Origin of the sequence: Vibrio sp. 1159, from assembly GCF_033340395.1 — a bacterium.
GTDB lineage: Bacteria > Pseudomonadota > Gammaproteobacteria > Enterobacterales > Vibrionaceae > Vibrio > Vibrio alginolyticus.
In genome coordinates, this window is sequence record NZ_JAWOWL010000016.1 from 1 (window position 1) to 57,671 (window position 57,671).

General features: G+C 43.0%; 52 protein-coding genes and 7 pseudogenes (1 of these 59 running past the window's edge). 39 read left to right on the forward strand and 20 right to left on the reverse strand.

From position 1 onward, the window contains the following. Nucleotides 1-278: 278 nt before the first annotated feature. On the forward strand, nucleotides 279-1,871 hold the full coding sequence (locus R7127_RS13830) for an ABC-F family ATPase (protein ID WP_025766654.1): 1,593 nt from the start codon (nucleotides 279-281) through the stop codon (nucleotides 1,869-1,871). A gap of 240 nt (nucleotides 1,872-2,111) precedes the next feature. Here the strand turns inward: R7127_RS13830 and R7127_RS13835 are convergent, their stop codons facing one another. Then, nucleotides 2,112-2,936 (reverse strand): formate dehydrogenase accessory sulfurtransferase FdhD, encoded by an 825-nt coding sequence (locus R7127_RS13835; protein WP_054574149.1) that lies wholly within the window; start codon nucleotides 2,934-2,936, stop codon nucleotides 2,112-2,114. A 322-nt stretch (nucleotides 2,937-3,258) separates the two neighbouring features. On the opposite strand from R7127_RS13835, the gene R7127_RS13840 reads away from it, so the two are divergent. The 30 genes and pseudogenes from R7127_RS13840 (at nucleotide 3,259) to R7127_RS13980 (ending at nucleotide 33,353) form a co-directional block, all read left to right on the forward strand. Continuing rightward, the gene (locus R7127_RS13840) at nucleotides 3,259-3,723 is read left to right on the forward strand and encodes a DUF3305 domain-containing protein (RefSeq protein WP_172563268.1); all 465 of its coding nucleotides are present in this window, start codon (nucleotides 3,259-3,261) and stop codon (nucleotides 3,721-3,723) included. After that, nucleotides 3,713-4,339: a DUF3306 domain-containing protein gene (locus R7127_RS13845; protein WP_025766652.1), complete on the forward strand. Its 627-nt coding sequence runs from the start codon at nucleotides 3,713-3,715 to the stop codon at nucleotides 4,337-4,339. Before R7127_RS13840 ends, R7127_RS13845 begins: the two co-directional genes overlap by 11 nt. Nucleotides 4,340-4,650: 311 nt before the next feature. Beyond that, nucleotides 4,651-6,312 carry a 4Fe-4S dicluster domain-containing protein gene (locus R7127_RS13850; protein WP_005377546.1) on the forward strand — a complete coding sequence of 554 codons (1,662 nt, stop codon included), beginning with the start codon at nucleotides 4,651-4,653 and terminating at the stop codon, nucleotides 6,310-6,312. Nucleotides 6,313-6,321: 9 nt separating this feature from the next. Further along, nucleotides 6,322-6,948, forward strand: a complete 627-nt coding sequence (locus tag R7127_RS13855; RefSeq protein WP_172563267.1) for a molecular chaperone — start codon at nucleotides 6,322-6,324, stop codon at nucleotides 6,946-6,948. Nucleotides 6,949-7,021: 73 nt separating this feature from the next. Beyond that, a complete protein-coding gene (locus tag R7127_RS13860; RefSeq protein ID WP_005377542.1) occupies nucleotides 7,022-7,222 on the forward strand; it encodes a twin-arginine translocation signal domain-containing protein in 201 nt (66 codons plus the stop codon). A 10-nt stretch (nucleotides 7,223-7,232) separates the two neighbouring features. Further along, nucleotides 7,233-10,088, forward strand: coding sequence for a formate dehydrogenase subunit alpha (locus R7127_RS13865; RefSeq protein WP_318148454.1), 2,856 nt, complete (start codon nucleotides 7,233-7,235; stop codon nucleotides 10,086-10,088). Nucleotides 10,089-10,099: 11 nt separating this feature from the next. After that, entirely contained in the window at nucleotides 10,100-10,708 is a 609-nt protein-coding gene (gene fdh3B / locus R7127_RS13870) for a formate dehydrogenase FDH3 subunit beta (protein ID WP_005377536.1), read from the forward strand. A gap of 14 nt (nucleotides 10,709-10,722) precedes the next feature. Next, nucleotides 10,723-11,775, forward strand: a complete 1,053-nt coding sequence (locus R7127_RS13875) for a formate dehydrogenase subunit gamma (protein ID WP_206971538.1) — start codon at nucleotides 10,723-10,725, stop codon at nucleotides 11,773-11,775. Continuing rightward, nucleotides 11,759-12,175: a membrane protein gene (locus tag R7127_RS13880; protein ID WP_005377532.1), complete on the forward strand. Its 417-nt coding sequence runs from the start codon at nucleotides 11,759-11,761 to the stop codon at nucleotides 12,173-12,175. Before R7127_RS13875 ends, R7127_RS13880 begins: the two co-directional genes overlap by 17 nt. A gap of 423 nt (nucleotides 12,176-12,598) precedes the next feature. Next, a complete protein-coding gene (locus R7127_RS13885; protein ID WP_172563265.1) occupies nucleotides 12,599-16,996 on the forward strand; it encodes an RHS repeat-associated core domain-containing protein in 4,398 nt (1,465 codons plus the stop codon). After that, complete coding sequence (locus tag R7127_RS13890) at nucleotides 16,989-17,891, forward strand: immunity 49 family protein (RefSeq protein ID WP_172563264.1); 903 nt, start codon at nucleotides 16,989-16,991, stop codon at nucleotides 17,889-17,891. The genes R7127_RS13885 and R7127_RS13890 overlap by 8 nt, the downstream gene beginning before the upstream one ends. 66 nt (nucleotides 17,892-17,957) lie before the next feature. Next, nucleotides 17,958-19,003: pseudogene (locus R7127_RS13895) on the forward strand (type IV secretion protein Rhs); the annotation flags it as partial. Then, nucleotides 18,993-19,895, forward strand: coding sequence for an immunity 49 family protein (locus R7127_RS13900; protein ID WP_262585307.1), 903 nt, complete (start codon nucleotides 18,993-18,995; stop codon nucleotides 19,893-19,895). The pseudogene R7127_RS13895 and the gene R7127_RS13900, both read left to right, overlap by 11 nt. A 28-nt stretch (nucleotides 19,896-19,923) precedes the next feature. Further along, nucleotides 19,924-20,346 (forward strand): annotated as a pseudogene (locus R7127_RS13905) (hypothetical protein); the annotation flags it as partial. Between the two features lies 1 nt (nucleotide 20,347). Continuing rightward, complete coding sequence (locus R7127_RS13910; protein ID WP_033905284.1) at nucleotides 20,348-21,235, forward strand: immunity 49 family protein; 888 nt, start codon at nucleotides 20,348-20,350, stop codon at nucleotides 21,233-21,235. 28 nt (nucleotides 21,236-21,263) lie between these two features. Next, nucleotides 21,264-21,724: pseudogene (locus R7127_RS27050) on the forward strand (type IV secretion protein Rhs); the annotation flags it as partial. 1 nt (nucleotide 21,725) lies between these two features. Continuing rightward, nucleotides 21,726-22,616 (forward strand): immunity 49 family protein, encoded by an 891-nt coding sequence (locus R7127_RS13915; protein WP_318148455.1) that lies wholly within the window; start codon nucleotides 21,726-21,728, stop codon nucleotides 22,614-22,616. Between the two features lie 175 nt (nucleotides 22,617-22,791). Continuing rightward, nucleotides 22,792-23,302, forward strand: a pseudogene (locus R7127_RS13920) (type IV secretion protein Rhs); the annotation flags it as partial. A gap of 16 nt (nucleotides 23,303-23,318) precedes the next feature. Then, a complete protein-coding gene (locus R7127_RS13925; RefSeq protein WP_206971530.1) occupies nucleotides 23,319-24,200 on the forward strand; it encodes an immunity 49 family protein in 882 nt (293 codons plus the stop codon). 168 nt (nucleotides 24,201-24,368) lie between these two features. After that, nucleotides 24,369-25,268, forward strand: coding sequence for an immunity 49 family protein (locus R7127_RS13930; RefSeq protein WP_318142056.1), 900 nt, complete (start codon nucleotides 24,369-24,371; stop codon nucleotides 25,266-25,268). Between the two features lie 168 nt (nucleotides 25,269-25,436). Continuing rightward, nucleotides 25,437-26,339 (forward strand): immunity 49 family protein, encoded by a 903-nt coding sequence (locus R7127_RS13935; protein ID WP_033905290.1) that lies wholly within the window; start codon nucleotides 25,437-25,439, stop codon nucleotides 26,337-26,339. A 63-nt stretch (nucleotides 26,340-26,402) separates the two neighbouring features. Beyond that, nucleotides 26,403-26,616, forward strand: a pseudogene (locus R7127_RS13940) (hypothetical protein); the annotation flags it as partial. 196 nt (nucleotides 26,617-26,812) lie between these two features. Beyond that, entirely contained in the window at nucleotides 26,813-27,031 is a 219-nt protein-coding gene (locus R7127_RS13945; protein WP_033905291.1) for a hypothetical protein, read from the forward strand. A gap of 673 nt (nucleotides 27,032-27,704) precedes the next feature. Further along, nucleotides 27,705-28,604, forward strand: coding sequence for an immunity 49 family protein (locus tag R7127_RS13950; protein WP_206971531.1), 900 nt, complete (start codon nucleotides 27,705-27,707; stop codon nucleotides 28,602-28,604). A 72-nt stretch (nucleotides 28,605-28,676) separates the two neighbouring features. After that, on the forward strand, nucleotides 28,677-28,934 hold the full coding sequence (locus tag R7127_RS13955; protein WP_128740512.1) for a hypothetical protein: 258 nt from the start codon (nucleotides 28,677-28,679) through the stop codon (nucleotides 28,932-28,934). A 429-nt stretch (nucleotides 28,935-29,363) separates the two neighbouring features. Then, on the forward strand, nucleotides 29,364-29,918 hold the full coding sequence (locus tag R7127_RS13960; protein WP_033905294.1) for an imm11 family protein: 555 nt from the start codon (nucleotides 29,364-29,366) through the stop codon (nucleotides 29,916-29,918). Nucleotides 29,919-30,006: 88 nt separating this feature from the next. Beyond that, nucleotides 30,007-30,885 (forward strand): annotated as a pseudogene (locus R7127_RS13965) (type IV secretion protein Rhs); the annotation flags it as partial. Beyond that, complete coding sequence (locus tag R7127_RS13970) at nucleotides 30,886-31,137, forward strand: hypothetical protein (protein ID WP_033905296.1); 252 nt, start codon at nucleotides 30,886-30,888, stop codon at nucleotides 31,135-31,137. Continuing rightward, nucleotides 31,113-31,691, forward strand: coding sequence for an ankyrin repeat domain-containing protein (locus tag R7127_RS13975; RefSeq protein ID WP_225452442.1), 579 nt, complete (start codon nucleotides 31,113-31,115; stop codon nucleotides 31,689-31,691). The genes R7127_RS13970 and R7127_RS13975 overlap by 25 nt, the downstream gene beginning before the upstream one ends. 442 nt (nucleotides 31,692-32,133) lie before the next feature. After that, nucleotides 32,134-33,353: pseudogene (locus tag R7127_RS13980) on the forward strand (ammonium transporter). Between the two features lie 32 nt (nucleotides 33,354-33,385). On the opposite strand, the gene R7127_RS13985 reads toward R7127_RS13980, so the two are convergent. Next, nucleotides 33,386-33,559 (reverse strand): hypothetical protein, encoded by a 174-nt coding sequence (locus tag R7127_RS13985; RefSeq protein WP_169628679.1) that lies wholly within the window; start codon nucleotides 33,557-33,559, stop codon nucleotides 33,386-33,388. 118 nt (nucleotides 33,560-33,677) lie between these two features. On the opposite strand from R7127_RS13985, the gene cobB reads away from it, so the two are divergent. Beyond that, a complete protein-coding gene (gene cobB / locus R7127_RS13990) occupies nucleotides 33,678-34,409 on the forward strand; it encodes a Sir2 family NAD+-dependent deacetylase (protein ID WP_005377522.1) in 732 nt (243 codons plus the stop codon). A gap of 88 nt (nucleotides 34,410-34,497) precedes the next feature. On the opposite strand, the gene R7127_RS13995 is transcribed toward cobB, so the two are convergent. From R7127_RS13995 to potA, 5 genes are all read right to left on the reverse strand, one after another. Continuing rightward, complete coding sequence (locus tag R7127_RS13995; protein ID WP_172563262.1) at nucleotides 34,498-35,535, reverse strand: extracellular solute-binding protein; 1,038 nt, start codon at nucleotides 35,533-35,535, stop codon at nucleotides 34,498-34,500. Nucleotides 35,536-35,784: 249 nt separating this feature from the next. Further along, nucleotides 35,785-36,816 carry an extracellular solute-binding protein gene (locus R7127_RS14000; RefSeq protein WP_017634902.1) on the reverse strand — a complete coding sequence of 344 codons (1,032 nt, stop codon included), beginning with the start codon at nucleotides 36,814-36,816 and terminating at the stop codon, nucleotides 35,785-35,787. 102 nt (nucleotides 36,817-36,918) lie between these two features. Continuing rightward, nucleotides 36,919-37,689: a spermidine/putrescine ABC transporter permease PotC gene (gene potC, locus R7127_RS14005; protein ID WP_005389180.1), complete on the reverse strand. Its 771-nt coding sequence runs from the start codon at nucleotides 37,687-37,689 to the stop codon at nucleotides 36,919-36,921. After that, nucleotides 37,689-38,549: a spermidine/putrescine ABC transporter permease PotB gene (gene potB, locus R7127_RS14010; RefSeq protein ID WP_005377512.1), complete on the reverse strand. Its 861-nt coding sequence runs from the start codon at nucleotides 38,547-38,549 to the stop codon at nucleotides 37,689-37,691. The genes potC and potB overlap by 1 nt, the downstream gene beginning before the upstream one ends. Then, nucleotides 38,530-39,645 (reverse strand): spermidine/putrescine ABC transporter ATP-binding protein PotA, encoded by a 1,116-nt coding sequence (gene potA / locus R7127_RS14015; protein WP_017634901.1) that lies wholly within the window; start codon nucleotides 39,643-39,645, stop codon nucleotides 38,530-38,532. The genes potB and potA overlap by 20 nt, the downstream gene beginning before the upstream one ends. Nucleotides 39,646-40,045: 400 nt before the next feature. Between potA and R7127_RS14020 the strand changes: the two genes are divergently transcribed. The 4 genes from R7127_RS14020 (at nucleotide 40,046) to ttcA (ending at nucleotide 43,440) form a co-directional block, all read left to right on the forward strand. After that, nucleotides 40,046-40,843: a hypothetical protein gene (locus R7127_RS14020; RefSeq protein ID WP_170893783.1), complete on the forward strand. Its 798-nt coding sequence runs from the start codon at nucleotides 40,046-40,048 to the stop codon at nucleotides 40,841-40,843. Further along, nucleotides 40,836-41,672, forward strand: coding sequence for a glucosaminidase domain-containing protein (locus tag R7127_RS14025; protein WP_017634900.1), 837 nt, complete (start codon nucleotides 40,836-40,838; stop codon nucleotides 41,670-41,672). Before R7127_RS14020 ends, R7127_RS14025 begins: the two co-directional genes overlap by 8 nt. 13 nt (nucleotides 41,673-41,685) lie before the next feature. Beyond that, on the forward strand, nucleotides 41,686-42,348 hold the full coding sequence (locus R7127_RS14030) for a DUF2987 domain-containing protein (RefSeq protein WP_005389171.1): 663 nt from the start codon (nucleotides 41,686-41,688) through the stop codon (nucleotides 42,346-42,348). 198 nt (nucleotides 42,349-42,546) lie between these two features. Continuing rightward, entirely contained in the window at nucleotides 42,547-43,440 is an 894-nt protein-coding gene (gene ttcA / locus R7127_RS14035) for a tRNA 2-thiocytidine(32) synthetase TtcA (RefSeq protein WP_005377502.1), read from the forward strand. 139 nt (nucleotides 43,441-43,579) lie between these two features. Here the strand turns inward: ttcA and uspE are convergent, their stop codons facing one another. From uspE to ccoN, 10 genes are all read right to left on the reverse strand, one after another. Further along, nucleotides 43,580-44,527: a universal stress protein UspE gene (gene uspE, locus R7127_RS14040; protein WP_005377500.1), complete on the reverse strand. Its 948-nt coding sequence runs from the start codon at nucleotides 44,525-44,527 to the stop codon at nucleotides 43,580-43,582. 180 nt (nucleotides 44,528-44,707) lie between these two features. After that, entirely contained in the window at nucleotides 44,708-45,454 is a 747-nt protein-coding gene (locus R7127_RS14045) for an FNR family transcription factor (RefSeq protein ID WP_005377497.1), read from the reverse strand. A 90-nt stretch (nucleotides 45,455-45,544) separates the two neighbouring features. Beyond that, nucleotides 45,545-46,225, reverse strand: coding sequence for a sulfite exporter TauE/SafE family protein (locus R7127_RS14050; protein ID WP_172563260.1), 681 nt, complete (start codon nucleotides 46,223-46,225; stop codon nucleotides 45,545-45,547). 8 nt (nucleotides 46,226-46,233) lie between these two features. Continuing rightward, nucleotides 46,234-46,398, reverse strand: a complete 165-nt coding sequence (ccoS, locus tag R7127_RS14055; protein WP_005377493.1) for a cbb3-type cytochrome oxidase assembly protein CcoS — start codon at nucleotides 46,396-46,398, stop codon at nucleotides 46,234-46,236. Nucleotides 46,399-46,413: 15 nt separating this feature from the next. Beyond that, the gene (locus tag R7127_RS14060; RefSeq protein ID WP_262585280.1) at nucleotides 46,414-48,777 is read right to left on the reverse strand and encodes a heavy metal translocating P-type ATPase; all 2,364 of its coding nucleotides are present in this window, start codon (nucleotides 48,775-48,777) and stop codon (nucleotides 46,414-46,416) included. Nucleotides 48,778-48,781: 4 nt separating this feature from the next. Beyond that, the gene (locus R7127_RS14065) at nucleotides 48,782-49,258 is read right to left on the reverse strand and encodes a FixH family protein (RefSeq protein WP_005377489.1); all 477 of its coding nucleotides are present in this window, start codon (nucleotides 49,256-49,258) and stop codon (nucleotides 48,782-48,784) included. Between the two features lie 105 nt (nucleotides 49,259-49,363). Then, on the reverse strand, nucleotides 49,364-50,338 hold the full coding sequence (ccoP, locus tag R7127_RS14070) for a cytochrome-c oxidase, cbb3-type subunit III (RefSeq protein ID WP_005377487.1): 975 nt from the start codon (nucleotides 50,336-50,338) through the stop codon (nucleotides 49,364-49,366). Next, nucleotides 50,338-50,511, reverse strand: a complete 174-nt coding sequence (locus R7127_RS14075; protein ID WP_005377485.1) for a cbb3-type cytochrome oxidase subunit 3 — start codon at nucleotides 50,509-50,511, stop codon at nucleotides 50,338-50,340. The genes ccoP and R7127_RS14075 overlap by 1 nt, the downstream gene beginning before the upstream one ends. 9 nt (nucleotides 50,512-50,520) lie before the next feature. Then, nucleotides 50,521-51,141 carry a cytochrome-c oxidase, cbb3-type subunit II gene (gene ccoO / locus R7127_RS14080; RefSeq protein ID WP_005377475.1) on the reverse strand — a complete coding sequence of 207 codons (621 nt, stop codon included), beginning with the start codon at nucleotides 51,139-51,141 and terminating at the stop codon, nucleotides 50,521-50,523. 12 nt (nucleotides 51,142-51,153) lie between these two features. Continuing rightward, on the reverse strand, nucleotides 51,154-52,581 hold the full coding sequence (ccoN, locus tag R7127_RS14085) for a cytochrome-c oxidase, cbb3-type subunit I (protein WP_005396488.1): 1,428 nt from the start codon (nucleotides 52,579-52,581) through the stop codon (nucleotides 51,154-51,156). A 257-nt stretch (nucleotides 52,582-52,838) separates the two neighbouring features. On the opposite strand from ccoN, the gene R7127_RS14090 reads away from it, so the two are divergent. From R7127_RS14090 to R7127_RS14100, 3 genes are all read left to right on the forward strand, one after another. Further along, nucleotides 52,839-53,195, forward strand: coding sequence for a hypothetical protein (locus tag R7127_RS14090; protein WP_005377473.1), 357 nt, complete (start codon nucleotides 52,839-52,841; stop codon nucleotides 53,193-53,195). A gap of 113 nt (nucleotides 53,196-53,308) precedes the next feature. Beyond that, nucleotides 53,309-54,490 carry an FIST signal transduction protein gene (locus R7127_RS14095; protein ID WP_017634895.1) on the forward strand — a complete coding sequence of 394 codons (1,182 nt, stop codon included), beginning with the start codon at nucleotides 53,309-53,311 and terminating at the stop codon, nucleotides 54,488-54,490. Then, nucleotides 54,480-56,201, forward strand: coding sequence for an ATP-binding protein (locus R7127_RS14100; protein ID WP_005377471.1), 1,722 nt, complete (start codon nucleotides 54,480-54,482; stop codon nucleotides 56,199-56,201). Before R7127_RS14095 ends, R7127_RS14100 begins: the two co-directional genes overlap by 11 nt. A 620-nt stretch (nucleotides 56,202-56,821) precedes the next feature. Here R7127_RS14100 and R7127_RS14105 read toward each other — a convergent pair. The 3 genes from R7127_RS14105 to matP all read right to left on the reverse strand — a co-directional run. Further along, complete coding sequence (locus R7127_RS14105; protein ID WP_025766620.1) at nucleotides 56,822-57,145, reverse strand: hypothetical protein; 324 nt, start codon at nucleotides 57,143-57,145, stop codon at nucleotides 56,822-56,824. 114 nt (nucleotides 57,146-57,259) lie between these two features. Next, on the reverse strand, nucleotides 57,260-57,571 hold the full coding sequence (locus R7127_RS14110; RefSeq protein WP_005377468.1) for a DUF3634 family protein: 312 nt from the start codon (nucleotides 57,569-57,571) through the stop codon (nucleotides 57,260-57,262). A 15-nt stretch (nucleotides 57,572-57,586) separates the two neighbouring features. Next, nucleotides 57,587-57,671, reverse strand: the 3' portion of a protein-coding gene (gene matP / locus R7127_RS14115; RefSeq protein ID WP_005396497.1) for a macrodomain Ter protein MatP. The gene runs 365 nt beyond the window's last position; the window shows 85 of its 450 coding nt (coding positions 366-450); the start codon falls outside the window, past its right edge; the stop codon is at nucleotides 57,587-57,589.

Here is a 57,671-nt window from a genome sequence, read left to right on the forward strand (position 1 = left end):
AGTTCTTTTAGTTGTTGATTTCATAACACTCTCCAATTTTGGGGGTAGAAAGTGTCAACCTTATTTAGGACGGCACAATTAATGGAAAAAGAGCCACTGACGATAGTGGCTCTTTTTTGTATTTAATGACGCATTTATGTTTACGCTTTTGCTTCTTAGAAACCTTACAATGATTTCACTTGGAGTGAATTAATAAAAACAACACTTGCAGTATGTAGCATGAACAAGTACCGTTGCCCGGTTTTTCTAAATACACCCCAATTGCTAAGGTAAAGGTTTTGATCTCCACAGCGAATATTACTCAACAATTCGGCGCTAAACCGCTATTCGAAAACATTTCAGTTAAGTTCGGCGAAGGCAATCGCTATGGCTTAATTGGAGCTAACGGTTGTGGTAAATCAACCTTTATGAAGATCCTCAGCGGCGAGCTTGAGCAAACCAGTGGTAACGTAAGCTACGATCCAAACGAGCGCGTTGCAAAACTGAACCAGGACCAGTTCGCTTACGAAGAATTTACTGTAATCGATACCGTTATCATGGGTCATAAAGAGCTATGGGAAGTGAAGAAAGAGCGTGACCGCATCTACTCACTTGCTGAAATGAGCGAAGAAGACGGCATGAAAGTGGCTGACTTAGAAGTTCAGTTTGCTGAAATGGACGGCTACATGGCAGAAGCCAAAGCGGGCGAGCTTCTTCTTGCTGTAGGTATCCCAATGGAGCAACACTTCGGTCTAATGAGTGAAGTAGCACCAGGCTGGAAACTTCGTGTGCTTCTAGCGCAGGTTCTATTCGCAGACCCAGATGTGATGCTTCTTGACGAACCTACCAACAACTTGGACATGGACACAATCCGTTGGTTGGAAGATACGCTAAACGCGCGTAACTGCACAATGATCATCATTTCGCACGACCGTCACTTCCTAAACTCAGTATGTACACACATGGCTGACTTGGACTACGGTGAGCTACGCGTTTACCCTGGTAACTACGACGAGTACATGACGGCGGCTTCTCAAGCTCGCGAACGTCTACTAAACGACAACGCGAAGAAGAAAGCACAAATCGCTGAGCTACAAACGTTCGTTGCACGTTTCTCTGCAAACGCATCGAAAGCAAAACAAGCGACATCTCGTGCGAAGCAAATCGACAAGATCAAACTGGACGAAGTGAAAGCGTCTAGCCGTCAAAACCCATTCATTCGTTTTGAACAGTCTAAAGAGCTGTTCCGTAACGCTCTGATTGTAGAAAACCTGAGCCAAGGTTTTGAAGAGGACTTGTTCTCAGACTTCAATGCAATTTTTGAAGTGGGAGAGCGCGTTGCGATCATCGGTGAAAATGGTGTGGGTAAAACAACACTTCTAAACACGCTTGCTGGTGTACTTGAACCGCGTGCTGGTGAGTTCAAATGGTCTGAAAATGCAAACATCGGTTACTACGCGCAAGACCACGCGCATGACTTTGCAGAAGATATGAATCTAACGGATTGGATGGGTCAATGGCGTCAAGAAGGTGATGACGAGCAAGTCGTTCGTGGTTTCCTTGGTCGTATGCTATTTGGTCAAGATGACATTAAGAAGTCAGTAAAAGTACTGTCTGGTGGTGAGCAAGGTCGTATGCTGCTTGGTAAGCTAATGATGCACAAGCCAAACATGCTGCTAATGGACGAACCAACCAACCACATGGACATGGAATCGATCGAATCTTTGAACACGGCGCTTGAGCAATACAAAGGCACGTTGTTCTTCGTATCTCACGACCGTGTATTCGTAGACTCGCTAGCAACGCGTATTATCGAAATCCGCGATGGCAAGATCACAGACTTCAAAGGCACGTACTCTGAGTTCCTAAAATCTCGTGGCGTTGACGCGTAATTACTCGCAAAGCGTTTAAAAAGCAAAAGCCTCGCTATTTAGCGAGGCTTTTTTGATATTTGGCCTTAATCCTTAAACTGACCGGTTATATACGCATAGATCCCGACCACGCCAAAGGTAATAATCATAGAAAGCATGATACCGCTGGGCGTAAGCAGAAAATTCCACAATTGGTCATTATTCATAGTCCACATCCTCTGTGAATCCGCATTATTGGTTTTAGTTTACACTGAAAAGGTGTTATTGGTTGCCTTTTACATCAAATTCAACCTTGTCGGCTCCTGTAAACACTTGGAAGCGCAAACCTTTCGCACGCGCAATGGTCGTAATACCAAATTGCTTCGCTAGATCTAACCCCATTTGAGTAACGCCAGAGCGAGAAAGCAGAACAGGAATGCCCATTTGAGCCACTTTAATCACCATCTCTGATGTAAGGCGACCAGTTGTGTAGAAAATTTTATCTTCACCTGTTTCTTCTTTGAGCCACATCTCACCTGCAAGTGTATCCACTGCGTTGTGACGGCCGACATCTTCCACAAATGACAACACTTCATTACCTTTGCAAACCGCACAGCCGTGTACTGCGCCCGCTTTTTTGTAGGTGTCGTTGTAATGAGTTAACGCTTCCAGCGCAGAATAAATCTCTGACTGCTTAAGAGAAACTTGAGGCACTTGATAATTTTCAAGCTGCTTCATCACGTTGCCATACATAGTGCCTTGGCCACAACCTGAGGTGACGGTTTTCTTTTTCAGGGCGCCTTCTAAGTGTTCAGTGTTTTCTTTAGTAATCACCGCTGCGGAATGCGTTTCCCAGTCAATAATAACGGATTCAATCGCGGCTGGATCGGACAGGAAGCTTTGGTTTTTTAAATAACCCAGTACTAGTGCTTCTGGACGCGAACCTAGCGTCATGAGCGTGACCACTTCTTTCCAGTTCAGCATGACCGTAAGAGGACGCTCGCAAGCGATTTGCTTCGCGAGCTTTTCGCCGTACTCGTCGTACACATCGACTTCAATGGTTTGCAGGGGATTTTCACTGGTTTTAATAATATTTGGTTTCAGCACAGTCGTGTCCTAGTGATTAAGAGCGTTAGGTTGCTACGCATTTTAGCTTGTTAAGTGGCTAGCAAATCTCATTCCAAAATAGCGGTTCCCACAGAAATTGCGAGGTTTTATGTCAACAATGCATTAAAACTGCGAGTTCGCAGTAATGACACATCAATACATTTGAGTTTCGTCTAGTTTGGTAATTATAGCCTGAGGGAGTATATAGACTAAGTTATATCAGCTTGGCGCGTTTATTGCTTCGAAGACAATAAAAATGGTCGAAAACGGGGCAAAATGTCCTGTGTGTTTTCAGACCAAAAATAGAAAGACTGGGTGAGTTATGTCGGATAAGAAAGATTTCGAAAAAAATTACGAAAAGACTGAGGATACATGGCCAATCGGCGTAGAGCTTGTTGAGCATGAGATCAGTACAGGGATTTGGGTGACAACCCAATGGCAGTTGACAGAATTTGCGCTGAATCCGACGGAAGAGACTCCAGATGTTTGTCCGTTGCAATTACATAAAGATGAACGTACAGACTACCGCTTTAACTTAAGCTCTCAGCAACCTAAACTCTTTTTAGTGATGGATAACGTCGAGTCTGGTGAAAAACCAGCGATACAGTTACTGACGGCTTCACAATCTGTTGCGGCGCAATATATGGATGGTGATAACCTTGTACTATCTAACGATATGCCGTTAGCCGTTCAGGCTTGGATGGAAGCCTTTATTGGTCGTCACGGTGAGTTGTTAGAAGTAAGACGCAAGAAACGCAAAGGAGCAGGCAGAGCAAATGGCAACTAGTTTTTTAAGCCGTTGGTCGAAACGTAAACTAGAAGAATCTTCCCAACATGCTGAAGAGATCACGCCGATAGCAGAGACGGAACAATCCGAAGATAGTGTCACAGCGCTTTCAAACGCTGACGAAAGCTTAGATACTTTGAACGTCAATGAGGATAGTCAGGCTCCAGACATTACCGCGAGTGTAGAGACTGAAAAAACCGAAGAAATGTCTGTGGCGCAACTGCTGGTTTCTGAAGCTTCAGAAAGCGTTAAGAAAGCTGCGCTGCGCAAAATGTTCTTGTCCGAAGAATTTAACGTGCGTGACGGCCTAGACGATTACGATGATGATTACAGTAACTTAAAGTCACTTTCTCAAGACGTCGCTGAGACGCTGCGTGATTGGGTTAAAGATAAAGTGGAAGACGAACCAGACGCTGAAACTGCGCAAGGGTCTGAGCTTAACGCTAACGATATCGCATCTGAGGTAGTTGAAGACGCAGAGTCAAACACCGACAAAAGTGGCCAAATTACTCAAGATGAAAATGAGCTGTATATAAATACAGTATCTGGCGAAAGTGATACTTTTGCTGAAGAATCACAGCCTAACGAGGTGAGACAAAATATACCACATAAATAATAGGTACATTTTGACTAAACACTCAATGAGCCGGCTGAGACAAAATGTCTCAACCGGTTTTTTTATCCCTACTATTTGTCAGTAAAATTGATAACCTATTGATTTTAAGTTGATATTTTATTGGCATGACACTTGCTATTTGTTGCTCAATACCAATCTGGTTGAAGTTAGTACGGACGCACTGCGTAGTATTCATCGCCTATAGATGGCGGAATAAGAATTCTCATTGATAAGTTAATCAGCAGAATCTCCGGCGCTAACTACACTAAGAGATGGAAAAGACTATCCATGTTCATAAATGGAATTGAGCAATGCTGAAACAATTATTAGAACAAGCAACTTCCAATAACGGTAAAGCGAGGCTGTACGCTTTCGAAAATACCGTAGAGTTGACCAATCTTATTCCACCAACCGTAAGCTATGAAAGCGGCGGTAATACTTTGATTGTGGGCCCAACAGCAATCATCGAAAGTGCGGCAGCGCAATTGTCGCAAATGAACAGCCTAACGCTGCTTTCTACCGATGGCGAAAAGGGCACAAATCCCGAGCTTTATTACGCCAATTCGGTTCAGGTTTCAGGGTTCTTAGGTACGTTTGAAGTTCTGATTGAAAATCATGGTTTGACCAACAACCTTGCCAAGGTCGCGACCAATAGCGATTGTTTCGATATCGTACTCGATCTTTGCCTTAACAGCTGCATGTCGGAAGAAGTCCCAGTACCGGGCTACTACCCAGTAGGTCGTGGCTATCCGAAACTGGCTGAAGCGTTGGAAGAGATTCCAACCTTAATGGGGACGTTCGATAAACCGAAATTCTTCCGTTTAGATACCGATTTATGTGCACACAGCTCTCGTGGCGTAAAAGGTTGCGAACGGTGTGTGGATGCTTGTCCGGCAGGGGCACTATCGAGTGAAGGCAGCGACAGAACGGGCCATCGCATCGAGATCAACCCATACCTATGTCAAGGCGTGGGTACTTGTGCTACAGCGTGTCCGACAGAAGCGATTCATTACGCACTGCCAAACCCTGAAGATACGCAAAAGTTTATTGAACGTACGCTCGCCAACTATGAGCAAGCGGGTGGTTTAGATCCTATCGTATTGATTTGTAGTTCTCGCCACGAGAGCTACAACGTGATGGCACTAAAAGCACTGCCAGATAATGTGATTCCAATTGTGGTGGAAGAACTGCCTTCGGTTGGTATTGATACTTGGTTCGCCGCGCTTGTGAATGGTGCTACTCAGGTGCTGTTTGCGGCTTCACGTTTTATGCCTCAAACCATTATTCGTGTGCTTAATAGCGAAGTAGGTATTGCTCAAGAGCTGCTCGGTCAGCTTGGTATCGCCAAAGAAACCATCGACATTCTGTATCTAGAGTCACTACGTGAAGGTGCTCCGACACTTTGTACTGAGTCTTTTGATTTGGCATTAGGTGATTTGCAAGGTAACAAACGTCAGCGTCTATTTACGGCGTTGGATGCGTTGTCCGCATCACGTATTCCAGTTGAGAACATTGTTGAACTTCCAGCGAACGCACCTTACGGCACAGTCTCTTGTGAAAGTAAAGGTTGTACGTTGTGTATGAGCTGTGTGGCGGTGTGTCCAACACGTGCATTGCATACGGACGGTCGATCTCCGTCGCTTAAATTCGTCGAGCAAGACTGCATTCAATGTGGGCTGTGCGAGAAAGCGTGTCCAGAGAAAGTGCTGACGCTTACTCCTCGTATGAACTGGGTGAAAGAAGAACGCCAGAAAGCGGTTGTGATTCATGAAGAAAAGGCAGCCGAGTGCATTCGTTGTCACAAGCCTTTTGCTCCGCAATCGATGATCGACATGCTACAAAACAAGTTACGCGGTCACTCTCATTTCTCTGATGAAGCGGCGATCAATCGTATCGCGATGTGTGAAGACTGCCGTGTGATCGACATGTTTGAGTCGATGGCAGAAGACCCAATGAAACAACTGAAATACTAGGAGCTCGCAGTGGACACACAACAAGAACAAACACTGAGAACAGACATTTATCTCGTACTATCTACACTTTTTCGTAGTGCGCCTAGTGATGAAATGCTGGCGTTCCTGAAATCGCTAGAAATTGAACCGTCTGAGAGCGCGATGCAAAAAGCTTGGCTCGCACTGCAACAAGCCGCGAACGAAACGCAGCGAGAAGCGTTAGAAGAAGAATATCAAGATCTGTTTATTGGCATTGGACGTGGTGAAGTTGTGCCATTCGGATCTTGGCATCGCACTGGCTCGATGATGGAAAAACCGTTAGCGGAAATTCGTCGCGATTTGGATCTTTTAGGCATCGAACGAGAAGAGAACGTGAAAGAGCCTGAAGACCATATTTCTGCACTGTGCGAAGTGATGGCAATGCTGACAGGTGAAGAGGAAGAACTTCAGCAAGCGGTGTTTAACAAACACATCGCCCCTTGGTTCCAATCTTTTACGCGCCAACTAGAGAGCGCAGAAAGCGTGAACTTCTACAAGCCAGCTGCACAGCTTTGCGATGCGTTTTTAACGTTAGAGCAAGTGCGCTTTAGCGTGAACACCAAAAGCAGTAAGAACAAATTAAAAATTGATGTGAAAAACGTCACTGATTACGAGTAATCGAGCAGTACTTGGTCATATCGATAGAGAGGCATGAGTCTCCAAAGATCTACCGTAAGGTAAGGAAGCAATGATGAAAGATAATAAAGAAATAAACACAAGCCGTAGGGATCTCCTAAAAGGCTTCACAACCGCTGCCGTTGCCGGTGCTGTTGTTGCGGGAACCACGAAAGTGGCCGTTGCTTCAGAAACGGTTGAGCCTTCTGAAAACGACGTGAAGAAGAAAGGGTATCGTGAAACTCAACACATTCGCGATTACTACGACACACTTTAGGAGATAACGGATGAAACTTGTCAAACGCTCCGACAGTGTGAGCAAAGAAACGAACCAGCTTGGCGTATCTCGTCGTGCATTCATGAAAAACACTTCGCTTGCCGCTGGTGGCGCAGTGGTTGGTGCTAGTCTATTTGCACCGGGAATGATGAAAAAAGCGCAAGCAAAATCTGTCGATCCAGAAGCGAAAACAGAAATAAAACGTACTATCTGTTCTCACTGTTCAGTGGGTTGTGGTATTTACGCAGAAGTTCAAAATGGTGTTTGGACGGGTCAAGAGCCTGCATTCGACCACCCATTTAACGCCGGTGGTCACTGTGCAAAAGGTGCAGCACTGCGTGAACATGGCCACGGTGAGCGCCGTCTTAAATACCCAATGAAGCTTGAAAACGGTAAGTGGAAAAAGCTTTCTTGGGATCAAGCGATCGAAGAAATCGGTAACAAGGTGATGGACATCCGTAAAGAGTCCGGCCCTGATTCGGTTTACTTCTTGGGAAGCGCAAAGTACAGCAACGAACAAGCGTACTTGTTCCGCAAAATGGCATCACTTTGGGGTACGAACAACGTTGACCACCAAGCGCGTATTTGTCACTCAACAACCGTGGCGGGTGTAGCGAACACTTGGGGTTACGGTGCGATGACCAACTCTTTCAATGACATGCACAACTGTAAGTCGATGCTATTCATTGGTTCAAACCCAGCTGAAGCACACCCAGTAGCGATGCAGCACATTCTGATCGCGAAAGAGAAGAACAACTGTAAGATCGTCGTAGCGGATCCTCGTCGTACACGTACGGCAGCAAAGTCGGATCACTATGTATCACTTCGTCCTGGTTCTGACGTAGCATTTATTTGGGGTGTGTTGTGGCACATCTTCGAAAACCAATGGGAAGATAAAGAGTTCATCCGTCAACGTGTATTCGGTATGGATGAAATCCGTGCTGAAGTAGCGAAATGGACGCCAGCAGAAGTTGAGCGCGTAACAGGCGTAAGCGAAGAAGACGTTTACCAAACAGCAAAACTGCTTTCTGAAAATCGCCCGGGCTGTATTGTTTGGTGTATGGGTGGTACTCAGCATACTACTGGTAACAACAACACACGCGCTTACTGTGTGCTTGAGCTAGCGCTTGGTAACATTGGTAAATCAGGCGGCGGTGCAAACATCTTCCGTGGTCACGATAACGTACAAGGCGCAACCGACCTTGGCGTACTTTCTGACACGCTACCTGGCTACTACGGCCTTTCTGAAGGCGCTTGGCGTCATTGGTCAAAAGTGTGGGAAATCGATTACGAATGGATCAAAGGTCGTTTCGATGACAACGCTTACAGCGGTCAGAAACCAATGCACAGTGCAGGTATTCCTGTATCTCGTTGGGTTGATGGTGTACTGGAGAACAAAGACAACATTCGTCAGCGCGAAAACATCCGTGCAATGTTCTACTGGGGACACGCAGTGAACTCTCAAACACGTGGTGTTGAGATGAAAAAAGCGATGCAGAAGTTGGACATGATGGTGATTGTGGACCCTTACCCAACGGTTGCTGCGGTAATGAACGACCGTACCGACGGCGTTTACCTGCTTCCTGCAACAACACAGTTTGAAACACACGGCAGCGTTACCGCATCTAACCGTTCTCTACAATGGCGTGAGCAGGTGATTGAACCTTTGTTTGAATCAAAACCAGACCACGAAATCATGTACCTGCTTTCGAAGAAACTGGGCTATTCCGATCTTCTGTTCAAAAACATCCGTGTTGAAAACAACCAGCCGGTGATTGAAGACCTAACGCGTGAATTCAACAAAGGCATGTGGACGATTGGTTACACAGGCCAAAGCCCAGAGCGTTTGAAAGCGCACCAACAAAACTGGCATACGTTCCACAAAACCACATTGGAAGCGGAAGGTGGCCCTGTCAACGGTGAAACCTACGGTCTACCTTGGCCATGTTGGGGTACACCAGAAATGAAACACCCAGGCACGCACATTCTGTACGATACGTCTAAGACGGTTGCAGAAGGTGGCGGTAACTTCCGTACGCGCTTTGGTGTGGAATTTGAAGGCAAGAGCCTACTTGCTGAAGACAGCTATTCGAAGGGCTGTGAAATCAAAGACGGTTACCCAGAGTTCACTGACAAGTTGTTGAAACAACTTGGTTGGTGGGACGATCTAACTGCTGAAGAGAAAGTGGCAGCAGAGGGTAAAAACTGGAAGACTGACCTTTCTGGCGGTATTCAGCGTGTCGCGATCAAGCACGGTTGTATTCCATTTGGTAACGCGAAAGCGCGTGCGATTGTTTGGACGTTCCCAGACCGTGTGCCACTGCATCGTGAACCACTTTACACACCACGTCGTGACCTTGTAACGGATTACCCAACTTGGGAAGACAAAGATGCAATCTTCCGTGTTCCTACGTTGTATAAATCCATTCAAGAGCAAGACAAATCGGGCGAGTACCCAATCGTTCTGACTTCTGGCCGTCTGGTTGAATACGAAGGTGGTGGTGAAGAGACGCGTTCAAACCCTTGGCTTGCCGAGCTTCAACAAGAAATGTTTGTTGAAGTGAACCCGAAAGACGCAAACGATCTTGGCTTTAGAGATGGTGATGATGTTTGGGTTGAAGGTGCAGAGAAAGGACGAATCAAGGTGAAAGCGATGGTAACACGTCGTGTGAAACCTGGTTTGGCGTTCATTCCGTTCCACTTTGGCGGTAAGTTCGAAGGTGAAGACCTACGCCCTAAATACCCAGAAGGTACACAACCTTACGTTGTTGGCGAATCGGCTAACACGGCAACCACTTACGGTTACGACCCGGTTACCTTGATGCAGGAAACCAAAGTAACCCTATGTAACATTCGTAAAGCGTAAGGAGTCTGACAATGGCACGAATGAAATTTCTATGTGACACCAAACGCTGTATCGAGTGTAACGGCTGTGTTACTGCATGTAAGAACGAAAACGACGATGCGCTTGAATGGGGCATTCAACGTCGCCGCGTGGTAACACTAAACGACGGTGAAGCTGGTGAAAACTCTATCTCTGTTGCTTGTATGCACTGTACCGATGCGCCTTGTATGGCAGTTTGTCCAGCTGATTGTTTCGAACATACCGAAGACGGCATCGTTCTTCACAATAAAGATCTGTGTATCGGTTGTGGTTACTGTTTGTTTGCTTGTCCGTTTGGCGCACCTCAATTTCCTAAACAAGAAGCGTTTGGTGAACGTGGCAAAATGGATAAATGTACTTTCTGCGCGGGCGGCCCAGAAACAGAGCCTGGCTCTGAGGAAGAACGTCAAAAATACGGTGCGAACCGTATCGCAGAAGGCAAGTTACCGATGTGTGCATCGCTTTGTTCAACTAAAGCGCTGCTTGCGGGTGACGCAGAGAAAGTCTCTGACATTTTCCGTCAACGTGTGGTAGAACGCGGCGCGAAAAACGCAGGTTGGACAGACGGAAACGATCTTTCTTACGATGCGACGAAAAGCTAAGTAAGGAGAGGCACATGTTAAACACGCTTAAACGTGCATCTTTAGCAATGCTGTCAATGATGACAGCATTGCTGCTGACTTTCGCAATGCCTGCTTCAGCAGAGGAACAATCTTCTAAAGTTATTCAACAGGAGATCACGCAACTCGCCGGGGCAGACTATTGGCGCGAAGTCAGAGAGGGGCAAGAAGGCTACACCACGTCTCAATCGCCAGAACATGGCGTATTGATCAGTAAACCTGGTGAGACTTGGTACATTCTAAAAGAGAAATGGATGTCTCCAGCGGGTGCTATCGCGATTTTCGGCAGTATTGCAATGGTAATCATGGCTTACGTATTCGTTGGTCCTTTGATGCTTAGCAAGCCGCGTACTGGTAAAAAAATGAAGCGTTGGTCTCGTTTAGACCGCGCGCTTCACTGGAGTATGGCGTTTACATTCTTAACGCTGGCATTCAGTGGTTTGATGCTGGTTTACGGTAAGCACTTCTTAAAACCGTACGTTCCTACTGAGTTCTGGGGCTTTATCGTCATGTTGGCGAAGCAGTACCACAATTACATGGGACCATTGTTCTTCATTTTACTGATGCTCGTGCTCTTTAAATGGTGGCGCAAGTCGATTCCAAACATGACAGATGTTCGTTGGTTTATGAAAATGGGCGGCATGGTTGGTAAACACAAAGGCACACATCCGTCAGCTGGTTTCTCAAACGGTGGTGAGAAGGCAATCTATTGGTTGTTAATCTTCTTTGGTGCTATCGCGGCAGTGAGTGGCTTAGTTCTGGACTTTCCTATCTTTGGCCAAACTCGCCGTGACATGGAGCTTTCTAACTTAGTTCATGCGATTTCGGCGCTGATTCTAATCTGTGGTTTTATCTTCCACATCTATATTGGTCTATTCGGTATGGAAGGTGCGCTAGAAGGCATGGTGACAGGTGAAGTTGATGAAACATGGGCGAAAGAGCATCACGATCTTTGGTATGAGGAAGTGAAGTCCAAAGAAGCGATGGGTGAAACAGATACGGCACAAACGGAAGTAAAAGGAGCGAAAGCGAATGAACAAACCTCATAACGGGATTTGGGTTGCGTACATCCTGAGCTGTCTGACCCCGTTTACGTTTCTGATCTCAGGCGTTATCGCAATTATCTATGCGGGTTACCGATTAGATAAGGGAGAAGACAGCGACGTAGTGATTTCTCATTACTACGGTTTAATTCGCACCTTCTTTCTCTACCTGACGTTTTTTGTTGTGTTGATCGTCACCGTCGCGACTTCTAACGGTGTACTCGTTGGCGTGAGTGATTATTGGTTGCATAGTACTTTGCTTGAAACCATCGCTTACTTTATTCCTTGGGTAGGGATGGTGTTTGCTGCATTAGCCATCTTGGTGTGGTTTATGCGAATGTTTCAAGGGATGCAGCAACTGCTCAATAACCAACCACACAGACCATCGACAGGTCCAAACCTTTAATCAGTATTCTTTAAGCAAAACCGCCGTAATAGGCGGTTTTTTTGTTGCTGTTTTGTCTCAAATATGAAGCACTTAGTCGCAGTGGTGATACTTGATGCAACTTATTGAGTGAATTTACGTAACTGGGCAGAAAATCATAGTTAAGTAAGAAACATGTAAAAAAATCGCGTCACGATGAGACATTAGTCTCACTCACGCTATTGTTCATTTACTCAGGATTCATCGTCCCGTTAAAGTACGCTGCGCTCAGAAATTCAAAGAGTTGCATACGTGAAAATTGCCATCAATACATTCAGTCTACGCATACAGAGGAATCTCTATCGGAGGATGTTTGATTAAGGCATCTTGCTCTCACAAATAAAAAGAGCGAAACGAGCATTAAATGATGCGGCAAGGTAAGAAAAGGACAAACACGTTACGGCTATGATCCCTCAATTCGTCATTCCTATCACGAATCGCTTTGGCGAAAGTTATCACTTCTCTGGTCAGTTACTTACTAGCGGCGAACCTAAAACATTCGTGACCAAACAAGAGGCAATAGAGTTTCTTGAGAGCTTTGGTGAGCTTGACCTTCGCTCTGTCGAGGACTTGTTCTATGCGATTGGTCAATTCAAGCCAAACATACCTGACGGTGAGCTTACTTCCCAACACTATAATTCAACGTTTGCCAATGCTTTGGTGAACGGTGATTTGCATGTCGCTCGAATTGTACCTACCGGCGAAAACTACGCACTCTCGTCAGCGGTTACGCCTCCACCGACTCAAAATACCGTCAATGCAAAACCATCGAAGGGAAAGGGGAAGTCGAATAAAAAGAGTGGCAGAAGTGCCGCATCCGCCAAGCCTCAGCAACAAAGCAGCGAAAAACATGAGAAAGCCGGTGATCCTGTATCACTTGTGACGGGTGAAGAAATTCTCGAACTCTATGATATCGAGCTACAACAAGGTACTACTTGGCAGCGTACTTACCGCTCTTCGCAGTCGGATGTAAATCATGGAATGGGCTTTGGTTGGCGACATGCATTTCAGTTTGAATTACGCGAGAAGACGGACGAGAAAGACAACGTTATCGCTTGGGAGTTTGTTGACGATAAGGCAGATATCACAGAATTTGAGCCAGTAGATATTGGAGCAACAAGTTACCAGATATACGCTGGTGCGAGCTGTTATTTCCTGAGCTCAACAACTCGGATTGTAACGCTCGCTAGTGGGCATCAATATCGGTTTGAGCAAAAAGATGATCGTTGGCTAGCTAAACAAGTTAGAAATGGCACGTTTTCAACGTTTCAATTGCAGTATTCTCGAAACCATCGATTGATCGAGATCGCATATAACAAGCGTCCGGTTCTTGAATGTCAATATGATAAGCAAGGACGCCTTGTAGAACTGCTTAATGCAAAGTCCCAAAAAGTTCTGGCAACTTATACCTATGATGAGCACGATGATTTGGTCAGTGCAACTAATCATTTGGGCCTAAAGGAACAGTATCAATACCTCGGCCATTTAATTATTAAGCGTGTACGACCAACTGGCTTTACTCATTATTTTGAATGGGATGGCGAAGGTGCAAAAGCGAAGTGCATCAGAAACGTTGGGGACGCAGGAATTTATGACTATCGCTTCCATTATCAGGGAAATCATTCTTCTTATTCTGACTCGTTAGATCATCAATGGTCTTTCTTGCATGACGAGCAGGGTAACTTACTCGAGAAAATAAGCCCCACAGGTAGAACTTGGCGATGGCAATATGATGAATTGGGACGAAAAGCACAAGCTATCTATCCTGATCAGTCAACGGTCAATTATCAATATAATCAGCATGGTCAATTAGTTTCTAAGTTTCATTCCTCTGGCAAAGAAATTCAATATGGCTATGACGGCTTAGGTAAGTTAGTTAAAACGGTTTCACCTGACGGGGATATCGAGAAGGCTTACTACAATAGTCTCGGTCAAAGAGTTTGGGATACCGATCAGTTCGGCTGTGTCACGGAGTATGATTACGATAAACACGGTCAAGTCGTCAAAAAAGAGTCTGAAGATGGTAAGAAAAGTCAGTGGTGGTGGGATGAACAACAAAGACTTATCGCGAATGAAATAGACGGTACATTACTTCGTTACAGCTACAACGAAGAAGATCTAGTGAATGGCGTCGCTTATCCCGATGGGTGTATTGCTCAACTCGCTTATGATCAATTCGGCAGGCGTACATCAGTTCGTTATTTTAACGACGAAGACAAAGTCGGTTATAGCGAAGAATATTCTTACGATGAGCACAGTCGTGTTGCTCAGATTCGGACGCCAGCAGGCATTACCTCGTATCAATGGGGAGCACTCGCGCAACAAGAAGCAGTCATCTTTCCCGATGGCAGCCATATTTCTTACGAATACGATCAACAACGTAACCTGACTAAATTAGTTCGGAGTGACGGCTTAGAGTTCGAATTCCTGTATGACGATGAAGGCCAGCTATCAGGAACTATTGGGTTTGATAATCTACAAAGCCAATTTGATTATGACGATATGGGGCGGATCCATCGTAAGCAAGTCGCCGATAGGACCGTGCTGTACCGCTATGACGCTGCGGGTTATCTCAAGCACGTCAAAGCAGGAAATGCTAGCAGTATTGTAGAGCACCACTTCAATTATACGCTTAGTGGGCGACTTACTTTCGCATCCAATCGCCATCAAACACTGCAATACCAATACTCTTCATTCGGGCATTTAACAAAGCGCATTCAAGGTCAGTTTGAGATAGCGCAGGAGTTTAACAGAGTTGGCCAACGCGTATCTCAGGTACTGCCAGATAATACGGAGCTGAACTTCTCTTATGATCGATATGGGCGCTTTTCAGCGATTCGGTTTGGAAACCTAGATTTACCTCAAATCAAATTTCATTACGATGAAATGGGACGAGTTTCCCAAATTGAAACGGCACATTTTAATGAGCGCATCATTTATGATGGTGTTGGTCGTTTGGTCGAACAACATTGGCCTGATAGAGAGAAAAAGTACGTTTACAATGCGCAAAACCGTATTTCATCAATCATTGATAATACGGCAGGAGCAACACACTATCAGTACGATGCCTTAGGGCAACTGAAACGAGTCAATGCTTCCGGAGAAGTGACTAAATTTGAATACGATAGTTTTGGCAATCCTACTTTGCCATCTTCAGAGGTATTCGCTGATCGTATTGAAGTACACGATGATGTCCGGTTCAAATATGACGCGCAAGGAAACCAGACAAAACGTGAGGGGCAAGGACATGTTCAGACTCGCGTATTTGATGCGTTAAATCAGCTCATTGAAGTTCACACCGACGATGGCATCAGTCAATATGAATATGATGCATTAGGGCGCAGGACGAAGAAAATTACACAACAAGGCGTTACGGAGTTCTTGTGGGAAGGGGAACGTTTAATTGGTGAACGCTCTTCAGGTGCTTTCCGATGGTACCTATATCAACCAGAAACCTACACGCCAGTGGCACTGCTAGAAAACGACGTTATTTATTGGTACCAGTGTGATCAAGTTGGTAAACCAGAGCGACTGATCGATTGCGAGGGGAATGTTGTATGGAGTGCCAGCTACGATGCTCACGGCTTTGCTCATGTACATATTGAAAATGTAGCAAATCCACTGCGTTTTCAAGGGCAGTACTTCGATCAAGAAACCAACTTACATTACAACCTCGCTCGGTATTACGATCCTAAACTAGGACGTTTTATCCAACAAGATCCGATATCTATTGCTGGTGGTATTAATCATTACCAATATGCAGTCAACCCTATCCAGTGGATTGATCCAACAGGTTTCCTTTGTGAAGAAGGGCTAAAACGCTTGGGTCAAATGTTGGCAGAGTATCAGGCGCAAAGCGATGTCCCCCAAGAGGTTTGCGATCAGATTTTAGAAGCAGCAAAAGAATCATCCGTCGGAGAAGATGGCGTTCGCTCGCAAGTCAAAATCCGAAAACCAAAAGGTAAAAATCATATCCGATATGAGTACGATTTAGACCATATTGATTGCGAGAAGAACGAGATTACTTTTTATCGCCACATTAATCATTCTGACGGAAGCAAACATGAAGTGCAGTACGTAGTCGGGATAGAAGAGTTTGTTAATGCTCACGTGTTTGATTCAGAGAAGGTCGGTGGCGATAAGACCTGCACCATCTTCACCGAGGACCTAGTGCTGAATAAAGCGGATTACAAGGATAACTCAGAATTCGAATTCAATAATAAGGATGAGGATGAGAAATACAAACTTTCTGAAGAATGCAAACAAAAGGTTGATGAGTGTTTAGCAGAACGTCAAAAGGCAATGGATGCGCGTAGCGGCGAAGAAGGGCATAACGCCCAAATTGCTAAAATTAACCAGCAGTCAGCAAAAATTGGTGAGTTGGTCGCGGATGACTTTGTTCGGAATATACGCCCTAATGCTAAGTTGATCCATCCCAAAGACCTTGCAACTTCGGGATCGAAACCAGGTGATTTCGATATGGTGTACCTCTCAGATGATCCTGAAGAAATCATCATCGTCGAGGCTAAGGGTGGCAGCAGCCCGCTCGGCAGTCGTAAAATTGGAAATATGGCATATCAGCAAGGGACAACTGAATATACAGCAGCAATTATTGGTGAGATGTCTAAGCAAGAACAAGGTACAACGGAAAAGATTGCTGCAAATCACATCAAATCCGCTATCAAAGATGATATTCCGATTCGTTATATTCATACACAAGCAGAAATATCTTCAGATGGTAAAGTCTCGAAAATTAAAGCGAAAGAATTTGATATAGACATGGGAGAATTTGGAAATGTTTGATGCCAAGGAATTAAAAAAGATTGAGCGATTGGCTCATATTAGTCTAACTCAAGCGGCAATAGATGCTTACAGAGAAGAAGTAAAAGAGAACTTAGATAAACGAAAAAGGCGCATTGCGATAAAAAGAGAAAACTTGGTTTATTTGAGTGATGATGTGTCTGAGCAAATTCGCCTGTATACATGGCTACCTCCATTAAATGATGATGAGAGAATCGGCACACTATGTCTATATGAAGCATCATTAATGCGTGCATTTTATCATCAGCTCGCCATGAGACCTGACGAGCCTCAAAGTATTCAATTACCTGGATACCCGGAAGTAACCTGGAAAGGTGAAGGTATTTTAAAAACGGGGTGTTTACACCCTAACCGATGGCTTGATGCTTATTTCACTTCGGTGATCGTGCGTGACAGGCCAAGTATGGACGTATTGGCGAGCTTTCCGGTTTCTCTGATGAAACAAAGTTCTACGAAGGCTGGTGAGCTTTCTTACATGCTGGTGGATGTGATTCAGTCATTCCACAACCGCACATCGGATTACCCCGATAAGCTAGTCGCAGCAATGGACGCTGCAGTTGCTCAGGGTGATGACTGGGCATTAGAAATCGCCATGGGCATTTTAGAAACCTTTGCCGCCCTGACAACCGATATTGATTATGACTTTGAAGAGGTACTCATTAAGAACCTGCAGTTCCAGGAGCAATATCAAATGCGCTTGGATGCTCCTAAAAAATTGATTTCAATCGAAACCTTCATCTCTTTCCCTCTGCTTGGCATGGCTTGTATGTGGTACGACAAAGGTAACTGTTTATCTGTTGAAACCGGTTGGCTTCCTCCTTATCTCGTTGAAGGGCGTTGGCTAGAAGATGTAAAAGTAGGGAAGATCACACGATAAATTATCATTTATATAGAAATTCAGTATATAAGCCACCTTTCACGAGGTGGCTTATATGTTTACCGATATTCAATCAACCCCATCCAGTGGATTGACCCAACAGGTTTTCTTTGTGAAGAAGGGCTAAAACGCTTGCAGAAAATGCTGGCTGAGTATCAGGCGCAAAACAACGTTCCCCAAGAGGTTTGCGATCAGATTTTAGAAGCAGCAAAAGAGTCATCTGTCGGAGAAGATGGCGTTCGTTCGCAAGTCAAAATCCGAAAACCCAAAGGTAAAAACAATATTCGATATGAATACGATTTAGACCATATTGATTGTGAGAGAAACGAGATTACTTTTTATCGTCATATCAATCATTCAGATGGCAGCAGACACGAAGTGCAGTATGTTGTTGGGATTGAGGAATTTGTAAATGCGCATGTTTTTGACTCAGAGAAAGTTGGCGAGGAAGAAGGTTGCACGATCTTCACTGAAGATCTTGTGCTGAATAAAGCAGAGTATAAAGAAAACTCAGAACTCAATATGAGTGATTATGAGCTAACAGAAAAAAACAAAGCAAAAATTGATGAATGCTTGAAAGAGCGTCAAGAGGCAATGGACGCTCGAACTGGCGAAGAGGGATATAATGCTCAAATTGGCAATATTAACCAACAGTCTGCAAAAATTGGTGAGTTAGCCGCGGATGACTTTGTCCGGAGTAAACGTCCTAATGCTAAGCTGCTTCATCCCAAAGATATTGGAACCTCAATTTCGAAGCCGGGCGATTTTGATATGGTTTACGAGGTGGAAGAGCCGCCACCAGGTGAAATTATAATTGTTGAGGCCAAAGGGGGTAGCAGCCCGCTGGGTAGCAGAAAAATTGGAAATATGGCATATCAGCAAGGGACAACGGAATACACTGCCGAAATCACCAACCTAATGTCTGAAAAAAGGAAGGAACGACTGAAAAATTAGCTGCCGACGAAATTCAATACGCCGCTTTATCCGGCAGAACTATTCGATATATACATACTCAAGCGAATATCCCTGAAAGTGGTAAGGCCTCAGATGTAAAACTAGAAGTGGCAGAGTTTAAAATTGATTCAAAAGGATTAAGTCAAAATGCAAAGTAAAGAATCGGTCAAATTTTTAGAGCGAAAAGCAAATCCTGAACTTGACACACAAGCCATTGTGAATCGGAAAAAATTTATAAACCGGGTTTTAGATAACAGAAAAGAAGGCCTTAAAATCAGGCGGGAAAATCTGGTCAGTCTTGGGGATTTTGCCATTGACCAGGTTCGCTGGTATACCTGGTTTCAAGCCTCTCATGAAGACGAACAAATTTGTACATTACGCCTTTATGAAACTTCTTTAATGGGAGCCTGTTATCATCAACTTGCTATGAATCCCAATGAAGAATTAACTATCAAGATCCTTGACTATCCTGAAGTAAAGTGGGGTGGTGAAAGCACTTTAAAAACGGGGTGCATAAATCCTAATAGATGGATCGATATGTATTTTATATCGACAGTTGTGCGTGACAGGCCAAGTTTAGACGCATTGGCGAACTTTCCGATTTCTTTGATGAGACAGAGCTCTACCAAATCGGGTGAGCTGTCTTATATGTTAGTAGACGTCATACAGTCGTTCCATAACCGCACATCGGATTATCCTGACAAGCTCGTCGCAGCAATGGACGCAGCGGTAGCCCAAGGGGATAACTGGGCGTTGGAAATTGCGATGGGGATCCTAGAAACCTTCGCGGCGTTCACTACCGACATTGGTTATGACTTTGAGAAAATGCTCGTTAAAAACCTACAGTTCCAAGAGAAATACCAAATGAGGCTTGATAAGCCAGAGGACTTGATTTCTATAGAAACTTTCATATCTTTCCCTCTTCTTGGCATGGCCTGTATGTGGTACGACAAAGGCAACCGTTTATCAGTTGAAACTGGTTGGCTTCCTCCCTATCTCGTCGAAGGATGTTGGCTAGAAGAAGTAAAAGCAGGGAAGATCACTCGATAAACCCCTTTAGTTAGCAATTCAGTATAATAACTTTCAAATCGCCAAGATTAATCGGCAATCTGCAGAAATTGGTGAGTTGGCCGCAGATGACGTTGTCCGGAGTAAGCGTCCTAATGCTAAGCTGCTTTATCCCAAAGATATTGGAACCTCAATTTCGAAGCCGGGCGACTTTGATATGGTTTACGAGGTGGAAGAGCCACCACCAGGTGAAATTATCATTGTTGAGGCCAAAGGGGGGAGCAGTCCTTTGGGTAGTAGAAAAATTGGAAATATGGCATATCAGCAAGGGACGACTGAAAAAATAACAGCAAGAAAAATTCAACATGCAGCTTCGTTCGGTATACCTATTCGATATATACATACTCAAGCAAACATCCCTGAAGGTGGGAATGTCTCAGATGTAAAAGTAGAAGTGTCAGAATTTAAAATTGATTCCAAAGGACTAAGTTAAAATGCAAAGTAAAGTTGTAGAACGCAAAGCAAACCCTGAGTTGAGTGAAAGTGGAGTTTCTTCTGAGAAAGAATTTATCAATAAGATACTAGATCAGCGAAAAGAGGGTCTTAAAATCAGGCGGGAAAACCTGGTCAGTCTTGGTTATTTCGCCATTGACCAGGTTCGCTGGTATACCTGGTTTCAAACCTCGCATGAAGACGAACAAATTTGTACATTACGTCTTTACGAAACTTCTCTAATGGGCGCTTGTTATCATCGACTTGCTATGAATCCCAATGATGAATTAACTATCAAGATTCTCGACTATCCTGAAGTAAAGTGGGACGGGGAAGGCATTTTAAAAACGGGGTGCATAAATCTTAATAGATGGCTTGATATGTATTTCATATCGACAATTGTGCGTGACAGGCCAAGTATGGACATATTGGCGAACTTTCCAATTTCTTTGATGAGGCAGAGCTCTAACAAAGCGGGTGAGCTGTCTTATATGCTAGTAGACGTCATTCAGTCGTTCCACAACCGCACACCGGATTATCCTGATAAGCTGGTTGCTGCAATGGACGCAGCGGTAGCTCAAGGGGATAACTGGGCGTTGGAAATTGCGATGGGGATCCTAGAAACCTTCGCAGCGCTCACTACTAACATTGGTTATGATTTTGAGGAAGTGCTCGTTAAAAACCTACAGTTTCAAGAGAAATATCATCTTCGAGAATTAGGACCAGATAGAATAGGGATCCGCACGTTTATTAATTTCCCTCTGCTTGGCATGGCTTGCATGTGGTACGACAAAGGCAACCGTCTATCTGTTGAAACTGGTTGGCTTCCTCACTATCTCATCGAAGGACGTTGGTTAGAAGATGTAAAAGCAGGGAAGATCACTAGATAAACTCCTTTAGTTAGCAATTCAGTATAATAACTTTCAAATCGCCAAGATTAATCGGCAATCTGCAGAAATTGGTGAGTTGGCCGCAGATGACGTTGTCCGGAGTAAGCGTCCTAATGCTAAGCTGCTTTATCCCAAAGATATTGGAACCTCAATTTCGAAGCCGGGCGACTTTGATATGGTTTACGATGTGGAAGAGTCTCCACCAGGTGAAATTATCATTGTTGAGGCTAAAGGGGGTAGCAGCCCGCTGGGTAGCAGAAAAATTGGAAATATGGCATATCGAATACACTGCAGAAATCACCAACCTAATGTCTGAAAAAAGGAAGGGACGACTGAAAAATAACAGCAAGACAAATCCAAGATGCAGCTTTATCCGGCATACCTATTCGATATATACATACTCAAGCAAGCATTCAAGAGAACGGGGATGCATCGGATGTAAAACTAAAAGTGGCAGAGTTTAAAATTAATTCTAAAGGGCTAATTTAAAATGCAAAGTAAAGTTGTAGAACGCAAAGCAAACCCTGAGTTGAGTGAAAGTGGGGTTTCTTCTGAGAAAGAATTTATCAATAAAATATTAGATAAAAGAAAAGAAGGCCTTAAAATCCGGCGGGAAAACCTGGTCAGTCTTGGTGATTTCGCCATTGACCAGGTTCGCTGGTATACCTGGTTTCAAACCTCGCATGAAGACGAACAAATTTGTACATTACGTCTTTACGAAACTTCTCTAATGGGCGCTTGTTATCATCGACTTGCTAGGAATCCCAATGATGAATTAACTATCAAGATTCTCGACTATCCTGAAGTAAAGTGGGACGGGGAAGGTATTTTAAAAACGGGGTGCATAAATCCTAATAGATGGATTGATATGTATTTCATATCGACAGTTGTGCGTGACAGGCTAAGTTTAGACGTATTGGCGAACTTTCCGATTTCTTTGATGAGACAGAGCTCTACCAAAGCGGGTGAGCTGTCTTATATGCTAGTAGACGTCATTCAGTCGTTCCACAATCGCACATCGGATTATCCTGATAAGCTGGTTGCAGCAATGGACGCAGCGGTAGCTCAAGGGGATAACTGGGCGTTGGAAATTGCGATGGGGGTCCTAGAAACCTTCGCAGCGCTCACTACTAATATTGGTTATGATTTTGAGGAAGTGCTCGTTAAAAACCTACATTTCCAAGAGAAATACCAAATGAGGCTCGATAAGCCAGAGGACTTGATTTCTATAGAAACTTTCATATCTTTCCCTCTTCTTGGCATGGCCTGTATGTGGTACGACAAAGGCAACCGTTTGTCAGTTGAAACTGGTTGGCTTCCAGCTTATCTCGTCGAAGGACGTTGGCTAGAAGATGTAAAAGCAGGGAAGATCATTCGATAAACTCCTTTAGCAAATCAATATACAAGCCATCTCTCATGGGGTGGCTTTTACGTTTGAGGTGGGGAGCTTGTTGTTTGTTGAACGCTCCATCATTGGTGGCATTACCAATATGCAGTCCACCATATCCAGTGGATTGACCCAACAGGTTTGGGGCAGCCAATACTGGCATAGTATAAAAAAGTCTGAACTCAATACGAGTGATTATGAGCTAACAGAAAGAAACAAAGCAAAAATTGATGAATGCTTGAAAGAGCGTCAAGAGGCAATGGACGCTCGAGCTAGCAAAGAGGGATATCACGCTCAAATTGGTAATAATTAACCAGCAGTCTGCAAAAATTGGTGAGTTGGTCGCGGATGACTTTATTCGGAATATACGCCCTAATGCTAAGTTGAGCCATCCCAAAGACCTTGCAACTTAGGGATCGAAACCAGGTGATTTCAATATGGTGTACCTCTCAGATGATACTGAAGAAATCATCATCGTCGAGGCTAAGGGTGGCAGCAGGCCGCTCGGCAGTCGTAAAATTGGCAATGAAGCATATCAGCAAGGGACAAGCAAATATGCGGCGGAAATCGTTAAATTAATGTCTGAACAAAAAGCTGGTACAACAGAAATTGATGCTTCAGATGGCGTATCTAAAGTGAATGTAAAAGAGTTTGATATTAGCCTCGAAGAATTAGGTTAAGGGAAGTAAAGTTAGTATGAAAAAGATAAATAGAAAAGCAGCCTACGAGTTGAATACTGAGGAACTTAATTACTATACAAAACAAATAGAAAAAAACTTAGAGAAAAGAAAACATCGTATCACAATAAAGCGCGAAAACTTGATATATCTAACAGACGGGGTTTGGGAGCAAGTTAGGTTATATACTTTGTTTCCAGTGTCTGAACTAAATGACCGAATAGGAACGCTGCGTCTATTTGAAGCCTCGATAATGCAAGCTAGCTATCATCGACTAGCTCAAAAACCTGAAAGCCCTTTGACGGTTAAGGTACCTGATCATCCTGAAATAACTTGGAAAGGCGAAGGTATTTTAAAAACAGGTTTCATTTGTCCTTCAATGTGGCTAGATGCGTATTTTACCTCTGTCATCGTTCGTGATAAACCTAGCTTGGACGTATTGGCGAACTTTCCGATTTCTTTGATGAGACAGAGCTCTACCAAAGCGGGTGAGCTGTCTTATATGCTAGTAGACGTCATTCAGTCGTTCCACAATCGCACATCGGATTATCCTGATAAGCTGGTTGCAGCAATGGACGCAGCGGTAGCTCAAGGGGATAACTGGGCGTCGGAAATTGCGATGGGGATCCTAGAGACCTTCGCAGCGCTCACTACTAACATTGGTTATGACTTTGAGGAAGTGCTAGTCAAAAACCTACAATTCCAAGAAAAATATCATCTTCGAGAATTAGGATCAGATAGGATAGGCATCCGCACTTTTATTAACTTCCCACTGCTTGGCATGGCTTGTATGTGGTACGACAAAGGCAACCGTTTATCTGTCGAAACTGGTTGGCTTCCTCCCTATCTCGTCGAAGGGTGTTGGTTAGAGGATGTAAAAGCCGGAAATATAATTCGCTAAGCTTTAAAGGGAGCTAGGTCATCATTTCTGACGTTTTGTTGCGTTACACTTGGCATTATGTGTCCTTTTTAAAGATACCTAAGCCCTTTTACTCGAATAGCTTGAAGCGCTCAGACGTAGTAGTAGAAGTAGCAGAGTTTAAAATTGATTCCAAAGGACTACGTTAAAATGCAAAGTAAAGGAACAATCAAAATTGTAGAACGCAAAGCAGATCCTGAGCTGAGTGAAAGTGGAGTTTATTCTGAGAAAGAATTCATCAATAAGATATTAGAACAGCGAAAAGAAGGTCTTAAAGTCAGGCGAGAAAACTTGGTTAGTTTTGGTGATTTTGCCATTGACCAGGTTCGCTGGTATACCTGGTTTCAAACCTCACATGAAGACGAACAAATTTGTACATTACGTCTTTATGAAACTTCATTAATGGGGGCTTGTTATCATCGGCTGGCTATGTTTCCGAATGAGCCATTAACTGTTCAGATACTCGGTTATCCAGAAGTAACATGGGATGGTGAAGGTATCTTAGAAATGGGCTTCATTTGTCCTTCAATGTGGTTAGATGCCTATTTCACCTCTGTCATCGTTCGTGATAAACCCAGCATGGATGTATTGGCGAACTTTCCGATTTCTTTGATGAGACAGAGCTCAACCAAAGCGGGTGAGCTGTCTTATATGCTAGTAGACGTCATTCAGTCGTTCCACAATCGCACATCGGATTATCCTGATAAGCTGGTTGCAGCAATGGACGCAGCGGTAGCTCAAGGGGATAACTGGGCGTCGGAAATTGCGATGGGGATCCTAGAGACCTTCGCAGCGCTCACTACTAACATTGGTTATGACTTTGAGGAAGTGCTAGTCAAAAACCTACAATTCCAAGAAAAATATCATCTTCGAGAATTAGGACCAGATAGGACAGGCATCCGCACTTTTATTAACTTCCCTCTGCTTGGCATGGCTTGTATGTGGTACGACAAAGGCAACCGTTTATCTGTCGAAACTGGTTGGCTTCCTCCATATCTCGTCGTAGGGTGTTGGTTAGAGGATGTAAAAGCCGGAAATATAATTCGCTAAGATTCAAAGGGAGCTAGGTCATCATTTCTGACGTTTTGTTGCGTTACACTTGGCATTATGTGTCCTTTTTAAAGATACCTAAGCCCTTTTACTCGAATAGCTTGAAGCCCTCAGACGTAGTAGTAGAAGTAGTAGAGTTTAAAATTGATTCAAAAGGATTAAGTCAAAATGCAAAGTAAAGAATCGATCAAGATTGTAGAGCGCAAAGCAAATCCTGAACTTGACACACAAGCCATTGTGAGTAAAAAAAATTTTATAAACCGGGTTTTAGATAACAGAAAAGAAGGTCTTAAGGTCAGGCGAGAAAACTTGGTTAGTCTTGGTGATTTTGCCATCGACCAGGCTCGCTGGTATACCTGGTTTCAAACTACGCATGAAGACGAACAAATTTGTACATTACGTCTTTACGAAACTTCTTTAATGGGAGCCTGTTATCATCAACTTGCTATGAATCCCAATGAAGAATTAAGTATCCAGATACTCGGCTATCCAGAAGTGACATGGGATGGTGAAGGTATTTTTAAAACAGGCTTTATTTGTCCTTCAATGTGGCTTGATGCTTATTTTACTTCGGTGATTGTGCGTGATAAACCTAGCATGGATGTATTGGCGAACTTTCCGGTTTCTTTGATGAGACAGAGCTCTACCAAAGCGGGTGAGCTGTCTTATATGCTAGTAGATGTCATTCAGTCGTTCCATAACCGCACGTCGGACTACCCTGATAAACTGGTGGCCGCGATGGACGCGGCAGTTTCTCAGGGTGATGATTGGGCATTAGAAATCGCCATGGGTATTTTGGAAACTTTTGCGGCCCTGACAACTGACATCGGTTATGACTTTGAAGAAGTACTCATTAAGAACCTACAGTTCCAAGAGCAATACCAAATGAGGCTCGATAAGCCAGAGGGCTTAATTTCTATAGAAACCTTCATATCTTTCCCTCTGCTTGGTATGGCATGTATGTGGTATGACAAAGGCAACCGTCTATCTATTGAAACCAGTTGGCTTCCTCCTTATCTCGTCGAAGGGCATTGGTTAGAAGATGTAAAAGCAGGGAAGATCACTCGATAAATCCTTTAGTTAGCAATTCAGTAAATAATCCACCTTTCACGAGGTGGATTATATGTTTACCGATATTCAATCAACTCCATCTAGTGGATTGACTCAACAGGTTTCCTCTGTGAAAAACGCTTACAGCAAATGTTGGCAGAGTATCAGGCACAAAATAACTTTCCCCCAAGAGGTTTGCGATCAGATTTTAGAGGCAGCAAAAGAGTCATCCGTCGGAGAAGATGGCGTTCTCTCGCAAGTCAAAATCCGAAAGCCAAAAGGTAAAAAACATATCAGAAGCTCTAGTCAAAATTCCAGTCAATGAATTAATAAAACTAACGGTATCTCGCCCTTTTTGGGGGCATTAAGCGTTGGATGGGAGCCTACGAGCGATTTTTACCCAGCAGTCGGTGAAGGTGGAGTTAATCAATTTCTAGGAGAAACTAAAAGTTGGGACGATAGCTAGGTTATCCCATTACAAAGTTGAGGATAAAATGAATTTTGAAGATGATCTTGTGACTATACTCATAAATTTCAGAGATAACATTATTAATGATATGGCTCTTAAAAAGTGGGTTACTAATAATGAGTGCGATTTAAAAGCCTTGCTAGGAAAGTCAGGGCTTACTTTGAAAATAAATAATGGTGATAGAAAGGCAGTTACGTCTGTAATTGCTCAATATAGTGGCTCGGAAAAAACTTATTTTATATAAGGAGGGCCCCTTCAAAGGCTTGACCGACGTTGAGTGCTGTGAAACAGCAATTGCTATGGCAGTTTATAATGGAATTCTAAAAAAGTGCCTCAACCTCATTGGTTTCAGCCGTCCACTAAAGAGATCGGGGCCGCCGAGTTTTACGAATCTATAGGCAGTAAATCTGTTTGGAATCTGGTAATCCCAGAGCGAGCATCTAGAGGGTACTGGAAAAAATAGGTTAGATCTCTATTTTTGGCGTTCATGTTTCGTGACACATGGCATTTTATGGCTAAGACTCAACGGTATGTCACTTAACTAGGAGTTGTCCCCTAAAAAATAATGGCGTGTTTTCTTACAACCAGGAGACTACGGTATGGCCTACCTTGTAGAAGAACCCAAAACCCAGGGAAATTATTCTCGTAGACGTTAAGAGGTATTAGCCCACTAGACAGCCGTAAGGTTGGAAATATGGCATATCAGCAAGGGACAACTGAATATGCAACTGCAATTACTGATCTAATGGCTCAAAAGGACAAAGATACAACCGAATAGAAAGCGGCCAGAAGTATAAAAAGCATTGAGAAAAAAAACTCCTGTTAGATATATTCACACCGCAGCGGCTATTTCTGATGCTGTAGAGGTTTCTTCAGTTAATGTAAAGGAATTTAACGTAGAATTAGGACTGGATTAAATGTCTGATAATAAAAAGAAAGTTAGCATGAAGAGAAAGGCGGAACCTCAATTGACACCAAATGATGTCGCTGACTACCAAATGTATATCAATGAAGATTTAGATGAGCGCAAAGAGCTAATAGCAATCCGCAGGGAGAACTTAGTCGCTCTTAGCGACGACGTTTCAGAACAAGTGAGGTGGTATAGTTGCTTTCCATCTTCAATAGAAACTGAACAAATCGGAACACTTTGCCTTTATGAGGCATCATTGATGCGTGCTTTTTACCATCAACTTGCCATTAAACCAAATGAACCTCAAAGCGTTAAATTACCTGATTATCCAGAAGTAACATGGAAAGGCGAAGGTATTTTAAAAACAGGCTTCATTTGCCCCTCAATGTGGCTAGATGCGTATTTTACCTCTGTCATCGTTCGTGACAAAGCTAGCATGGATGTGTTAGCGAACTTTTCGATTTCTTTGATGAGACAGAGCTCTACCAAAGCGGGTGAGCTGTCTTATATGCTAGTAGACGTCATTCAGTCGTTCCACAACCGCACATCGGATTATCCTAATAAGCTGGTTGCAGCAATGGACGCAGCGGTAGCTCAAGGGGATAATTGGGCGTTGGAAATTGCGATGGGGATCCTAGAAACCTTCGCAGCGCTCACTACTAATATTGGTTATGATTTTGAGGAAGTGCTCGTTAAAAACCTACAGTTCCAAGAGAAATATCATCTTAGAGAATTAGGGCCAGATAGAATAGGGCTCCGCACGTTCATTAATTTCCCTCTGCTTGGCATGGCTTGCATGTGGTACGACAGAGGCAACCGTCTATCTGTTGAAACCGGTTGGCTTCCACCCTATCTTGTTGAAGGACGTTGGCTAGAAGATGTAAAAGCAGGGAAGATCACTCAATAACACCCTTTAGTTAGCAATTCAGTCTATAAGCCATCTTTCTCTTGAAATGGCTTTATATTTATGGTGGGGAGTTTGTTGTTTGCCGAACGACCAATCATTCGTGGCATTATCAGAAAACCCAAAGTTAAAAATCATATTCGATATGAATACGATTTAGACCATATTGATTGCGAGAAGAACGAAGTTACTTTTCATCGTTATATCAATCATTCAGATGGTAGTAAACGCAAAGTTCAATATGTTGTAGGTATAGAGGAAATTGTCCAAATCATCCCCTTAAATAAAACTCAAAGGAGGGGAGTGTTGCGAATTATTATGGCGGTTCTTTAAGAAGAGGTTGTGGGCTCAAGTTAAATAACGAAATAGTTGGCGGGTTACCTGAAAACCATGCTGGAAATCACCAAATTAGTATCAATATTGCTCAGGAATATCCGGTCATGCATAGAGCTACCGAACTTGATTATAACATTAACAGAGGTGCAAATGGGATTGCACTTCCAACTAATATTAAAACATCTGTCGAAATAGGCCTTCCCTGACACGTGGGTAGACATCTAAGTGCTAGGCACCAAGGTTCTCAGGTGCTTTAGTTCGACGAGAAATGAGAGCGTTGTAAACTAAGTATGGTCGTGGTTTGATCGATGATATGATTTTTGTAGATGAAATTGGAAAAACAGAAAGTAACATTAGGAATGCTCTGGAAAAGAATGAAGCTCGATCGCAATTGGATGATCCGCAATGGAAAAGTAGGAAGTAGTAATGACACTTAAAATTTGGACCAACAAGGTAGATAGAGACTCCGATTTTACTCAAGGCAAAGTAACGCAGTCTAGTGTATTAATAGGATTGAATCTGACGGGAGGCGTTGCCCTAGGAGACAAATGGCCAAAAGTTACTATTGATGTCATATCAGATGACAAGCCTGCGGATAGTTTTCTTAGTGGTCCTTTATTAATCGTGAGTCGACGGTTATCTGATTTAATTTCTAAGCACACACAAACGAGTGAAGTTGAATTCCTACCGATTGAGGTTAATTACCAAGGTAAAAGTTTTGGTGAATACTATTTTTTAAATGTTCTTGCGATTTGCGATTTACTGGATAGAAATCATTCAATATTTAGTGAGTTTGATGGAGAGGTTGATTCAATTGATCGAGTTGTCCTTAAGAAAGATATTGAAATGCAGAAAACTATATTTCAACTGGATGCTATCGAGTGGTTATTATGTGTCGATGAAAAACTGGCTGAATTAATCGAGAACAAAGATTTTTCAGGAGTGGTATTTAAGTCAGAAAGTGAATGGCGTCCTTTTTAGAGCTCCTCGGGTATTTTTTTAGCCATCTCTTACGAGGTGGCTTTTATATTTATGATTGGGAGCTTGTTAGTTGAACTGTCAATAGTGGCATTACCAATATGCAGTCAATCCTATCCAGTGGATTGACCCAACAGGCTTCTTGTGTGAAGAAGGGCTAAAACGCTTGGGTCAAATGTAGGCAGAGTATCAGGCCCAAAGCGATGTCCCCCAAGAGGTTTGCGATCAGATTTTAAACGCTGCAAAAGAGTCATCCGTCGGAGAAGATGGCAGCAGACACGAAGTGCAGTATGTTGTTGGGATTGAGGAATTTGTCAATGCGCATGTTTTTGACTCTGAGAAAGTTGGCGGAGAAGAAGGTTGCACGATCTTCACTGAAGATCTTGTGCTGAATAAAGCAGAGTATAAAAAAACTCAGAACTCTATATGAGTGATTATGAGCTAATAAAACGAAACAAAGCAAAAATTGAAGAGTGTTTTAAAGAACGTTAAGAGGCTAGGAAGGCTCGAACTGGCGAAGATGGATATAACGCTCAAATCGCCAAGATTAATCAGAAATCTGCAAAAATTGGTGAGTTAGCCGCGGATGACTTTGTCCGGAGTAAACGTCCTAATGCTAAGCTGCTTCATCCCTAAGGTAAATTTAGAAGCCGGGCGATTTTGATATGGTTTACTAGGTGGCAGAGCCGCCACTAGGTGAAATTATAATTGTTGAGGCCAAAGGAGGGAGCAGCCCGCTGCGCAGCCGTAAGATAGGTAACATGGCATATCAAATATGCAACTGTAATTACTGTTCTAATGGCTCAAAAGGACAAAGATACAACCGAATGGAAAGCGGCCAGAAGTATAAAAAGCATTGAGAAAAAAAACTCCTGTTAGATATATTCACACCGCAGCGGCTATTTCTGATGCTGTAGAGGTTTCTTCAGTTAATGTAAAGGAATTTAACGTAGAATTAGGACTGGATTAAATGTCTGATAATAAAAAGAAAGTTAGCATGAAGAGAAAGGCGGAACCTCAATTGACACCAAATGATGTCGCTGACTACCAAATGTATATCAATGAAGATTTAGATGAGCGCAAAGAGCTAATAGCAATCCGCAGGGAGAACTTAGTGTGGGCTCCAAATCGGATTCAAGGTCAGTATGATATTTATGCGTTGCGGCAGGTTGTTGATACTCTTAAAGTGACAGATAAATGTTGGGTAAACGCGGTGATATAGTTAATGCTTTAAAATTACTGGTTAAAACCGCAGCTGAGGAGATAAATATGGCAGGTGAGCATAGCGCAAAAGATGTAATGGCCGCGATTAGATCCGGTGACGTGAGTGAGGTTGAAAAAATTCTCTCAGGAGATGACAAATTACTTCATCTAATTACGCCTCTGGGTTCTTGGTTGCATATCGCAACGGAGCAAGGGCAAGATAAAATTGTAGAGCTTCTGGTGAATCTAGGTATTGATGTAAATGTTAAGGGGGGGCCTTCAGGTGTAACTCCTTTAAATACAGCTGCATATGAAGGTCATTTAGACTTACTTACCTATTTTCTAGAAAGAAATGCAGTGATGGATATATCTGAACCAGACCGCAACCCATTGTTTGCTGCGATCCATGCAGGTCATAAAAATATTGTGGAGCTATTACTAAAAGCTGGTATAGATACAAAGGTAAAATATACTGGTAACTCTATGAAAGACATGGACGCTATAGCGTTTACTTATGAGTGGGGACGCAAGGAAATCGCAGAAATGATTAAAGAGCACAATAGGCACGCTTAGTAGAAGTTAATATGGTACGACAAAGGCAACCGTCTATCTGTTGAAACCGGTTGGCTTCCACCTTATCTTGTTGAAGGGCGTTGGCTAGAAGATGTAAAAGCAGGGAAGATCACTCGATAAACTCCTTTAGTTAGCAATTCAGTATATAAGCCACCTCTCATGAGGTGGCTTTTACGTTTTGTTGAGCTATATGGTGCGCATTATGTTGGTGCACTAAAACCACATTGGTGCATTTATTAGCATGTTAAACACCATTTCAAGAATACCTAATTTTATTAAAGTTCATACAAAACAATAAATTAAAGCGTAAGTGTTAGAAATATAAATTATGGAATGAGAATTGCTCTGTTAGACGCTCTATAAATCAAGTTCACCAAATTGGTGATGAGCCTAACTTTGATGCACAGGATAAGTGCGCTACAGATCAATGGAGACAATTATAATGAGTGTAACTGCCAATCAGGTACACGGCGCTGTACAAACTCTCACGCAAAGTTCCGACACACTTTTCTTACTACTTGGCGCAATCATGGTTTTTTTGATGCATGCTGGTTTCGCTTTTCTTGAAGTAGGAACCGTGCGCCAAAAGAACCAAGTTAATGCTTTAGTTAAGATATTGGTTGATTTCGGTATATCCGCCATCGCGTATTTTTTATTGGATACTGGGTCGCTTATGGCGGCACCTTCTTTGCTGATGCTGAGACATTATCTCAAGGCAATGGTTACGAGTTAGTGAAGTTCTTTTTCTTGCTGACCTTCGCTGCAGCGATTCCCGCTATTGTTTCAGGTGGTATCGCAGAACGAGCTCGTTTTTATCCGATTCTAATCGCAACATTTTTCACTGTCGGCATCGTATACCCGTTATTTGAGGGAATGATCTGGAACGGAAACTTTGGTGTTCAAGCTTGGTTTGAAAATACCTTTGGTTATGGCTTCCACGATTTTGCAGGTTCAGTCGTTGTACATGGTGTTGGCGGCTGGATAGCGCTTGTTGCCGTCGTGTTTTTGGGCATGAGAAAAGGCAGAGTTCGAGCAGGAAAGCACACCAACTTTGCACCTTCGAATATTCCTTTTTTGGCCTTGGGAGCTTGGATCTTATGTGTGGGGTGGTTTGGCTTCAACGTCATGTCAGCTCAAACTGTGTCAGGCATAAGTGGCTTGGTGGCTATGAACTCATTGATGGCAATGGTCGGAGGCATTGTTGCGTCATTGTTGGCTAGTAAGAATGACCCTGGCTTTATTCATAACGGCCCACTGGCTGGCTTAGTTGCTGTATGTGCGGGCTCAGACTTAATGCATCCTATCGGTGCTTTAGTGACAGGTGCGATTGCTGGCGTGCTATTTGTTTATCTTTTTACCCACCTACAAAACAAAACCAAGATTGATGATGTGCTGGGTGTCTGGCCTTTACACGGTGTATGTGGCGCTTGGGGTGGTATTGCTGCGGGGATCTTTGGCCAAAGCTCGTTGGGTGGGCTAGGGGGCGTGAGCATTATCGTTCAGTTTCTAGGAACGCTTTTGGGCATTTCCATCGCTGTGCTTGGGGCACTTGCAGTCTACGGCGCGATTAATACCAGTATGGGACTAAGGCTTTCAGAAGAAGACGAATTCAATGGCGCTGACCTAGCCATTCATAAAATATCTTCGACCAACGAGGATTGAGGCCAATATGGGAGCGGCATAAAGCCGCTCTTTTAGCAATTGCCTTTCTTGGCTTGGCCTGGAGGACAGAAATTACCATTACCTCGATGGTCATCATCATTGGAGCTGACTCTTACCTTTACATCATCGACTTCGCCTTCAACATTGGTAAGTTGACAGCCTGCCAAAGTCATAAGCAATATAAACGCTAGAGATACTTGTCTCATTGCTGTTCCTCTTAAATTGTAATTCTAATAGTGACCATTACGACTATGGTCTAATCCATATTACTACTGTTGCTATTCTTTCAGTGTTAAGCTAATGAAAAAACAGCAAGGATGAGTTATGAATTTCCCTTATAGAAATATTGTAGTACTTACTGGTGCAGGTATCTCGGCCGAATCTGGTATTCAAACATTTCGTGCGCAAGATGGCCTATGGGAGAATCACCGTATCGAAGATGTAGCAACGCCTGAAGGGTTTGCTCGCGATCCGGACCTTGTTCAAGATTTTTACAACCAACGCCGCAAGAAACTTCAAGATAATGCGATAAAGCCTAATGCAGCGCATGAAGCATTGGGTCGTTTAGAGGCTGAGTTAGAAGGTAAAGTGACGGTCATCACTCAAAATATAGACAACCTTCACGAAAGAGGAGGCAGTCAGAATGTGATTCACATGCATGGTGAGTTGCTCAAGGCCCGCTGTAGTGAATCTAACCAAGTAGTAGAGCACAATGAGGACATTAAGACCGGCGAGCTTTGTCATTGTTGTCAGATCCCTTCACAAATGCGACCACATATTGTTTGGTTTGGTGAAATGCCACTGCGAATGGGTGATATCTACGCGTCATTAGAAGAAGCAGATTTGTTTATTTCGATTGGGACTTCTGGCGTTGTGTATCCCGCAGCAGGTTTTGTTCATGATGCAAAAATGCACGGCGCACATACCATTGAAATTAACCTAGAACCTAGTGCGGTAGAAAGTGAATTTGAGGAAAAACGCTACGGAAAAGCAAGCGTTGAGGTTCCAAAATTAGTTGACGAGATACTGGCTCTAGAAGGAAAAGAAAGAGCGTAATAACTTCAACAGGAAGAGTTTTTGTCTTGTCATTAAGAGCAAAAAAGCGGCTCATGAGCCGCTTTTTCATATCTTTAAAACTAACGAATTAGTTGTTCACTTTTAGCTTTTGGAAGTACTCATCGTACATTACGCTCGCTTCGCCAACTTCATCTTGCCAAGTACCGCTGTCCATCACTTCTTGTGGTGGGAAGATGCTTGGATCATTAGCAAATTCTTTCGGTAGCAGATCGTGTGCCGTTTTAACTGGAGTAGGGTAACCAATCTCTAGTGCGATCTTAGCTGCGTTTTCTGGGCGCAGTAAGAAGTCAATCATCTTATGAGCCGCATCAACGTTCTTCGCGCCAGCTGGAATTGCCAGGCTGTCCATCCAGAAGATCGTTCCTTTTTCTGGCCAGATGATGTCGATGTTCGCGCCTTCTTGACGAGCCATGTAAGCAGAACCATTCCAAAGCATACCAAGTGAAACTTCACCCGCTAGGTAAGGGTTTGCAGGAAAGTCTGAGTTAAATACTAATACGTTTGGCATTAGCTTTTTCAGTTCTTCGTAAGCGGCTTTGATTTCTTCTGGGTTAGTCGTGTTTGGTGAGTAACCAAGCTTAGTCAATGCAATGTGGAATACTTCGCGAGAATCATCCATCAACATTAGTTGACCTTCCCACTTGCTATCCCAAAAATCATCCCACTTCGTAACAGATGATTTGTCTAGCATGTCAGCATTGATACCAATACCTGTCGCACCCCAAATGTAAGGGATAGAGTAGTTGTTGTTCGGATCGAACGGCTTGTTAAGGAAGTTAGTATCAAGATCGGCAAAATGAGACAATTTCTCTTTGTCGATCTGTTGCAGCATGCTTTCTTTACGCATTTTAGAGACGAAATAGGTAGACGGTACTACCAAGTCGTAACCAGAACCTTGAGTTTTTAGTTTTGCGTACATACTCTCGTTAGATTCGTATGTAGAGTAAATAACTTTGATTCCAGTTTCTTTTGTAAAGTCTTCAAGAACTTCGTTTGGAATGTATTCCGACCAGTTGTAGAAATACAGTTCTTGATCAGCAGCCATTGCAGGGGTAGCGATGAGCGTCGCTGCACATAGAGCGCTTGCGTAGAATTTACTTTTCATTTGTTTTCCGTTTTGTTTCGCGATTGGACAAGTCAATACTAGCTGGAGTTATCAAGTTGAGCCAAATCGCAGTAAGCACAAATATGTTCATTTAGCTTGAATATCGTTGTCTCCTTGTTATGAGACGATAAATCTATGATACCAAGACAAATAAACCTAGCAACGCGCGATTATATCAGCCTAAGACAAAAATAGGCAGCGTATTGCTGCCTATTTTCCTATGGTTGATGACTTGTTACACAAGCTAGATTATTGTCCCGCTTTCAGCTTGAGGAAATAATCTTCGTACTTAACGGTTAGATCACCAACCGCATCTTGCCATTCAACGCGGTCAAGGTCTTCTTGAGAAGGGAACAGTGGGGCAACGTCTTTAAACTTAGCATTCGATTCTTCCACCGCCGTTAGGTAGCCAGTATCACGAGAGATTTGCTCTGCGATTTCTGGGCGCAGTAGGAAGTCAATCATCTTGTGAGCGGCTTCTACGTTCTTCGCACCGGAAGAGATAGCGAAGTTATCAACCCAGCCGATACCGCCTTCTTTAGGAAAAACGAGTTTAAGGTTCAGGCCTTCACTTTGTGCCGCTGCGGCGCTACCGTTCCAAAGCATACCAACGCCCACTTCACCAGACATGTAAGGTGCGCCAGGGTTGTCAGAGTTGAAAACTAAAACGTTAGGCATCAACTTTTGTAGCTCAGCGTACGCTTCATCGATTTGCTTAGGGTCTTTTGAGTTACCTGAGTAGCCAAGTTTACGCAGAGCGATATGGAACACTTCACGAGTGTCGTCCATCAACATTACTTGACCTTCAAGCTCAGGCTTCCATAGGTCAGCCCAGCTTTGGAAGTCGTTTGGATCGTACATATCTGCGTTAACCGCTAGGCCTGTAATCGCAACAACGTGTGGGATAGAGTAGTCGTTACTTGGATCGTAAGGCTTGTCTAGGTAGTTTTTATCTAGGTTGCCGAAGTTTTTCAGCTTAGTCTTATCGATCTTTTGTAGCATGCCTTCGTCACGCATCTTCGCCACGAAGTACGTTGAAGGTACTACTAGGTCATAACCTTGGTTATGGGTTTTTAGCTTTGCATACAAAGTTTCGTTCGACTCGTAAGTCGAGTAGATCACTTTGATGCCAGTTTCTTTAGTAAATTGCTCTAGGATATTACTGTTGATGTAAGGACCCCAGTTCATAAATACTAGTTCTTTATCATCCGCTGTCGCTGTACCAGAGAACAGAGAAAGCGCACATGCACTACCAGCTAATAGAGTAGCCCATTTTTTCATTGACGTTAGCTCCAAACCAAACGTTGTCCAATTTTGGACGATAGATAGAAAAACAGAATGGCATGTAACCATTCTGTTTCGTGATGTTAACAGGTGCGGATTCTACTTCACTTTTTCTCTTGCTAGCAACTGAGAAATTACTACCAAGACCAAAGAAACAATCAACATCACCGTTGCTAGGGCGTTCACTTCCGGTGAAATGCCCACCTTAACCATGGAGTAAATCTTCAATGGCAAGATTTCGTATGTTGGACCCGTTACAAACGAGCTGATGATCACATCGTCCAAAGACAGGGTAAAGCTCAATAACCAACCTGCGGCAACCGCTGGTTTAGCGAGAGGAAGGATGATCTGTTTCAAGATAACCCACTCGCTTGCACCAAGGTCTTTTGCTGCTTCCAACATTTTCACATCAAAGCCATTTAAGCGGCTGTATACAGTTACCACAACGAATGGTAGACAAAAGGTGATGTGAGCAATCAATAGTGTAAAGAAGCCAAGCTGTGCGCCTAATACTAGGAACAGAGCAAGTAATGAAATCGCCATTACAATATCGGGAGACATCATCACGACAAACAGCATGCCGTTTACCGCACCTTTACCTTTGAACGAGTAACGGAATAGGGCAACGGCCGTTAAGCTACCAATGATGGTTGCTGCTGTCGCTGAGAATACCGCTACGTTCAATGAATGCCATGCAGCTTGCATTAGGCTGTCGTTATTTACTAAGGTTTCGTACCATTTCGTGGTGAAACCACCCCATTTCATACCAAATTTGTTGGCATTAAATGAGTTAACAATTAAGACGATGATTGGCAGATACAAAAATGCATATACCAGCGCCATAAAGCTAAATCTAACTGTGCGTCCCATTAGTCTAGCTCCACTTTCTTATTCAATAGTTTGCCTGCTCTGTAGTAAGCGTAAAGCATCACAGCCATTGCGAAGGTGAGGGCGATACTGGTCGCAGCACCAAATGGCCAGTCACGAGCGTTCAATACTTGGCTCTTAATAACGTTACCGATCAGTAGGTTCTTCGCACCACCAAGAAGGTCAGAGATGTAGAACATACCTAGTGCTGGTAGCAGAACCAACAAACAACCACCGATAATGCCAGGCATTGTAAGAGGTAGAATCACTTTCGTAATGGTTTGGAACTTGTTCGCACCAAGATCTTTCGCCGCCTCGATATAAGTGTTGTCCAACTTCTCGATTGCCGAGTAAAGCGGCAGAATCATAAATGGAAGCAGGATGTACACAAGACCAATCATTACTGCTGTTTCGGTGTACATAATACGTAATGGCTTATCGATGATTTCCATCGCCATTAATGATTTGTTCAAAATACCTTGTGTACCCAGAACAATCTTCAGGCCGTAAGTACGGATAAGAGAGTTTGTCCAAAAAGGTACGATAACTAAGAACAACATGAATGGGCGCCATTTCTCTGGCATTTTCGCTATGATGTAAGCAAATGGGTAACCAATTACTAAACACAACAACGTCGCCACAATCGCCATGTAGAACGAGTGCATCAGCACTTTCGCATACAAGGGGTCGAGTAGACGTAAGTAGTTGTCGAAAGTAAATGTCATTTCGATTAAGTTTGCTTCATCACGCGTTAAGAAACTCGTACCGATAATCATCACATTTGGTACCAACACGAAAAGTGTTAACCAACCGACGATTAAGGTAATGATCGCGTTTTGAAGATTAATCTTCTTGCTTATCATTGAGGACTACCTCCCAGCTCTCAACCCAAGTGATAGCGACTTTCTGGCCAAGTGAGTGGTCCACATCAGGATCATCTTCGTTAAAGAATTCGCTAACCATTACACGCATGCCCGAATCCAATTGGATAACTGAATCAAGCGTCATACCTTTATAGGTACGCTCTGTTACGTGACCTACGATGCCTTTTTCTTCAGACTCTTTGATCTCTTCGATACGTAAGTCTTCTGGGCGAAGTAGTACTTGCAGTTTTTCACCTGCTTGCGCTTCCTGATCGTAGTAAACAACAGACTCGACACCTTCGATTTCTGCACGGATACGTTTCTCGTCGATACGCTCTAGCATGGTTGCGTTGAATACGTTGATCTCACCGATAAAGCGAGCAACAAATAGGTTCTTCGGCTCTTCGTAAATCTCACGTGGAGAACCATCCTGCTCAATAACACCGTCGCGCATTACAATAATGCGGTCAGACATCGATAGGGCTTCTTCCTGATCGTGCGTAACGAAGATAAAGGTAATACCAAGTTGACGCTGAAGCTGTTTAAGCTCAATTTGCATTTGCTTACGCAGTTTGTAATCAAGTGCAGATAGAGATTCATCTAGCAGCAGTACTTTTGGTTTGTTAACAACCGCACGCGCAATGGCGATACGTTGTTGCTGACCACCAGAAAGCTGATGAGGCTTACGCTGTGCCATTTTTTCTAGGCGCACCATGCGCAGTGCTTCCATTACTCGTGGTTCAATGTCCGCAGTAGGCGTTTTCTGCATACGAAGACCAAAAGCGACATTCTCATATACGGTCATATGTGGAAACAATGCGTAACTCTGAAATACCGTGTTGACGTGCCTTTGCTCTGCAGGAACCTGTGTTACATCCTGGTCATCCAAAATAATTTGACCGTTATCTGCCGTTTCAAAACCTGCAATCATGCGTAAAACTGTTGTCTTACCACAACCAGAAGGCCCGAGAATCGTCAGAAATTCACCATGATTAACATCCAGATTTAAATTACCGATGATTTCCTTACCATCGAAACTTTTACTAATACCAGATAAACGAATAACTGGCTTTCCTGCTTGCGGTTTTGCGTTCAACGTCTGTATTTCCCCCACGTTCAAGCCGGGATTATCCCAGCTGATGTGACACTAACCATTCACTTTTGAGGCGCGCATCATAATCACCAAAAGTGTGAAATTAAAGCATTTTCTTATCTTGAAACAGAAATAATTTTGCAGGAAAAAGCCATCATTCCTTACCATACTGTTTTTATGAGATTAATTGGCATCTAGACACAGTTTGATAGCACTAAACTTTGTTCAACAATTGTTTCAATTTCATGACCTTGAAAGTGGTTAATTATCAACCATACAGTTGAGATTGCAAGGATTGTAGGTGAGTTGTGATGTTAGATGTGGAAAGATTTCTTTATAATGACGATTACATTAATTGACTGGAATTCCAGTCAAAATTTTACAAGTTAGTCTTGGATAAACTATGAACGACGATTTTGAGAAAGATTTCAATCTTGGGGGGAGTGTAGAGCGAGCTTTGTCTGGCAACTACGAGCTTAAAGCTGGCGCGGTTTTTAACGAAGCTTGGCGAGCAACCATCCAGCACTTTTTATCATTTTCTCCTGCCATTATTGTATTGCTTTTTGTCCAGTTAGGTATTTTCTATATTGCATTAAAACTGCAGTTGGGCGATTTGACCGTTATTCTTGATGCGTTTGAGAACCCAGAGTCGTTCACAAACGATATTGTGTCTTCTATTTATGTCGCGAATTTCAGTTATGAGGTGATTAGCGCCCCAATTTATGCGGGGATAAGTTTGATGGCTATGAGTCATATCGCTGGCCTAAAGACTAAGTTGCGCCATGTTGGAAAGGGGTTGCAGTTCACCATTCCTGTTATTCTAGCAACGCTCATGAGCTTAATGCTACAAGGTGTGGTTGGTATGATTTTTCCTTTACTGTCGCTGTATCTTTCCTTGGCATTTAGTCACTCTATTTTGTTGATTTGTGAGAAAAGGGTGCCACCAATGCAAGCGTTGCTGTTATCACTTCGCGCAATCAACAAGAAGATTTTTGTGGTCGCGGGGCTTTACTTAGGCGTGATGTTAATGTTTATTATTGCAGCAATGTTCTACGGTATTGGCTTGATTTTTGTGCTGCCATTCTTCTTCCATTTGAAAGGCATACTCTACCGCGAAATGTTTGGAATTAAGCTTAAGATCGTTACAACACAGAAAAACGATAATGATCACGATGGTAACTCACAGGTGTTTGATGCCTAATTCTTTGAAATCAATAAGTTTACGAGTGGCGGCAACCTGTATAGCCGCCACTTTTATTTCTATAGGCCCATATTTACACTACGAGAAACAGTTTAAATATGTGGAAAATCCTGACGTACTCTCTGGCAAGATTAAGCATGTCGATTTATCACACTTGCCATACATCGGTGATATCCCAGACTTCAATTCAATAAAAGATACGAAAGAGAAAAAAGCTGCTTTTTTTGATTTTTTAAGGCCTAAAATTGCTCTTGAGAATCAACGAATTCGTCATGAGCGGGCCTTTCTTACCTCTTTAAAGGTGGGACAAGTGACGCAAGAACAACAAGAGTATGCTCAGCGGTTATCATCTCTGTATTCGTTGCCCTTGAGTAACGATAAGATTGATCAAGCATGGCTAGACGAGATGCTTGTGCGAGTGAACGTCTTACCTGAAGCCTTGGTTCTAACTCAAGCGGCAAATGAATCTGCGTGGGGCACTTCTCGTTTTGCTACTCAAGCAAACAACTTGTTCGGCCAATGGTGTTATAAAAAGGGCTGTGGAATTGTTCCAGCGCAACGTGGCGCTAACAAAGTTCATGAAGTTGAAAAATTCGATTCTGTACAACAGTCTGTTCATGGCTACTTTATGAATGTTAATCGAAACCCAGCGTATGCAGACCTGCGTGAAATCAGAACATCTCTGGCTGAAAAGAACAAGGGCTTGTTAACGGTTGCAACCGCGTCAGAGTTAACGCATGGGTTGCTAGCCTATTCTGAACGTGGCATCGCCTATGTACACGATCTTCGCGCTATGATTCGTCATAACAACGCCTACTGGACGCAATAAAATAACGGATAAAATGAAAAAGTTAAGCCTAAGTCTATTGGGAAGTGCGGCGCTAATTCTTGTATCGCCGATAACCCAAGCTCAAGAGTACATGTTCACGTACTCAAAGTTATACACTCAACTAAAAAACAACAATAAAGAAGGGCATGACGATGTGAAAGTTGGTGTCTTTTTTGTGGACGCAAAAACTAAGCAAATTTGTACGATAGAAAAAGCTTGGATGGAAAAAGAAGAGCACTATGAAGAGTTTGTTATCCCTGCTTCACAAGAGTTGCCTTTACCAGTTGATAAAAACTTAAAGTCAGCAAATCCGTTGGTTTTTGTCGATACCCCAAAAGATACACGTTGCGATTACTCACTTGTCGTGATGACCAAAGAACCATTACAGGGTAACGTTTCTTACGACCAACTTAAGCCTCTTCTACCTCAAATGCAGACGATGCTGGAAGATTTAGGCGGTATGTTTGCGGGTTGGTTTACACCGGAGGTTCAAGGTGTGACGATGGAGTTTGCAAATCAACTGAATGATAAAGTGATTTTCTCAAACGGAACCGAAAAGCCAATTGTCAATGGCAAGATACAAGTCGCACTAAGTGAAATAGGGCAAGGTGGCACAATGACACTACCAGAACCGACGATGCGAGTGTTACCTTATCTACCTAACGCAAAGAAATGAACACTGAACGTTTAGAAAGGGCTGCAATCGCAGCTCTTTTTTAATTTTGACCGTAACTAAAGTATCTTTCACACTCTTTTCTTAAAGACTCAATAAGACAAACATTTAATCCTGCGTAAAAAGCTCGTATAATCCACGCCCCAAAGAAACCCATGTTAGGAAGTCCTAGTCGATTTATCGGCGATGTGAGAGCCCGCAATGAACCAAATAGATACAAGAAAAGAAACCCTAGAATTCAACAAGCTTCAGAAACGCCTAAGAAGACATGTTGGAAATGCCATTACTGATTACAACATGATCGAAGAAGGCGATGTTGTAATGGCATGTATTAGCGGTGGTAAAGATTCATTCGCGATGCTTGATATCCTGCTGAATCTTCAAAAAGCCGCACCGATCAAATTTGAAGTGGTTGCGGTAAACCTAGACCAAAAACAACCGGGCTTCCCTGAGCACATTCTGCCAGAGTATTTCGAAACACTGAATATCCCTTACTATATCGTCGATAAGGACACGTATTCCGTCGTAAAAGAGAAGGTACCAGAAGGCAAAACCACTTGTGGTCTGTGTTCACGCCTGCGACGTGGTACGCTGTATTCATTTGCAGAGAAAATTGGTGCAACTAAGCTTGCGCTAGGTCATCACATGGATGACATCGTCGAAACAATGTTCTTGAATATGTTCCACGGCTCTCGCCTTAAAGCGATGCCACCAAAGCTACGCTCTGATGATGGCCGTAACGTGGTCATTCGTCCATTGACTTACTGTCGTGAAAAAGATTTGATCAAATACGCTGAGCACAAGGATTTCCCAATAATTCCGTGTAACCTTTGTGGCTCTCAAGAGAACCTTCAGCGTCAATCTATAAAAGCAATGTTGATTGAATGGGATAAGAAGACGCCAGGGCGTGTGGAAGCAATTTTTAAATCAATTCAAAACGTAAGCCCAAGCCAACTAGCAGACCGCGAATTGTTCGACTTTGTTAACTTACCGCTAGATCGTGAAGGTAACCGCGAAGAGTATGAATTTAATGAGGCTGTCGTTTCTTCGACGAATATTGATGAATCGATGTTCATCGATGTTACGAACATCTAACTCGTAAAAAGGAGGTCAATTAGACCTCCTTTTTTGTACCCAACGCTTTAACTGTTCCCAAACAAAAATCCCCCTGTATTGGGGGGATTTATTAGCGCTGATTTGAAAGCGCTCAATACATAGCAATACTAAAGAGAGATTAGGTTGCTGTATTTGGGTCGAGAGGGCTAATGTAGCCTTTTGGTTTTAGAGCCAACACGTCGCAATTTATTTTATCAATTACGTGCTCCGCTGTATTACCAATAAAGACAGCAGAAAGCCCTGTTCGCCCTGTGGTACCTAAAATAACCATTGCTGCGTTCAAGCGCTCTGCAGCTGCCGGAATGACATCTTCAGGTAAACCTTGCTCAACTATCGTTTGCTCTTCATCAAGACCATGTTTTTGGCGTAGTGCTTTCATAGCCGTTAAATGATGGCCTCGCACTGCATCGGTATAAGTCGTTGGGTCAAATTCAGGAAGTTCAATCGTAATATTCGCCGGTGTAACGGGGTAGGCGTTAACAAGATATGGCTTGGCCTCAAGCCGAGTGGTGATTTCTTTTAATCGCTCGACCATCGTATCGTTGAGATCAATATGAGTCGGGTTTTCTGAGCCCACATGTACTGAGGCAAGGATACTTGCTTGTTCCGGCCAAGCAGCATTCTTAATAAGAAGCACTGGAATAGGGCATTTTCGCAACAAGTGCCAATCTGTCGGTGTGAAAATGACAGACTCTAAAACATCATGCTTACGTGTGCCTTTGATGACTAGGTCATGATTGCCTGCATAGACTTCAGCAATAATCGCCTCATAAGGGCGGTTGTGCCAGACAACACAAACATCAAAGTCGAAGCCATCGTTTAGGTATGGTTGAGCAATTTTACGCATCCACTGCTCACGCTGATGAATGACACCTCGACGCATAGCATCTCTTTCATCCACTGATAGCATTGACGTCATGTCATACGAGAAATCGTAAATGGATAAAAAGAAAGTGATTCGGCTTCTAGATACACTTTTCTGAGCTAATTGAACAGCTCTTGCAAGTGCGGGCTGCTCATCATTATTGATGTCAGCTACAACAAGGATCTTACTGTATATACTCATAACTAAGCCCACTTCTATTGCAAAACCAGATACTGAATGTAAATTAAATCAGTATTTTGGAGTACTCACCGTACATTTTTACTGTAGCTTAGTTTGGAGAACTTTTTGAGGACTTTCGAAAGGAATTTATGAGAAATATGATGTAGCTCATTTTCGAGCTACATCAATAATTAGGGTGTATTATTCTTTAGTTACACCAGCAAGTTCCATCAATGCATCGTGGTCTAAGATAGTGATATATTTACCTTTTACGCTTAGGATCTCAGATTTCTGGAAACGACCTAACAAACGACTAATCGTTTCGACTGTAAGACCAAGGTAGTTGCCAATATCACCACGAGTCATAGTTAAACGAAACTCTCTAGGGCTGAAGCCACGCTGAGAAAAACGCGTTGATAGGTTGTAAAGGAAAGCAGCTAGTCGCTCTTCTGCATTCTTTTTAGAAAGAAGCAAAATCATTTCCTGATCACCTTTAATTTCGTTACTCATCAAACGCATGATTTGCTGGCGAAGCTTAGGCATCTTACCCGATAGATCGTCTAAAATTTCGTATGGGATTTCACATACCATCGACGTTTCGAGTGCTTGAGCAAAGCTAGGGTGGGAGTCACCAGTGATAGCATCGAAACCGACTAAGTCTCCAGCTAAGTGAAACGCTGTGATTTGCTCATCACCTTGCTCTGTGATCGTATAGCTCTTGATGGTACCAGAGCGGATAGCGTATAGCGATTTTAGCTCATCACCGGCCTTAAAAAGCTCTTGTCCTTTTTGAATAGGCTTCTTACGTTCGATGATTTGGTCAAGCTGGTCAAGTTCTGCCTCATTTAGAGTGAACGGGATACACAGTTGACTAATGCTACAATCTTGGCAATGAATGGCGCAACCGCCTGATTGGATACGCTTTGTTGCAGGTTTTTCAGAAATCATAACAACCTTTCACTATTTGATATACATCAATATTTTAGCATCGCTTAATCCTAAAGGGTAGCAAAAATGTCACCTCAATAGAGTTTAACGTTATCTGAAACCGAGTAACGCTAAGGCTCCTACAGCGGTATACGTACCATAGCCAATAAGGATTAATGCTGAAATATTTCTAAATATTAATGATTTTTGTAATTTCTGAAAATGATTGGCACCGTATCCAATAATAAGCATCGCAGGTAGCGTTCCGAGCCCAAACGCAAGCATAATTAGGCCGCCGTTCATCGCACTACCAGAAACCGCCGACCAAGTAAGCGCTGAATAAACTAAACCACATGGTAACCAACCCCAAATAAAGCCAAATGGCAACGCGTGAAGAGGATGCTTTAGTGGCAACAGATTCTTCCCTGCCGGCGAGATAAAGCGCCAGATATACTGCCCTAGCTTTTCTATTAAAAGTAAGCCTTGCCACCATTTAGCAATATACAGCGCGACCAGGATCATGAATAACGCCGCAATCAGCCTTAACCAAGCAAGAGAATGCGTTAACCCACTAAGCTCAGATAAACCTGATATAGCACCACCCACTAATGCTCCTATTAAGGTATAACTGATCAATCGTCCGAGGTTGTAGAAGAGGGGGATAAGAGGGGTGGTTTTATTTTTAGCAGAAGAGCCCATGGTAAGCAGAGACGCGATACCACCACACATACCCATACAATGACCGGCTCCTACTAAGCCGATCATCAACGCACCGATAAAATCAGGAGTCATAAAGGTCGCTACTTTTTATCACTATTAGATTGGTCTTCTTCGTCGAGAAGAATGTTGTGCCCTTGCCGTTCAAGATCTTCAAACTGATCGCTTCTTACCGCCCAAAGAAAAACGGCGACAGCAACACAAACGAGAACGATAGCGATGGGAATCAATATATAAAGACTTTCCATGTTTGCTTTCTCTACTTATTTCTCTTTGAGCAGGCGCAAAGAGTTAGATACAACGATAATTGAGCTTGCAGACATGCCAACTACTGCAATGTAGGGAGCCACTAAACCTGCGACCGCCAAAGGCAAAATTAACAGGTTGTAACCCAAAGACCAAGCCAAGTTTTCTCGAATAATCTTTCTTGTACGCAGTGCAAGCAAACGTGCCTCTAGTAGCTTTTCGAGATTATCCCCAAGTAACGTCATATCTGCAGAAGCTTTAGCGACATCTGTACCACCGCCCATTGCGACAGAAAGGTGAGCTCCGGCGAGAGTCGGCGCGTCATTGATTCCATCACCAACCATCATAGTGATACTGTTTTCGTCCAAGCTCTTAAGGTATGCAAGCTTATCTTCTGGCTTTGCTGACGCGACGATGTGATCGATACCAATTTCATTCGCCACTGGTTGGGCGTTTGAGAGAGAATCACCAGTTAGCAGGGTTGTCTTAATTCCAGCGTCAGCAAAACGTTGAATAAAGGCTTTGCTTTCTTTTCGGATAGGGTCGCGGTAGTAAAAGCTAGCGACATGCTTGCCATCAACCGACAGATAGACCGCCTGGCTTTCATCACTTTCTTTGCCTTGAACAAAAGCAGCACTACCTATCTTAACGATTTTGCCATTCCATATCCCTTCAATCCCTGACCCAATCACGTTGTGCACATCAGACACGATAAAGTCATCATTGGTGAAAGTTGCAAAAGAACGAGCGATAGGGTGGTTTGCATGAGCCTCTAAAGCTGCAGCTAGTGATAGACAATCTTTCTGTGGGAGATCACTAAGTACCTTTGTTTCACAGATCTCAATATCACCTTTCGTTAGAGTGCCTGTTTTATCTACAACTAAGTGGTTGATCTTACATAATGTCTCAAACACATGGCCTTTACGAAGTAAAATGCCAAAATTACCCATTCTAGAGGTAGCACAAGTGAGTGCGGTCGGTGTAGCCAGAGATAGCGCACATGGACACGTAGCGACTAACACAGACAGCATGATCCAAAACGCATCATCTGGTTTTGTTTGATGCCAGTAAAACCAAGTACCAGCAGAGATAATAAGAATCACACCAACAAAGTAACGGGCGACAATGTCTGCAATTTCCGCAATTTTAGGTTTGGAGTGTTGAGCTTCATCTTGTAAACGCACGATGTTAGAAATCATTGAATCGGCCTTTGAGCTTACTACCTCAAGTTCAAATGATTCGTCTCCGTTTAGTGTTCCCGCATAGACGACATCGCCTTCTCGTTTCACAACGTGCACTGACTCACCCGTTAACATGGATTCATCAATATGAATACGGCCTGAAATAACTTTACCGTCAGCGGGGATATGTTCACCAGGTAGAACGCGAATACGATCGCCAACTTTTAGCGTCTTCACGGGGATCTGATCACCGTCCAGCGTTGTAGCAATTGCAGGAATCAACTTAAGAAGGTTACCACTCGCTGCAGCAGCTTTGCGACGAGCGCGCATCTCTAAGAATCGACCTACTAACAAAAAGAAGGTAAACATCGAGATAGATTCAAAGAAGACTTCGCCTTGTTCAGTTACTGTTGCAACTAAACTTGCAACATAGGCAAAGATCAACGCGATAGAAACCGGGACATCCATACCAAGGGTTCGACCTTTGATACTACGCCATGCGTTTAAGTAAAATGGAAGAGCGGAATAAAGCAAAACAGGAGTAGCAAAAATCAAACTTACCCAACGAAAGTAACTTTTAAACTCTGGCTCTAAATCACCAAAGACTTCGAGATACAGTGCAACGGCGAGCATCATGACCTGCATGGTTGCTAAACCTGCAATACCTAGTCGATATAGATATTGCTTCATCATTCGATGGTAAGAGGCTTCTTGCTTATCTGCTTCAAAAGGTGCAGCTTTGTAACCAAGTTTATGTATAACGGAAAGGAGCTCGCTTAACCGTACCTGAGTTTTATCCCAGGCTAGTAACGCTCGATTGGTGGTTGTATTAACACGGATAGATACCAACCCAGCCGTATTAGAAACTTGCTTTTCGATTAACCACGCACAAGCGGCACATGAAACGCCTTCCAAAGAAAGGGTTACTTCAGAAACATTTTCGCGATTTCGTACGAATTCAGATTGTACATCCGCATTGTCATAATGAATTAAAGCTTGGAGTTGCTCTGGTACTAGATCTGCCTTTTCTGCAGGCGCAGTGCGGTATTGGTAATATGATACAAGACCACTATCGACAATAGTCTGCGCCACAGTTTCGCAGCCCGGACAACACATGTCGCGAATTTCACCCAATATTTCTACTTTGAAATCCGTGTTGGCTGGTACATCTTCACCGCAGTGATAACAGGATTTACACATATGCTTACTTCATTAACGGTGTTGAAGAGGCAGGAAACTCAACTTTACCTTGGATCATCCATTGCTTGTCGTGTGGTTGTAGTTCAACAAACCATGGTCCTTGAATAGATTCCTCAGCTTTTAGTCGGTAATTACCAGATGCATCCGCTGTTACAAGCTTTGTGAAGTCACGATCAGGAAGAGTACGATGAGTGAAAGTGGCCGTTAGAGCAGGGTAATGAGGTAGCTTCCCTTTAGCGAAAACAATCACAACATTGTTATTTTCAGAGGAAATCTCAGCGTTAAGACCTAGGTCACGAGCGACATTCATTTTACTAATGTCGATATTAATACCTTTGCCTTTTTTATAGTAATCCTCGGCGACTAAAGAAACAGAGTTGTTCGAGAAAACGACCACAGTAATCACAGTCCAAACTACGACAGTAAGAGGAAGGATGATTAGGAACCACGGCCAAAATTGTTTATACCAAGGCTTTACCATAAAAAAGTTCTCAACAGCTAAATGAAAAAATGTAAGGCGTTAAATTTAAAGGAAAGACAGCCCCTATGAAAGGGGCTGTTATTGCTATGTTACGTAATATCTCAGTTACTTACTCTCTGAGTTACTTAAACTCCAGACATATGAGGCAACGAGCTGAACTTTATCTTCACCCAAAATGTCTTTCCACGCAGGCATTACGCCTGAGCGTCCGTTCATTACGGTTTCTGTTACAGCTGCACGAGAGTCACCAAATAACCAGTCTTGGTCTGTAAGGTCAGGCGCACCGACTGCAGGGTTACCCTTACCATCGGTACCATGACAAGCTGCACACACTACGAAGCGTGCTTTACCTGCCGCGGCTTCACGAGCATTTACTTTACGACCAGATAGACTAAGTGTGTAACTTACAACTTCTTGAACACCTTGCTCACCAAGGGCATCTTTCCATGCTGGCATTTGACCAATACGGCCGTGCATGATGGTTGTAACGATCGCTGCTGGCTCGCCACCATATAGCCATGCATCATCAGTCAGGTTAGGGAAGCCTTTCTGACCACGTGCATCAGAGCCATGGCATTGAGAACAGTTTTGCAAAAACAAACGCTGACCAACTTTTAATGCTTCAGGATCTTGCGCAATTTCAGGAATTGGGCGTAGACCACTGTCATTGTGCGCAAGTTTACGGAATGCTTCGCCGAAGTAAGCGTCGGCATCATCCAGTTCTTTTGCATATTGGTTTAGTTGCTTGTTCTCTTGTGCTGCAGCGATGGCTTCTTTTGACTCTTCTAGTGAGCGAACGGTTTGAGCCGAACTCTGCCAGTTTAAAAAGCCCTTGAAGCTACCTAGACCTGGGAATAGGGCAAGGTAAACTGCTGCGAACACAAATGTGCTTACAAACAGGTAAGTCCACCACTTTGGTAGAGGGTTGTTTAGCTCGCGAATACCATCGTACTCGTGGCCCATGTCTTCCCCTTCCTCGACGCCCATTTTATCTTTAGCGCACCAAGTCAGGAGAATCGCACAGCCTACTAGCGTACCGACAGTAATCACGATAATCCAGAGACTCCAGAATGTAGTCATTACTTCTTCACTCCTTGGTTATTAGGGGTCTTTTGTTCTTCGTCAGCAAACACCAAGTTGGCATCTTCTTCAAAGCGTGCTTTACGCTTTTTACTAAATGCCCACCATACGATGCCAATAAAACTAGCGAAGAGTACAACGGTATAAATACTATGAATTGTACCGAAATCCATATGATCCCCTTACTTCATTGCATGACCAAGAGACTGAAGGTAAGCGATGATTGCATCCATCTCTGTTTTACCTTCTACTTCTTTAGCCGAATTCGCGATCTCTTCATCAGTGTATGGAACGCCGAACTGATCACGAAATAGCTCAAGTTTCTTCTGAGTTAGCTTACCGTCTAAAACGTTTTCAGCTAGCCACGGGAAACCTGGCATGTTTGACTCAGGTACAAGCTCACGAGGATCTAACAGGTGAACACGGTGCCATTCGTCAGAATAACGACCACCAACACGAGCTAAATCCGGGCCTGTACGCTTAGAGCCCCAAAGGAATGGGTGTTCCCAAACACTCTCACCAGCAACAGAGTAGTGACCGTAACGTTCAGTCTCTGAGCGGAAAGGACGAACCATCTGGCTGTGACAGACGTTACAACCTTCACGGATGTAGATATCACGGCCTTCCATCTCCAAAGGAGTGTAAGCGCGCAGATTTTCTACAGGTTCAGTCGTTTGCTTTTGGAAAATCAGAGGAGTGATCTCTACAAGAGCACCCCAACTGATAGCAAACACGATAAAAATAGCCAACAAACCGACATTACGTTCTAAGATTTCATGGCGATTATTAGAATTATTACTCATTCTTAAATCTCCTTATGCCGGATGTGGGATAGCTTTTAGGCTTTCTTTAGGTGCACTTACCGTTTTGTACGTGTTGTATGCCATTAGGAACATACCAGATAGGAAGATAAATCCGCCTAGGAAACGTACAAAGTAGAACGGATAAGACGCTTCTACAGATTCAACAAAACTGTAAGTTAGCGTACCGTCAGAGTTAACCGCGCGCCACATAAGACCTTGCATTACACCAGAGATCCACATCGCAACGATGTAAAGAACGGTACCGATTGTTGCTAGCCAGAAATGCACATTAACTAGACCAACAGAGTACATACGCTCTTGGCCAAATAGGCGAGGTACCAAGTGATATACAGAGCCGATAGAAACCATCGCAACCCAACCTAACGCACCAGAGTGAACGTGACCAATGGTCCAGTCTGTGTAGTGAGAAAGTGCGTTAACCGTCTTAATCGACATCATCGGGCCTTCAAAGGTAGACATACCGTAGAACGACAGTGAAACGATTAGGAAACGTAGGATAGGGTCATAACGAAGCTTATGCCATGCACCAGATAACGTCATAATACCGTTGATCATACCACCCCAAGAAGGAGCAAATAGAACCAGCGACATAACCATACCTAGAGACTGAGTCCAGTCTGGTAGCGCTGTATAATGAAGGTGGTGAGGGCCTGCCCAAATATATAGAGAAATAAGTGCCCAGAAGTGAACGATAGATAGACGGTAAGAATAAACAGGACGTTCAGCTTGTTTAGGAACGAAGTAGTACATCATACCTAGGAAACCAGCGGTCAGTAGGAAACCTACCGCATTGTGTCCATACCACCACTGAACCATCGCATCCACTGCGCCCGAGTAAATCGAGTAAGATTTACCAAGTGACACAGGAATAGCCATGCTGTTCACGATGTGAAGTACTGCTACTGTGATAATAAAGGCACCGAAGAACCAGTTTGCCACATAAATATGTGACGTGTTTCGCTTCACTAGTGTGCCGAAGAACACCACCGCATATGATACCCATACTAGCGCAATTGCGATATCAATAGGCCATTCTAGCTCAGCATACTCTTTACCCGATGTTAAACCGAGAGGCAAAGTAATGGCTGCTGCCAGGATGATTGCTTGCCAACCCCAAAAGGTGAAGGCAACGAGTGGGCCACCAAAAAGACGTGTTTGACATGTGCGCTGTACAACATAATAAGACGTTGCGAACAGAGCACTGGTACCAAACGCAAAAATTACCGCATTAGTATGCAGTGGACGTAAGCGACTGTACGTCAACCACGGCGTATCAAAGTTTAGCTGTGGCCAAACTAATTGAGCGGCAATCAAAACACCAACAGCCATACCAACTATGCCCCATAAAATGGTCACAAGGGTAAATTGGCGAACGACTGTATAGTTGTAGTTTTGTTCAAGCTGCTTTACTTGGCTCATTTGCATGCTTCCAATTTCTAATTAACTACACTTTTACTTCCAACACGACTTGCGTCGTAACACCACCCAAGTAAACTCTAGAATTCAAGTGTTATCATCACCTTATTTCCATTGCTGACTTTAATAAAAAGTGGCATTTTCAGCGTGACACTATACTTGAATTAACAATTCAATGACAGGGTAGTAACCTTACTGGACCTCTGGAAATCATTTTTTATTTAAAAAGTTTGAAGTTTGTAACAAGGATATTAGTAATTATGCCTGCACAAAAGTTAACAAAGGCGCGACTTGCACAAATCTTAATCATGCTCAGTGTTTTAATAGGCGCATTTTTCTGGCGTACCTTTACACACGAGAGCGTTAATAGCGTTGACTGTTCACAAAAAGAACGATGCGATGTAACAATTGAAGGAGAAATAATCACGATTAATCGTGACTCAATGGGAATTTCGCTCGAAACGACAGAAAGTAGCACTCTAAAAATTGATCTAAATCAATCTGGTAATTTTATCAATCTCAACGAAAAGCATAAGTCAGTAGAATGGGACATCATGCCTGAATCGAAAAAAATCACCTTTAAAAAAGGTGAAAACATTGTTGTAGTTCAATTATAAATACGATCTATCACGAGATAATCGTAACTTATTAATGAAATTAACACCTTCTTACCTAGAGAAAATTGGTTGGAATGGTATAACAGCAGAGTGATATCCAATTATAAAATCGTATGCATTGCCAATCAGTTTTTACTCATATTAAAGATGAAGACTCAGCGATAAAAACGCTCAGGTCAGAATTGACACAACAGAACTTGTCTTACGTGATGTGTTACTACACGGAAGAATACAATTTCGAGTTGATTCGAGAAGCGTTTCTTGCGCATTTTCCTGGTGTGCCTTTTCATGGCGCCAGTTCATGTCAAGCCGTAATGACAGATCAGGGCTTTCATACAGGACCAGTAATTGCGGCACTTGCTGTTTATGATACAGGTCCTCATGCTTATGGTACTGGTATTTCTAATCACAACTCAGGTGACAGCGTCACCAAGGCTTTGGATATGGCCCTTGAGAACGCAAACCGTGTAGGAGAGGTACCAAACTTAATTCTACTTCATGCTACACCAGGGCAAGAGGAATCAATCATTGCGTCTATAGATGAAAGATTTGGAACTCTAATTCCAATTATTGGTGGTTCGGCCGCTGATAATAACATCGCTGGGAAATGGTCTGTGATAACCGCCCAAGGCTCTCAAACTTCAGGTTTAAGCTTAACTCTCTTTTACTCCTCTCAACCTGTTGATATCGCTTTTAGCGCTGGGCATACACCAACTAATATCAAAGGTGTTGCAACCAAGACCAACGATAGATGCTTACTTGAAATTGATAATGAACCTGCGCTCAATGTTTATAGAAGGTGGACAAATCACCAGGATAACCAAGTAGGTAAAGATAATATGCTGTTTACAAACTCGAGTGCTTATCCATTAGGGCGGATCGCAGGTCATCTCTATGATCGCCCATATTACAAGTTATCCCATCCGATCCGTGAGACGCCAGATGGTGGAATCGAGTTGTTTACACGAATAGAAGAGGGTGACGAGCTCACATTAATGAAAGGAAGTCGTGAGCATCTCGTTGCGCGCGCTGCAAAAGTCGTCAATGCCGCTTTTAACCAAAAATTAGAAGAGTCTCGAAAAATTGGAGTGATAAATATCTTTTGCGCAGGTCCCATGTTGCACTTAATGCAAGACATGAATAGCGTTTGTGAACAAATTAACCAAGAACTAGAACATTTGCCTTTTATTTGCCCTTTTACTTTCGGCGAGCAAGGTAGATTTATTGGTGGTGAGAATGGACATGGAAACCTGATGATTTCATCGGCTATATTCCATAAACCTTATGAAAGATAAATACTTAGACATATATCAACAGGAAGCGCTTCAAGAAGCGTTAGTTGAGCTAAAGCAGGCTAGACAAAGAGAACGACTACTCGCTGATGAAAACAAGGCCATTCTTTCCGCGATATCTGCGATGAGTGAGGCAAAGAATCGGCATGAGATATTTACGGGATTAAACAATGTCCTCAAAAAGTACATCAACTTCGATGATTTTATTGTACTGACTCGTGATGGTGAACGATATCCCTTCAAGACATTGATATCAACTAATAGCGTATTTGATAATGTATCCTGGTTACACGGTAACACCTATCAAAGAGCTCTCAATGGTGAATGCATTCTACTGTTCGAGCCAGATAAACTCGCTGAGTTTGTTAACTTAAACAGCTTTATAAAAAGCCATGTAAACTCGGTCGTTTTAACTGGTATACGTTCAGAAGTAACGCAAACCGTAATCCTACTTATTGGAGCTCAGAAAGGGCACTTTAGCATAGAGAATAAGGAAACCTTGAGGCGGTTTCGTCCCTTAATTGAAAGGGCGGTCATTGATATCGAGACCAAAGAGAAGTTACAACGTATCGTTGAAGTAAGAACAACTCAGCTCGCTAAAGCAAGAGAAGAAGCAGAGCTTGCGAACCGGTCTAAGTCGGAGTTCTTAGCGATGATGAGTCATGAAATAAGAACCCCTTTAAATTCCGTTCTTGGAATGCTAGATATACTGAAGCAATCAACCTTGTCAGAAGAACAAATTGATGCTTTGAGCCAAATGGAGTGCTCTGCAGAGTTACTTCTCGCGATAATCAGTGACATTCTTGATCTTTCTAAAATCGAGTCAGGTCGCTTTCAGCTCAATGAACAATGGATTAACTTAAGAGACACTGTCACTTTTGTTATTTCTCAGCAAAAACAAATAGCTAAGAAGAAAAATCTTAAATTCAAGCTCAACTGTACTGTCACTAATGACAAACAATTTTGGATTGACTCCACGCGGTTATCTCAAATTCTGTTTAATCTAATAGGGAATGCAATAAAGTTTACAGACGAAGGTGAAGTAAAAGTTTCTGTATCTGAGCAAGATGCTGAACTTGTGATCTCAATATCTGACACTGGAATTGGTATATCTAAAGCAAAGCAAGAGCACTTGTTTACGGCATTTCATCAAGGGGACCGTTCCATCACGAGACGCTTCGGTGGTACAGGACTGGGGCTCGCAATAACCAAGCATTTAGTCGAAATGATGCGTGGAAAGATTGCCGTTAAAAGTGATGAGCATGTTGGTTCAACCTTTACGATTTCGATTCCAGTTTTGACTCGTTGTAATCAAAATCGTCCAGTTAGAATCGAAACCAATCAACCGACAAAAGCAATGGAACTTCTCGTCGTAGAAGATACCGAATCGAATCAGTTCGTAATAAAGCTTATCTTAAATAAGCTTGGCCATAATGTTCATATCGCAAGCCATGGAGCAGAGGCATTAACATTTTTAGAAGAGAATGAGGATTTAATCGATTTGATTCTCATGGATGTCTCGATGCCAGTGATGGATGGAATTACCGCAACAAGACTTATTCGAGATAAAGGTCTCAGGACCCCAATTATAGCGTTAACTGCACATGCGCTAGAAAGCGATAGAGATAAATGCCTGGATGCCGGTATGGACGGATTCATTTCCAAGCCAGTTAGAAGACAAGATATCTTCGAAGCTATACAGTCATTTCAATAAGTAAAAAGGCGTTAATATAGATCTTAACAATCGATAGATTATTAAGATCTATATTAAGTATTTTATGGTAAATAACCATTATGTTTAATGCTCACAGTAAGGCCCTTAAATTTAAAATCTGCAAGGGAATAGGAGCATACTCAGACAAAATTTAGCGTACAGCAATATACAATTTAACATAATATACATAATGCGTACCAAGGGGTGGGGTCTCAAAGCAATAATGTCCGGTTTTAGCTACTTTAAAATGTCCTCCTAAGATTAACAACATTGTTTGCTTTTGAGGCTTTAACCGAGGTTTCTGTGGACTTGCAATCGCTAGTTTGGTTTGTGGTTATGCTTACGAAGCAAATCAAATCTCTTATTGAAAATTGATGCGCGCTTAGTCCTCGACTTACTGGCGTGTTCTTCCGTAAGCACCTGAATCAATCTATGTATGGTGATGATGGCCAACTCACTGAATTTGCCATTCAATGGCATCACGATTACTAACTTAAGCGCTACCAAACAAAAAAGCCTTTCATACTCGCCTCGTACAACAGCAAAAATCAGCTAAACGCTCTAATCGCTCCGCAACGAAATCTGCCAAAAATCACGAGCTCAGTTGCGTTCTGAAACATTTATAAGCCTGTGGTTATATGGAGGCGAATGTACTTTTCGGGGTATTTGTAACGATAGCGTTTTCCTTTCTTCAAGTTGGACTTAACGTACCTACACACTTTTTGGTCACCACTGCTGGTTACTCTTTTTATTACTGCGTTTTTACTTTTGTGCTCCATTTCTATCATGACGTCACAATAACCTTGATAGCCATCAAACTTATTGTCTACTTTCTTTTGAAGCTTAGTCTTAATCTTTTTAGCCAACAGGTTCGTTTCTGAATCGTCAGCAAAAACTGAATTACTTGCAAAGATCAATACCATTAAAGTTACAACGTATCTCATCGTTTTGGTCCGTTTATGTTGTTGATTGTTCGATGATAAGTAATTTTTCTGTAGATACGAAAATGGGACGCCACATTGCGTCCCATTTAACATGATGAAGTAACTGATATGTAATTAAGCGCGCTTCTTGCCTTTGTTTGCTTTGAAGCCCTGGTGCGGAAAAACGTTACGAATCCTCTGTTGAACTTTTTTGGGAATGCCTTTGGAAAAGCTTAAGCGCATTCCTGTTCGTTGGCTATACACCTTCATTTCACCAGTAAACGGGTTATGCTCACTAATATCCTGTAAGTTGTGTTTGAAAGAAGGAGGTAGATGCCCTTTTACGTTACTAATATGGCCATTATCGAACTTTACTTTTAACACCGGCCTATCGACTGCGATCAACCAAAAGATCACGATGGCTGCAATTAAGATTACATATAACATTTGGCACTCCCTATCCTAGCTAGATAGCAATTTACTCAAATCCTCTTTAATTGAGGTAACTTTTTGACTCGCTTTTTCACTTCTCGACGCTTCGGAAAGC

Excerpts from the sequence above, each read along its gene's own strand:
- R7127_RS14020 (WP_170893783.1), top strand. The coding sequence starts at position 40,046 with ATGAACGACGATTTTGAGAAAGATTTCAATCTTGGGGGGAGTGTAGAG.
- ccoP (WP_005377487.1), bottom strand. The coding sequence starts at position 50,338 with ATGACTACATTCTGGAGTCTCTGGATTATCGTGATTACTGTCGGTACG.
- fdh3B (WP_005377536.1), top strand. The coding sequence starts at position 10,100 with ATGGCACGAATGAAATTTCTATGTGACACCAAACGCTGTATCGAGTGT.
- R7127_RS13915 (WP_318148455.1), top strand. The coding sequence starts at position 21,726 with ATGCAAAGTAAAGTTGTAGAACGCAAAGCAAACCCTGAGTTGAGTGAA.
- potB (WP_005377512.1), bottom strand. The coding sequence starts at position 38,549 with ATGATAAGCAAGAAGATTAATCTTCAAAACGCGATCATTACCTTAATC.
- ccoO (WP_005377475.1), bottom strand. The coding sequence starts at position 51,141 with ATGAGTAATAATTCTAATAATCGCCATGAAATCTTAGAACGTAATGTC.
- R7127_RS13900 (WP_262585307.1), top strand. The coding sequence starts at position 18,993 with ATGCAAAGTAAAGAATCGGTCAAATTTTTAGAGCGAAAAGCAAATCCT.
- R7127_RS14025 (WP_017634900.1), top strand. The coding sequence starts at position 40,836 with ATGCCTAATTCTTTGAAATCAATAAGTTTACGAGTGGCGGCAACCTGT.
- R7127_RS14030 (WP_005389171.1), top strand. The coding sequence starts at position 41,686 with ATGAAAAAGTTAAGCCTAAGTCTATTGGGAAGTGCGGCGCTAATTCTT.
- potC (WP_005389180.1), bottom strand. The coding sequence starts at position 37,689 with ATGGGACGCACAGTTAGATTTAGCTTTATGGCGCTGGTATATGCATTT.
- R7127_RS13840 (WP_172563268.1), top strand. The coding sequence starts at position 3,259 with ATGTCGGATAAGAAAGATTTCGAAAAAAATTACGAAAAGACTGAGGAT.
- R7127_RS13880 (WP_005377532.1), top strand. The coding sequence starts at position 11,759 with ATGAACAAACCTCATAACGGGATTTGGGTTGCGTACATCCTGAGCTGT.
- R7127_RS13890 (WP_172563264.1), top strand. The coding sequence starts at position 16,989 with ATGTTTGATGCCAAGGAATTAAAAAAGATTGAGCGATTGGCTCATATT.
- R7127_RS13845 (WP_025766652.1), top strand. The coding sequence starts at position 3,713 with ATGGCAACTAGTTTTTTAAGCCGTTGGTCGAAACGTAAACTAGAAGAA.
- R7127_RS14075 (WP_005377485.1), bottom strand. The coding sequence starts at position 50,511 with ATGGATTTCGGTACAATTCATAGTATTTATACCGTTGTACTCTTCGCT.
- R7127_RS13860 (WP_005377542.1), top strand. The coding sequence starts at position 7,022 with ATGAAAGATAATAAAGAAATAAACACAAGCCGTAGGGATCTCCTAAAA.
- R7127_RS13970 (WP_033905296.1), top strand. The coding sequence starts at position 30,886 with ATGTCTGATAATAAAAAGAAAGTTAGCATGAAGAGAAAGGCGGAACCT.
- R7127_RS13935 (WP_033905290.1), top strand. The coding sequence starts at position 25,437 with ATGCAAAGTAAAGAATCGATCAAGATTGTAGAGCGCAAAGCAAATCCT.
- R7127_RS13995 (WP_172563262.1), bottom strand. The coding sequence starts at position 35,535 with ATGAAAAGTAAATTCTACGCAAGCGCTCTATGTGCAGCGACGCTCATC.
- R7127_RS14100 (WP_005377471.1), top strand. The coding sequence starts at position 54,480 with ATGAAAGATAAATACTTAGACATATATCAACAGGAAGCGCTTCAAGAA.
- R7127_RS14105 (WP_025766620.1), bottom strand. The coding sequence starts at position 57,145 with ATGAGATACGTTGTAACTTTAATGGTATTGATCTTTGCAAGTAATTCA.
- R7127_RS13885 (WP_172563265.1), top strand. The coding sequence starts at position 12,599 with ATGATCCCTCAATTCGTCATTCCTATCACGAATCGCTTTGGCGAAAGT.
- R7127_RS13875 (WP_206971538.1), top strand. The coding sequence starts at position 10,723 with ATGTTAAACACGCTTAAACGTGCATCTTTAGCAATGCTGTCAATGATG.
- R7127_RS13925 (WP_206971530.1), top strand. The coding sequence starts at position 23,319 with ATGAAAAAGATAAATAGAAAAGCAGCCTACGAGTTGAATACTGAGGAA.
- R7127_RS14045 (WP_005377497.1), bottom strand. The coding sequence starts at position 45,454 with ATGATTTCTGAAAAACCTGCAACAAAGCGTATCCAATCAGGCGGTTGC.
- R7127_RS14095 (WP_017634895.1), top strand. The coding sequence starts at position 53,309 with ATGCATTGCCAATCAGTTTTTACTCATATTAAAGATGAAGACTCAGCG.
- R7127_RS14000 (WP_017634902.1), bottom strand. The coding sequence starts at position 36,816 with ATGAAAAAATGGGCTACTCTATTAGCTGGTAGTGCATGTGCGCTTTCT.
- R7127_RS13910 (WP_033905284.1), top strand. The coding sequence starts at position 20,348 with ATGCAAAGTAAAGTTGTAGAACGCAAAGCAAACCCTGAGTTGAGTGAA.
- uspE (WP_005377500.1), bottom strand. The coding sequence starts at position 44,527 with ATGAGTATATACAGTAAGATCCTTGTTGTAGCTGACATCAATAATGAT.
- ttcA (WP_005377502.1), top strand. The coding sequence starts at position 42,547 with ATGAACCAAATAGATACAAGAAAAGAAACCCTAGAATTCAACAAGCTT.
- cobB (WP_005377522.1), top strand. The coding sequence starts at position 33,678 with ATGAATTTCCCTTATAGAAATATTGTAGTACTTACTGGTGCAGGTATC.
- R7127_RS13850 (WP_005377546.1), top strand. The coding sequence starts at position 4,651 with ATGCTGAAACAATTATTAGAACAAGCAACTTCCAATAACGGTAAAGCG.
- R7127_RS14060 (WP_262585280.1), bottom strand. The coding sequence starts at position 48,777 with ATGTGTAAATCCTGTTATCACTGCGGTGAAGATGTACCAGCCAACACG.
- R7127_RS14090 (WP_005377473.1), top strand. The coding sequence starts at position 52,839 with ATGCCTGCACAAAAGTTAACAAAGGCGCGACTTGCACAAATCTTAATC.
- R7127_RS13865 (WP_318148454.1), top strand. The coding sequence starts at position 7,233 with ATGAAACTTGTCAAACGCTCCGACAGTGTGAGCAAAGAAACGAACCAG.
- R7127_RS13960 (WP_033905294.1), top strand. The coding sequence starts at position 29,364 with ATGACACTTAAAATTTGGACCAACAAGGTAGATAGAGACTCCGATTTT.
- R7127_RS13930 (WP_318142056.1), top strand. The coding sequence starts at position 24,369 with ATGCAAAGTAAAGGAACAATCAAAATTGTAGAACGCAAAGCAGATCCT.
- R7127_RS13985 (WP_169628679.1), bottom strand. The coding sequence starts at position 33,559 with ATGAGACAAGTATCTCTAGCGTTTATATTGCTTATGACTTTGGCAGGC.
- R7127_RS14110 (WP_005377468.1), bottom strand. The coding sequence starts at position 57,571 with ATGTTATATGTAATCTTAATTGCAGCCATCGTGATCTTTTGGTTGATC.
- R7127_RS13950 (WP_206971531.1), top strand. The coding sequence starts at position 27,705 with ATGTCTGATAATAAAAAGAAAGTTAGCATGAAGAGAAAGGCGGAACCT.
- ccoN (WP_005396488.1), bottom strand. The coding sequence starts at position 52,581 with ATGAGCCAAGTAAAGCAGCTTGAACAAAACTACAACTATACAGTCGTT.
- R7127_RS13945 (WP_033905291.1), top strand. The coding sequence starts at position 26,813 with ATGAATTTTGAAGATGATCTTGTGACTATACTCATAAATTTCAGAGAT.
- R7127_RS14050 (WP_172563260.1), bottom strand. The coding sequence starts at position 46,225 with ATGACTCCTGATTTTATCGGTGCGTTGATGATCGGCTTAGTAGGAGCC.
- ccoS (WP_005377493.1), bottom strand. The coding sequence starts at position 46,398 with ATGGAAAGTCTTTATATATTGATTCCCATCGCTATCGTTCTCGTTTGT.
- R7127_RS13975 (WP_225452442.1), top strand. The coding sequence starts at position 31,113 with ATGTTGGGTAAACGCGGTGATATAGTTAATGCTTTAAAATTACTGGTT.
- R7127_RS14065 (WP_005377489.1), bottom strand. The coding sequence starts at position 49,258 with ATGGTAAAGCCTTGGTATAAACAATTTTGGCCGTGGTTCCTAATCATC.